Source organism: Wolbachia endosymbiont (group A) of Philonthus cognatus (assembly GCF_947251755.1).
GTDB lineage: Bacteria > Pseudomonadota > Alphaproteobacteria > Rickettsiales > Anaplasmataceae > Wolbachia > Wolbachia pipientis.
The window spans coordinates 576,715-634,385 of sequence record NZ_OX366388.1; the positions used below are offsets into that span (position 1 = coordinate 576,715).

General features: G+C 35.4%; 47 protein-coding genes (1 of these 47 running past the window's edge). 24 read left to right on the top strand and 23 right to left on the bottom strand.

Annotated features, from left to right (window positions below; genetic code table 11):
* Positions 1-180: 180 nt before the first annotated feature.
* Positions 181-1,044, bottom strand: coding sequence for an Rpn family recombination-promoting nuclease/putative transposase (locus OPR21_RS02870; RefSeq protein WP_182320143.1), 864 nt, complete (start codon positions 1,042-1,044; stop codon positions 181-183).
* Between the two features lie 785 nt (positions 1,045-1,829).
* On the opposite strand from OPR21_RS02870, the gene OPR21_RS02875 reads away from it, so the two are divergent.
* From OPR21_RS02875 to OPR21_RS02895, 5 genes are all read left to right on the top strand, one after another.
* Entirely contained in the window at positions 1,830-3,530 is a 1,701-nt protein-coding gene (locus OPR21_RS02875; protein WP_265030154.1) for an ABC transporter ATP-binding protein, read from the top strand.
* Between the two features lie 226 nt (positions 3,531-3,756).
* Positions 3,757-3,993 carry a hypothetical protein gene (locus OPR21_RS02880; protein ID WP_265030155.1) on the top strand — a complete coding sequence of 79 codons (237 nt, stop codon included), beginning with the start codon at positions 3,757-3,759 and terminating at the stop codon, positions 3,991-3,993.
* A 95-nt stretch (positions 3,994-4,088) separates the two neighbouring features.
* Positions 4,089-5,795 (top strand): arginine--tRNA ligase, encoded by a 1,707-nt coding sequence (gene argS, locus OPR21_RS02885; protein WP_265030156.1) that lies wholly within the window; start codon positions 4,089-4,091, stop codon positions 5,793-5,795.
* Between the two features lie 94 nt (positions 5,796-5,889).
* Positions 5,890-6,114: a hypothetical protein gene (locus OPR21_RS02890; RefSeq protein WP_010962565.1), complete on the top strand. Its 225-nt coding sequence runs from the start codon at positions 5,890-5,892 to the stop codon at positions 6,112-6,114.
* Positions 6,095-6,394 (top strand): type II toxin-antitoxin system RelE family toxin, encoded by a 300-nt coding sequence (locus OPR21_RS02895; protein ID WP_265030157.1) that lies wholly within the window; start codon positions 6,095-6,097, stop codon positions 6,392-6,394. The genes OPR21_RS02890 and OPR21_RS02895 overlap by 20 nt, the downstream gene beginning before the upstream one ends.
* A 999-nt stretch (positions 6,395-7,393) precedes the next feature.
* On the opposite strand, the gene OPR21_RS02900 is transcribed toward OPR21_RS02895, so the two are convergent.
* From OPR21_RS02900 to OPR21_RS02915, 4 genes are all read right to left on the bottom strand, one after another.
* Positions 7,394-8,689, bottom strand: coding sequence for a Na+/H+ antiporter NhaC family protein (locus tag OPR21_RS02900; RefSeq protein WP_006280467.1), 1,296 nt, complete (start codon positions 8,687-8,689; stop codon positions 7,394-7,396).
* A 220-nt stretch (positions 8,690-8,909) separates the two neighbouring features.
* Positions 8,910-9,086 carry a hypothetical protein gene (locus tag OPR21_RS02905; RefSeq protein ID WP_265030158.1) on the bottom strand — a complete coding sequence of 59 codons (177 nt, stop codon included), beginning with the start codon at positions 9,084-9,086 and terminating at the stop codon, positions 8,910-8,912.
* Positions 9,087-9,983: 897 nt separating this feature from the next.
* The gene (gene ccmA, locus OPR21_RS02910) at positions 9,984-10,607 is read right to left on the bottom strand and encodes a heme ABC exporter ATP-binding protein CcmA (RefSeq protein ID WP_265030159.1); all 624 of its coding nucleotides are present in this window, start codon (positions 10,605-10,607) and stop codon (positions 9,984-9,986) included.
* 3 nt (positions 10,608-10,610) lie between these two features.
* On the bottom strand, positions 10,611-11,042 hold the full coding sequence (locus OPR21_RS02915) for a hypothetical protein (protein ID WP_006279891.1): 432 nt from the start codon (positions 11,040-11,042) through the stop codon (positions 10,611-10,613).
* 196 nt (positions 11,043-11,238) lie between these two features.
* Here OPR21_RS02915 and aspS point away from each other — a divergent pair, with 196 nt between their 5' ends.
* Complete coding sequence (aspS, locus tag OPR21_RS02920; RefSeq protein ID WP_006279890.1) at positions 11,239-13,041, top strand: aspartate--tRNA ligase; 1,803 nt, start codon at positions 11,239-11,241, stop codon at positions 13,039-13,041.
* Positions 13,042-13,102: 61 nt separating this feature from the next.
* Entirely contained in the window at positions 13,103-14,365 is a 1,263-nt protein-coding gene (locus OPR21_RS02925; RefSeq protein ID WP_236514771.1) for an MFS transporter, read from the top strand.
* A 7-nt stretch (positions 14,366-14,372) separates the two neighbouring features.
* Here OPR21_RS02925 and OPR21_RS02930 read toward each other — a convergent pair whose 3' ends face one another.
* Positions 14,373-15,296: an RluA family pseudouridine synthase gene (locus OPR21_RS02930; protein WP_006279888.1), complete on the bottom strand. Its 924-nt coding sequence runs from the start codon at positions 15,294-15,296 to the stop codon at positions 14,373-14,375.
* A gap of 408 nt (positions 15,297-15,704) precedes the next feature.
* Entirely contained in the window at positions 15,705-16,685 is a 981-nt protein-coding gene (pdhA, locus tag OPR21_RS02935) for a pyruvate dehydrogenase (acetyl-transferring) E1 component subunit alpha (RefSeq protein WP_006279887.1), read from the bottom strand.
* 55 nt (positions 16,686-16,740) lie between these two features.
* Between pdhA and hemJ the strand changes: the two genes are divergently transcribed.
* Positions 16,741-17,169, top strand: coding sequence for a protoporphyrinogen oxidase HemJ (gene hemJ, locus OPR21_RS02940; RefSeq protein ID WP_265030160.1), 429 nt, complete (start codon positions 16,741-16,743; stop codon positions 17,167-17,169).
* Positions 17,170-17,336: 167 nt separating this feature from the next.
* Here the strand turns inward: hemJ and OPR21_RS02945 are convergent, their stop codons facing one another.
* Complete coding sequence (locus OPR21_RS02945; RefSeq protein ID WP_265029812.1) at positions 17,337-18,293, bottom strand: IS5 family transposase; 957 nt, start codon at positions 18,291-18,293, stop codon at positions 17,337-17,339.
* Positions 18,294-18,506: 213 nt separating this feature from the next.
* Between OPR21_RS02945 and miaB the strand changes: the two genes are divergently transcribed.
* Positions 18,507-19,826, top strand: a complete 1,320-nt coding sequence (gene miaB, locus OPR21_RS02950; RefSeq protein ID WP_006279599.1) for a tRNA (N6-isopentenyl adenosine(37)-C2)-methylthiotransferase MiaB — start codon at positions 18,507-18,509, stop codon at positions 19,824-19,826.
* 139 nt (positions 19,827-19,965) lie between these two features.
* On the opposite strand, the gene OPR21_RS02955 is transcribed toward miaB, so the two are convergent.
* Positions 19,966-21,432 (bottom strand): peptide MFS transporter, encoded by a 1,467-nt coding sequence (locus tag OPR21_RS02955; protein ID WP_265030161.1) that lies wholly within the window; start codon positions 21,430-21,432, stop codon positions 19,966-19,968.
* A gap of 176 nt (positions 21,433-21,608) precedes the next feature.
* Between OPR21_RS02955 and OPR21_RS02960 the strand changes: the two genes are divergently transcribed.
* Positions 21,609-24,977 (top strand): class I tRNA ligase family protein, encoded by a 3,369-nt coding sequence (locus OPR21_RS02960; protein ID WP_077188076.1) that lies wholly within the window; start codon positions 21,609-21,611, stop codon positions 24,975-24,977.
* A 54-nt stretch (positions 24,978-25,031) separates the two neighbouring features.
* Entirely contained in the window at positions 25,032-27,779 is a 2,748-nt protein-coding gene (locus OPR21_RS02965; protein WP_265030162.1) for a coiled-coil domain-containing protein, read from the top strand.
* Here OPR21_RS02965 and pheT read toward each other — a convergent pair.
* Positions 27,770-30,109, bottom strand: a complete 2,340-nt coding sequence (pheT, locus tag OPR21_RS02970) for a phenylalanine--tRNA ligase subunit beta (protein ID WP_265030163.1) — start codon at positions 30,107-30,109, stop codon at positions 27,770-27,772. The genes OPR21_RS02965 and pheT overlap by 10 nt on opposite strands.
* Positions 30,110-30,229: 120 nt before the next feature.
* Complete coding sequence (locus OPR21_RS02975; protein ID WP_077188073.1) at positions 30,230-30,517, bottom strand: hypothetical protein; 288 nt, start codon at positions 30,515-30,517, stop codon at positions 30,230-30,232.
* A 229-nt stretch (positions 30,518-30,746) separates the two neighbouring features.
* On the opposite strand from OPR21_RS02975, the gene OPR21_RS02980 reads away from it, so the two are divergent.
* The 6 genes from OPR21_RS02980 to OPR21_RS03005 are packed head-to-tail and all read left to right on the top strand — an operon-like array spanning position 30,747 to position 35,349.
* Complete coding sequence (locus OPR21_RS02980; RefSeq protein ID WP_022626288.1) at positions 30,747-31,472, top strand: F0F1 ATP synthase subunit A; 726 nt, start codon at positions 30,747-30,749, stop codon at positions 31,470-31,472.
* Positions 31,473-31,530: 58 nt separating this feature from the next.
* Positions 31,531-31,758, top strand: a complete 228-nt coding sequence (locus tag OPR21_RS02985) for a F0F1 ATP synthase subunit C (RefSeq protein ID WP_006014985.1) — start codon at positions 31,531-31,533, stop codon at positions 31,756-31,758.
* Positions 31,759-31,761: 3 nt separating this feature from the next.
* Positions 31,762-32,241 carry a F0F1 ATP synthase subunit B family protein gene (locus OPR21_RS02990; RefSeq protein WP_077188072.1) on the top strand — a complete coding sequence of 160 codons (480 nt, stop codon included), beginning with the start codon at positions 31,762-31,764 and terminating at the stop codon, positions 32,239-32,241.
* Between the two features lie 8 nt (positions 32,242-32,249).
* Positions 32,250-32,726 (top strand): F0F1 ATP synthase subunit B family protein, encoded by a 477-nt coding sequence (locus OPR21_RS02995; protein ID WP_077188071.1) that lies wholly within the window; start codon positions 32,250-32,252, stop codon positions 32,724-32,726.
* A 14-nt stretch (positions 32,727-32,740) separates the two neighbouring features.
* Positions 32,741-34,339 carry a glycosyltransferase family 2 protein gene (locus tag OPR21_RS03000; RefSeq protein WP_320157062.1) on the top strand — a complete coding sequence of 533 codons (1,599 nt, stop codon included), beginning with the start codon at positions 32,741-32,743 and terminating at the stop codon, positions 34,337-34,339.
* Positions 34,321-35,349, top strand: a complete 1,029-nt coding sequence (locus tag OPR21_RS03005; RefSeq protein WP_077188070.1) for a COX15/CtaA family protein — start codon at positions 34,321-34,323, stop codon at positions 35,347-35,349. Before OPR21_RS03000 ends, OPR21_RS03005 begins: the two co-directional genes overlap by 19 nt.
* Here the strand turns inward: OPR21_RS03005 and OPR21_RS03010 are convergent.
* Both OPR21_RS03010 and OPR21_RS03015 read right to left on the bottom strand, forming a co-directional pair.
* Positions 35,298-37,373 (bottom strand): acetyl-CoA carboxylase biotin carboxylase subunit, encoded by a 2,076-nt coding sequence (locus tag OPR21_RS03010; RefSeq protein WP_265030165.1) that lies wholly within the window; start codon positions 37,371-37,373, stop codon positions 35,298-35,300. The genes OPR21_RS03005 and OPR21_RS03010 overlap by 52 nt on opposite strands.
* A gap of 61 nt (positions 37,374-37,434) precedes the next feature.
* A complete protein-coding gene (locus OPR21_RS03015; RefSeq protein WP_265030166.1) occupies positions 37,435-38,097 on the bottom strand; it encodes an ankyrin repeat domain-containing protein in 663 nt (220 codons plus the stop codon).
* A 149-nt stretch (positions 38,098-38,246) separates the two neighbouring features.
* On the opposite strand from OPR21_RS03015, the gene gltX reads away from it, so the two are divergent.
* Positions 38,247-39,599: a glutamate--tRNA ligase gene (gltX, locus tag OPR21_RS03020; RefSeq protein ID WP_077188067.1), complete on the top strand. Its 1,353-nt coding sequence runs from the start codon at positions 38,247-38,249 to the stop codon at positions 39,597-39,599.
* Between the two features lie 867 nt (positions 39,600-40,466).
* The gene (gene sdhA / locus OPR21_RS03025) at positions 40,467-42,272 is read left to right on the top strand and encodes a succinate dehydrogenase flavoprotein subunit (RefSeq protein ID WP_265030167.1); all 1,806 of its coding nucleotides are present in this window, start codon (positions 40,467-40,469) and stop codon (positions 42,270-42,272) included.
* On the opposite strand, the gene OPR21_RS03030 is transcribed toward sdhA, so the two are convergent.
* The 5 genes from OPR21_RS03030 to OPR21_RS03050 all read right to left on the bottom strand — a co-directional run bounded on the left by OPR21_RS03030 (position 42,273) and on the right by OPR21_RS03050 (position 48,550).
* On the bottom strand, positions 42,273-44,387 hold the full coding sequence (locus OPR21_RS03030) for an ankyrin repeat domain-containing protein (RefSeq protein WP_265030168.1): 2,115 nt from the start codon (positions 44,385-44,387) through the stop codon (positions 42,273-42,275).
* Positions 44,388-44,669: 282 nt separating this feature from the next.
* On the bottom strand, positions 44,670-45,278 hold the full coding sequence (gene gmk / locus OPR21_RS03035) for a guanylate kinase (protein WP_236515176.1): 609 nt from the start codon (positions 45,276-45,278) through the stop codon (positions 44,670-44,672).
* Entirely contained in the window at positions 45,262-47,067 is a 1,806-nt protein-coding gene (locus OPR21_RS03040) for a pentapeptide repeat-containing protein (protein ID WP_077188063.1), read from the bottom strand. The genes gmk and OPR21_RS03040 overlap by 17 nt, the downstream gene beginning before the upstream one ends.
* Positions 47,060-48,253 carry an ankyrin repeat domain-containing protein gene (locus OPR21_RS03045; protein ID WP_077188062.1) on the bottom strand — a complete coding sequence of 398 codons (1,194 nt, stop codon included), beginning with the start codon at positions 48,251-48,253 and terminating at the stop codon, positions 47,060-47,062. The genes OPR21_RS03040 and OPR21_RS03045 overlap by 8 nt, the downstream gene beginning before the upstream one ends.
* 153 nt (positions 48,254-48,406) lie before the next feature.
* Positions 48,407-48,550, bottom strand: a complete 144-nt coding sequence (locus OPR21_RS03050; RefSeq protein WP_197907209.1) for a hypothetical protein — start codon at positions 48,548-48,550, stop codon at positions 48,407-48,409.
* Positions 48,551-48,583: 33 nt separating this feature from the next.
* Between OPR21_RS03050 and OPR21_RS03055 the strand changes: the two genes are divergently transcribed.
* Positions 48,584-48,769, top strand: coding sequence for a hypothetical protein (locus tag OPR21_RS03055; RefSeq protein WP_197907208.1), 186 nt, complete (start codon positions 48,584-48,586; stop codon positions 48,767-48,769).
* A 42-nt stretch (positions 48,770-48,811) separates the two neighbouring features.
* On the opposite strand, the gene OPR21_RS08685 is transcribed toward OPR21_RS03055, so the two are convergent.
* Both OPR21_RS08685 and ychF read right to left on the bottom strand, forming a co-directional pair.
* Positions 48,812-49,006, bottom strand: a complete 195-nt coding sequence (locus tag OPR21_RS08685; RefSeq protein WP_410529736.1) for a hypothetical protein — start codon at positions 49,004-49,006, stop codon at positions 48,812-48,814.
* The gene (ychF, locus tag OPR21_RS03060; RefSeq protein WP_265030169.1) at positions 48,999-50,093 is read right to left on the bottom strand and encodes a redox-regulated ATPase YchF; all 1,095 of its coding nucleotides are present in this window, start codon (positions 50,091-50,093) and stop codon (positions 48,999-49,001) included. The genes OPR21_RS08685 and ychF overlap by 8 nt, the downstream gene beginning before the upstream one ends.
* A gap of 118 nt (positions 50,094-50,211) precedes the next feature.
* Here ychF and OPR21_RS03065 point away from each other — a divergent pair, with 118 nt between their 5' ends.
* Complete coding sequence (locus tag OPR21_RS03065; protein WP_265030170.1) at positions 50,212-51,225, top strand: OTU domain-containing protein; 1,014 nt, start codon at positions 50,212-50,214, stop codon at positions 51,223-51,225.
* 75 nt (positions 51,226-51,300) lie between these two features.
* On the top strand, positions 51,301-52,476 hold the full coding sequence (locus OPR21_RS03070) for a CCA tRNA nucleotidyltransferase (RefSeq protein WP_265030171.1): 1,176 nt from the start codon (positions 51,301-51,303) through the stop codon (positions 52,474-52,476).
* A gap of 38 nt (positions 52,477-52,514) precedes the next feature.
* Here OPR21_RS03070 and OPR21_RS03075 read toward each other — a convergent pair whose 3' ends face one another.
* The 3 genes from OPR21_RS03075 to OPR21_RS03085 form a co-directional block, all read right to left on the bottom strand.
* Positions 52,515-54,281, bottom strand: a complete 1,767-nt coding sequence (locus OPR21_RS03075) for a coiled-coil domain-containing protein (protein WP_265030172.1) — start codon at positions 54,279-54,281, stop codon at positions 52,515-52,517.
* Between the two features lie 135 nt (positions 54,282-54,416).
* Positions 54,417-54,950 carry an HK97 family phage prohead protease gene (locus OPR21_RS03080; protein WP_265030173.1) on the bottom strand — a complete coding sequence of 178 codons (534 nt, stop codon included), beginning with the start codon at positions 54,948-54,950 and terminating at the stop codon, positions 54,417-54,419.
* 740 nt (positions 54,951-55,690) lie between these two features.
* Positions 55,691-55,855, bottom strand: coding sequence for a hypothetical protein (locus tag OPR21_RS03085; protein ID WP_265030174.1), 165 nt, complete (start codon positions 55,853-55,855; stop codon positions 55,691-55,693).
* A gap of 560 nt (positions 55,856-56,415) precedes the next feature.
* Here OPR21_RS03085 and OPR21_RS03090 point away from each other — a divergent pair.
* Positions 56,416-57,513: a type I glyceraldehyde-3-phosphate dehydrogenase gene (locus tag OPR21_RS03090; RefSeq protein WP_265030175.1), complete on the top strand. Its 1,098-nt coding sequence runs from the start codon at positions 56,416-56,418 to the stop codon at positions 57,511-57,513.
* On the top strand, positions 57,510-57,671 hold the 5' portion of the coding sequence (gene tatC / locus OPR21_RS03095; RefSeq protein WP_006279807.1) for a twin-arginine translocase subunit TatC. The gene runs 600 nt beyond the window's last position; only the first 162 of its 762 coding nucleotides appear in the window; its start codon is at positions 57,510-57,512; its stop codon lies off the right edge, out of view. Before OPR21_RS03090 ends, tatC begins: the two co-directional genes overlap by 4 nt.

Sequence of the window (57,671 nt, forward strand, 5' to 3'; positions counted from 1 at the left end):
CAACTATTATTGGTATCCCTCCAAAATGGGTATCTGTTCAGATGAGTGGCAAGAGATATTATGAAATCTGAAAGAGTTATGTGGAAATTTTTCAGAAAATATTCCACTGACATGCTGAACAACAAATACATCACTATGTCGTTTATCGCAAAAACTTATATTTTTCGTAACCATTCACACTTAATTCTGCAATTCTTTGATCTCACTCATAGAAAGACCAGTAGTTTGAGCTATAATATTAAAAGAAACACCTGCTTTAAGTAGATTCTTTGCGACTTCAATTTCCCTCTCTTTTCTACCTTCCTCTTTAGCAAGATCAAGTCTGTATTCAAGAATGGCTTCTTCTTTGCGCAGATCCATTATTCTTTCTTCATAAGCTACTAGATCTTTTTCATTCCAGTGAAACTTATCTAATTCATCATATGCTAGCTTTATTATTGGTGATTTTTCCGCAATTTTTCTGAGATCTTCGTCCGTTGTTTCATCTGCATATTTGAAAAAAAATAGCCAACGGTCTACTACACTTTCTAGTTGTTCTTCTCTACTCTTAGGAAATTTTGGCAGCTCTATGAAGATAAATTGAAAATCTTTTAAGTCATGCTCATTGGTTTTTTCATCTCTTATGGTATGGCTAGATATATAGTCAAGCTTATCAGGGAATAAGGTACAATTTGAAATCGCGATAAAGAAAATCTTCTTTAAATCAACGTATTTACCAGATTTATCAGCTTGTCTTGAGTAAGCCTTAGCAGCATAAAGTTGTGCGCGTTTTTCAAAGCCTTTATCACGAGTGAGCTGCATCTCAATTATATACCTGTTCCCACTAGAATCCCTGCAAAGAACATCAACAATGCTTTGTTTATCAGAAGCAATTTCAGGGTCCATAATGGTGCTTAAGAATTCTACTTCTTGTATAGTGTTGACTTCAGTACATCCTAAAATATCGTTTAAAAAATGGATAAGAATATTCTTATTTTTTTCAGTGCCAAAGATTTTCTTAAATGTTAAATCTAACTTTGGATCGAGAAATTTAGAAAGAGCCATAGTAAAAATACTGAGAAAAGATTAATAATTATACACTATTATTAACAACTATTCAACCATATTTTTAAGTATAGCTATACCGCCGCGGCGCTAACACGTAGCGGGATGACGAGCTTATCGTCACGCTGCCACGAACCGTCATACCGCCGCGGTATCTCAGCCGCTAACAAGAGATCCCGCTAACACGTAGCGGGATGACGATTGTCGTTTAGCCATAAATACTTAAGAAATTTACCAAACGAAAAAAAAGGCAAAAGAAGCCCTAGTCATTGTCTATTTTCAGTATTGGCGTTTTTTAAGTCTTAAACACTGCAATTTAGCTGCTTTTAAATGCAACTCACCTTAGTTTAAATGTTTAAGAAATTTACTAAGCAGAAAAAAAGGCAAAAGAAACCCCGTGTTAGCTAGTTGTCACTCTCTAATCCTGCAAATTGGCGTACTATACTGTCTTAAACGACTTATAAGCGCGTTTCAGCTTATATAGGTAAAAACCTAGAAATGTTGTGAAGACATAAGGTGCACATAGTGCAAAAAATTAAAAATAAGACGCCAACTACGTTGTTTTCTTGCTGTTTAATCTGCACAGATGAAGATAACTGAATACCTTCAATACCATGATAAGAGGACTGGCGGAGTTTGTCAAGCAAGTTTTTCGTTTCTGCGGGCTACTACCCTTTCTTGGTGGACTATAACAGCTGCAGAACCTAAATTGCTTCATACTACACCTTTCCCCTTTCCCCTGAAACTAAAATCTATATACTTAACTTTAGAAACTTTAAAATAAGATGCGATCTAATATTAGGCAGTTATTTTACTATATAAAGCCTAATCTATCCTATTTTGTCATAGCTTTTATTGCAGTTTTATTTTCAGCCTTAACGATCCTCCTCTTTGGCAGAGGCTTAAGCAATATAATTGATTCTGGCACAGAGCACGATTTTACTACCAAACTATTAGTTGCAATACTTATAGTTTTAGCCATTTCTCTCACTGCATTTACTCGGTTATATTTCATTGGCATTGGCAGCGAGAAAGTTATCGCAAGAATCAGATATGACTTATATAGCAGTATCACTAACTTGCAACCAAGTTTCTTTGAGAACACAGGCGTACAAGATGTTATCTCAGCGTTAATTACTGATACCTCTGTGCTGCAATCAATAATAAACAGCAGCTTACTAACCATATTACGAAATTTTGTGATTCTGATTGGCAGTGTTGCTATGTTATTATATACAAATATACAACTAACTGCGTATGCAGCCGCAATAATACCTATACTACTCATTATCATGACCTCACTTGGAAAAAAAGTGCGTAGCTATGCACGCTTTGCTCAGGATAAATTAAGTGAGCTTGCGTCATTTAGTGAGGAAAATTTTAGATCTATAGTGACTATCAAATCGTTTGTACTCGAGGAAAACGAAAAAATCCGTTTTAAGGAACATTTAAACTCAGTATCAAAATCATACGTAAAATTAGTACTCTTGCGTGCTATTTTAGTAACTCTAGTTATCACGTGTGTGATAGGTTCACTAGTTGTTTTGCTCTTTTTTGGTATTAAAGAAGTCTTAAGCAATAATATAACTATTGGAGAACTCTCCTCATTTGTGTTTTATTCAGCGCTCGCAGCAGGAGCTATAAATAATTTGAGCGATAATATCAGTGATTTACAACGAGGTCTTGGAATAGTAGAGCGTTTATTTGAATTTAAAAATATGAAAAGCTCTATAGCAGATCCTGATGATCCTATAAAAATTTGTAGTGTTCAAAAAGGAATTTCGTTTAATGGCGTAACATTTTTTTATGCTGATAAGCCAGCATTAGATAACGTATCATTTTCTATAGAGGCAGGTCAAGCAGTATCAATTGTTGGACCATCTGGCAGTGGTAAAAGCACCATTTTAAAGCTTCTGCTCCGTTTTCATGATCCAAACAAAGGTAGCATTACTATCGATGGGCACAATATTAAGTCAATTGCGCTAAATGACCTCAGATCGTTGTTTGGCTTAGTGCCACAAGATCACATGATATTTTCTTGCTCAATAATGGAAAATATACTATATGGCAAACCAGGTGCCGAATATGAGGAAGTGAAGCAAGCAGCCATCAGCGCTTATGCGATGGAATTTATTGATAAGCTGCCTGATAAATTTGATACATTTGTAGGAAAAAGAGGATTAAAACTTTCTGAAGGACAAAAACAGCGTATTATAATAGCAAGAGCCATACTCAAAAACCCTCAGGTTTTAATACTGGATGAAGCAACCTCTGCCCTTGATTACAAAAGTGAGAACCTCGTGCAAAAAGCCTTGAGCAAGTTAATGCAAAACAGAACAACAATCGTAATTACACACAGGCTATCAACCGCACTCAAGACTGACAAGATTATAGTAATTAATCATGGAAAAGTAGAAGAAGTAGGCACTCATGACTCTCTAATAAGTAAAGACGGGCTATATGCAAAACTGGCGAAGATACAGTAGGCATGAAATATTGTGTAAATTAAAAGAGAATTTAAGCTATATCGTTGTTGATTTAATGAGTATGCTAGATTTAATGTTAAAGTTATTAATTTTTTAATTTTATTATTTTATAATGGTTCCATAGTTATCCGGAAATTTCGTGATCTGTAGTTTCTTTCATTCACGTTATATTCATAGCTTGTTCTATCTTAATGTAATTCCAATTTTGACTGTATAGGAGGTCTCTATGTTAAAACATAACTATAGTGATAAAATCAATAATCGCTATTCATATACTAACAAATTTTCTTATAGTGATGAGGGTGTAGACGAGACGATCAAGGATAAAATCACAACTGAAGATCAGGTGATAACTGAAGATCAGGTAGTAACTGATGATGTTGAAGAGCCTGATGCTGGTAATGATGGTTACAGTGAAGGTATGGCTTTCTCTTACCATGGTTACGGCAACGACTTAATATAAACTCTGATCCAGGAAGATAAAATAGTTAAGATAAACCTTCAACTAGCCCCACTTATTCGCTATATTGTTGGAGATTTTCATAGTTTTTCTAGTTGATGAACATTTTCAAAAGGGCTTCTTCCTTAATTTTGAGTAAATTAAACGAGTTGAAGCAAAGGGGTATTATAAATACAGATACAACAAACTTTATCGTAGAACCCCCAAGTAACAGAGCACATGGAGACATTTACACAAACGTTGCTATGGTGCTCGCAAAGCATGAAAAGAAGAATCCCATTGAAATTGCAGAGGTTTTAGCCAAAGAATTTGAACTTTTTGATGAAGTTGCAAAAGTGGAAATAGCGGGCCCTGGTTTCATCAACATACACTTAAAAATAAAAGTATGGCATGGGATTTTAAAACAAATAAATGAGCTAAAAACAGAGTTTGGCACCCTAGATATAGGGAACAATCAGGCCATCAATGTTGAATTTGTATCTGCAAATCCAACTGGTCCACTGCATATTGGTCATGCAAGAGGGGCAGTATTTGGTGACGTTCTGGCAAATTTATTGAAAAAAGTTGGTTATAAAGTTACTAAGGAATACTATATTAACGATGCTGGAGCGCAGATAGATACACTAATAAAGTCAGTATATCTGCGGTACAAAGAAGCTCTGGGAGAAAAAATCAGTATAGAAAAAGGTTTATACCCAGGTGAATATTTAAAACCAATAGGGGAGGGGCTAGCTAAAAAATATGGCAAGGAATTTCTAAAAAAGCAAGATAATCAAATAATTAGGGAATATACTTTAAGTTTTATCTTAGAACTCATAAAGGAAGACATGAACTTGCTTGGAGTAAATCATGATGTTTTTACTTCAGAGTATGAGCTACAAAAAAGTGGCAAAATTGAAGAGAGTATAAAGATATTGTCTGACAAGGGTCTAGTGTATGAAGGGTACCTGGAGAAACCAAAAGGCAAAGAAAGCGAAAATTGGACTTCCAGAAAAGAGATGCTATTTCGCTCTACAAAATTTGGTGATGACGTTGACCGTGCATTGAAGAAAGAGGACGGCAGTTGGACTTATTTTGCCTCGGATATCGCTTACCATTTTGATAAGATATCGCGTGGTTTTAACAATATGATCGTAGAGCTTGGTAGTGACCACGGCGGTTATGTCAAAAGACTCAAAGCAGTCGTCTCTGCGCTCAGTGATGATCAAGCAAAAATAGAGGTAAAACTGCATAATATTGTGAATTTTTTCGAGAACGGCAAACCTGTTAAGATGTCCAAAAGATCAGGAAACTTCCTAACAGCAAGAGATGTAGTGGAAGAAGTTGGCAGGGACATAACTCGTTTTATAATGCTAACACGCAAGAATGATATGGTCTTGGACTTTGATTTTGCTAAAGTTAAAGAACAGTCAAAAGACAACCCTATTTTTTACGTGCAATATGCGCATGCTCGTGCTCATTCGTTAATGCGTAATGCTCCAAAAGAGCTCCCAACAGCAGATCCTTCACTTTTAAGGACAGGTGGAGAGCTCTTCCTCATAAAAACCTTAGCAAAGTGGCCAGATGTGGTAGAAATTGCAGCAAGGCTTTGTGAGCCACACAGAATTACTTTCTACTTACTTGAAGTTGCAGAAGCGTTTCACGTTTTATGGGGGTATGGCAAGAGTGATTTAAACATGCGTTTCATACTGGAAGACAACTTAAACCTCACCGCTGCAAGAATGTTTCTCGTGCAGGCCTTAGCACACGTCATCGCTTCTGGACTTTCTATCTTCAATATAGAACCTTTGGAAGAGATGAGTTGATTTTTTTATGCAAGATTGTTTTTTCAACGAATAGAGAAGTTGACAAAATTAAGTAAAAATGTTATAGTTTATAGTAGTATTTTCTGGTTAATATATGGCTCACAGTCAAAAAAAGCTCAATGTTAATGTAAGTTTTGACAGTAAATTGGCTCAGTATCTTACAGAAATGGCAGAGACTCAAAATAAAACTATTCCTGAAGTTTTAGTAGATTTAGTGGAAGAAGAGTTCGAAGAAGATGTAGAGCTATCCAAAATAGCTGACGATCGCCTCTCTGAAGGTGAAGAAGAAGTAGAGGATGATGAAAACATCTGGAAATAAAACTTACACTATAAAATTCTTAAAAAATGTTATTGAAAAAGAAATTCCAGCTCTTCCGGCAAAGATTAAATTAATGGTTCAGGAGGCCATAAAGAAACGCCTTACAGTTGATCCTTTTAATCTAGGAAAGCCTTTATGTCATAGCTTTAGAGGGCAATATAGGATAAGGGTTAGCAACTACTGTATAATTTACAGCATAAATCATTCAGAGCGCAGAGTACTTATTACTGTAGTGGGGCATAGAAAAAACATTTACAAACACAGGAGATTACACAATTAAAAATATAAGAAGACAACTTAAACCTTACCGCTGCAACTCGTGCAAGCCTTAGATCGCTTCTGGACTTTCTATCTTCAATATAGAGCCGTTAGAAGAAATGAGTTGATTTTTTTTGTTACAATATGTAATGATCAAAATATTATTCAAAGTAGGGTAAAGTTATGACAATCAGTTTTAGGGAGTATTCAACTGTATTCACTGAAGTTGCGGAACAGACAGATTTAAATGGAAATAACATAATTGAAAGAATAAAAGGGCATTAGCATAGATCCCGCTAACAAGCAGCGGGATGACGGTTGTCAGGGTGTCAGGCTAGTACCTTCTCTTGTCATCCCAGTGCCCAGACACTGGGATCCAGAAAAGTTTGCTTGTGAACAAGCAAACTAGCATGGAAAGTGGTTACAACATTTTCGATGAGATTATATGGAAAACTGTATTCCAGTGTCAAGCACTGGAATACATCACAGGGGCACTGGAATGACACCCTTTACGAGCTCTTAAATTGTAACTATAAATGTTTAAGAAATTTACCAAATAAAAAAAAGGCAAAAGAAGCCCCGTGGTGGTTGGCTATTTACCATGTACTAAAATACCGGCGTTTTTTTTATTCTAAAACGCTTGATTAAGAGCGATTTAGCTGCTTTTAACTTGCAACTAACCTACACCGCAAGTGTTTAAGAAATTTACTAAGCAGGAAAAAAGGCAAAGAAACCCCGTAGTAGCTAGCATTCAAATTCTCCCTTGTCAATTTGACGTTTTTTGCTGTCTTAAACGCTTTGTAAGCGCGTTTCGGCTTATATAGGTAAAAACCCAGAAATTTTTAAAGACATGCGATGCACGTAGTGCGAAAAATTAAACATGAGACGCCAAATACCCTAAGTTTTTTGTCATTAACCTGCACAGATTGCGAAGATAAATAAATAGCTTCAGTTTCATGATAAGGGGGTTGGCGAAGGGTGTCAAGTAATTCCGTTCCTTATGGGTAAAAAAAGAGAAACTCTAAGTTGCAGCCGCACAATGTTTCTCTTTTCTGCTGTTGATGATTATTTCGCCTATTGTAACTGCCGCTAGAATAAAGCAATAATATACCTGTGTTAATAAAGAAATAGGTGATACAGAGGCGATGCTACCTGCTAGCAATAGTTGGGAACCATAAGGTAAGATACCTTTTGTAGCACAAGCAAAAACATCTAATAAGTATGCGCTGCGATGTGGCGCAATACTGTGTTTTTGTGCAAGCCTTTTTGCAATGCCACCACTTAGTAAAATAGCAATGGTATTATTGGCAACTAAGGTAGTAAACATAGACGCAATTCCTGCTATCACAAATTCAGCTTTAGTTTTTGTGATATTGCTTTCATCGATGAGTTTATGCAACGCTTTTTGACCTTGCTTGTACATTATATGGCTCAATCCACCGATAAATAGAGCAAATATCACTATTTCGTTTACTTTTTTGAAACCGTCATACACGTCATGAGGAAATTGAATGATAGCATAGTCAAAAAAAGTTATTCCTAGCACACCAGCAATAATTATGTTTATAGTTATTGTTACTAAAGTGGCGACTTCAAGCAGCCCCATGATTATTAAAGAAATGTAAGGAATAATTTTTATTATAGAATAATAATCTAAATTTGATATAGAAATAATTTTTGTACTATTTGAGGCAACTGCTAGGTAGATGAGTGTTATAATGCTGGCAATAAGTGCAACTTTAGAGTTCATTTTAAGTTTATCTTTTGCTGAAGCTTCCTGTGAAGAAACAGATGCAATGGTGGTATCAGATATCATCGAAAGGTTATCGCCAAACACGGCACCACCTACTACAGTTGCAGTTCCTATTTCGAGACCAAAAGCTCCACTTTTTGCCAGATTAACAGCTATAGGTACCATCAGCGCAACAACTCCCATAGATGTGCCAATTGCAGTTGAAATAAAAGCAGAAGCCAAAAATACTCCAGGCAGCAGTAATCTTGCTGGAAGGAAATTAAGAATTAAATTAGCAACAGTGTCTGCGCTACCGATTGATTGAGTCACCGCAGAAAATGCTCCAGAAAATAAAAAAATTAAACACATAGTAAGGGTGTTTTTGTCACCCATGCCCTTGATAACAGTATCGATGTTATGCTGAATTTTATTTGTACCACGTGAGACAGCAAAAAATAGTGCTGGTAATAAGCAGATTACTGGTGAAACCTGATGAAGTGGATTATCAGTTCCGATAAAAGAAAAATAAGCACCACTTCCAAGATACAAGATTAAAAAAATAATCAAGGGGACAAAAGCTGTCATTTTACTGTACCTAAACTTATAACTATAACTAATTAAGTGGTTTTAAGCAAGTTTGGTTTTCACTAGTTCTACAGGAAGTCAATAGCAGAGTTTTAAACTTCATATTTAATCTACTAAATAAATAGCACATGTAGCTTATTGCTTGACAATAGGATCTAATTGTTGTCTAGATTCCAGCATCACGCGCACAACTGTACGAACATTTGTTTGCGAAGAAATGTTATAGCTGGTTTTGCTTCAAACACAAAGATATCATCCGAGTAGCTGAATACTTGGATCCAGGAAACTTAATTGCAAGTAATGCATTGGGTTTGGTGAGTATGGGTTTTGCGTTATAGAATGAAGCACTTTTTGTGAATTTGTAAAGAAAACTGGATCCCAGTGGGCTTTGTTGCATCGCTAGCTATGATGGATTAAAGATAAAAAAGGTGGAGAATATCAGTAGCTTATTATTCTGGTATTTATAACAAGAACGGTCAGTGAATACCTAAATTTGAGTAAAAGAAATTTCACTACCACTCACTAATCCGGCTAAAATTCAAGAATTTCAATGCTTTAGCTATTTTCAATAGAATTAAATTTATTAATATAAATAATAAATTACTATTCTTAAATTTGATCAGATTGATTGCAAAAAAACAAGATTTTCAATAGGTTGCTTATAATCCTAATTATAGTTAGCCTTTCATAAGTAGCGATGCAACAAAGCCATCCCAGTGTCAAGCACTGGGATGACAAAAAAAGGAGCACTGGAATGACACCCTCTTGGATAGAAATTAACGTTACGCACTGCCCAGTTCATTTAGCTACAAATATTAAGAAATTTACCAAATGAAAAAAAAGGCAAAAGAAGCCCCGTGGTTGGCTAATTACTTACATTATACTTTCAAGTATGGCGTTTTTTTATTCTAAACGCTTAATAACCGCGATTTAGCTGCTTTTTAATGCAACTAACCTTTAGTCATAAATGTTTAAGAAATTTACTAAACAGAAAAAAAGGCAAAAGAAACCCTAGGGTAGCTAATTATTCACTATCCATTTTTTAAGTTGGCGTTTTTTGATGTTTTAAATGCTTTATAAGCGTATTTCAGCTTGTATAGGTAAAAACCTAGAAATTTGATAAAGACATAGAGTGCACATAGTGCAAAAAATTAAACATGAGACGCCAGATACGTGAGTTTTTTTGTCATTTAATCTGTACAGAGAAGATAAATAAATAGCTTCAGTTTCATGATAAGGAGGCTGGCGGAGTTTGTCAAGTAAGTTTTTTATTTCTAGCGGTTGTTGCCAAAAACTATACAAGAAGTCTATTGAAATTACGTATATCAATCGTTGTAAAATCACACAATTGCTCTGTAGAGCTATGCCCTGTAATAATTACTATACCATTTTGCTCAGAGCGTATTGAGATTAGGTTCAGCACTAATTCACACGTTGCACTATCAAGATTACAAAATGGTTCATCTATCAGCCAAACGCTTGCATTAGAAATCAAGAGGCGAGCAAGTGCAACTCTTCTTCTCCAGCCTGCAGAAAGTTCGCCATATCTAATATTAAGTACAGGCTGCAACTGCAAACAACAAATAGCTGCCACAATCAGTTCTCTAGTATTTCGTATTCCTGCCCAGAATTCTACGTTTTGAGCAACAGTTAAGCTATCTTTACAGGCATTCTTATGGCCTATATAGACCATAGAAGATATATAGGATTTTGGATCATCATATATATCTTTTCCGCAGTGCCTTATATTGCCTGATACCGGCGGTAAAAGTCCAGATAAACTTCTAATTAAGCTGGTTTTACCACTACCATTTGGACCAGTGATTAGAATCTTTGATTTTAGCTCAGCTTTAAAACTGAGATTCTTAAATAGTACCTTATTATTACGAGCGCAGGATAAATTTTCACATTCAAGCATGGATTATCTGCCCTTCCCCTTATGTTTACCTTGAGTTGAAGCCTGAGCTTTTACAAACAGCTCCCAAAATCCTTTCTGTCCGCCTTCTCTATGTATCAATTGTGCAAAACGCTGCATTAAACCATTACCCATCATAACCATCTTTGTCCATTTACCTACCGGTTTTGCTATGTCAACTATTTCTGGATCTTCTTTATAAACTTGCACATCTTTTTGTTTCTCGCGTAGCGTTTCTTGTTGTTTCAGCAACTCTTTTTGCTTATTTTTTTGATATAATTCATTGAATTTTCTGTCTTCTTCCCACTCTTCTTTAAAAACTTTTCTAGGAAATATGATTTTTCTAATGCGATTTTTGTATATTTTTCTCAAAAAGAGAAATACTGCAGCTACAGCAAGTAATGTTACGCTATATAATATGATCTGTGTAAGTGGCATTTCCTGTATCTAATTCATTAAAAATACCCTTGCTATTATACCATAATTATAGAAATTGTGCAATTTTTTTGCGGGTAAAGACAATATAAAAGCAGTACTGCTCTATTTCGAAAATTGCGCAAATATCTGACGAACGGGCTTGTATGTAATAAGGTTTATTTCTATACTTCTTAAAGAATTTAGAAGTAAAACAAATATGAACTGCTGTAAAACTCATACGTGCAATGAACTGAGGAAGAACGACGTAGAAAAGGAAGTTACCCTTTCTGGATGGTTATATCGTAAGCGCGACCATGGTAACCTAATTTTTGTTGATTTAAGGGACTTCTACGGAATCACTCAGCTAGTATTTAATAATGACAAAGACTTTTTTGATGAGATATCAAATTTAAAATTGGAGAGTGTAATTACTGTTACAGGAATAGTTGAAGCTAGAACTGAAGATACGGTAAACAGCTCTATTTCTACCGGAGAAATCGAGGTGATAGTCAACAATTTGCGCGTTGAGTCGGAAGTTGAGTTCCACTTTGATGAAGAAATAGCAAAAGAAGAAAGAAGTATATTGGCAAGCATTACCGGCGAGCAAGAATACCCAGAAAACATGAGATTTAAATATCGATTTCTTGACTTAAGACGTGAAAAAGTCCGCAACAATATTATTTTGCGCTCACAAATTATTGCAGAGCTCCGCAAGCTCATGATAGAGCGAGGATTTTTAGAGATTCAAACTCCAATACTCACTGCTTCCTCTCCTGAAGGAGCACGCGACTACCTAGTGCCAAGCAGGCTAAATCCTGGCAAGTTCTATGCATTGCCACAAGCTCCGCAGATTTTCAAACAGTTGCTCATGGTCTCAGGGTTTGATAAATATTTCCAAATCGCACCGTGTTTTCGTGATGAAGATGCAAGGGCTGACCGCTCTCCTGGGGAATTTTACCAGCTAGACCTTGAAATGTCTTTTGTGACTCAAGAGGACATATTTGACGTTATTGAATCTGCTTTATATAAAGTGTTCGCCAAATTTTCTCGCAAGTCTGTCGATAAAGATTTTCCACGCATTACATACAAAGAGGCAATGCTTAAGTATGGTTCTGACAAGCCAGATTTGCGTAATCCACTATTAATCAGCGATGTTACAGAAATTTTCCGTGATTCAGGGTTCAATATTTTCAAAAGCAATATTGAGCGTGGTATGGTAGTGAGAGCCATCCCTGCACCTAAAACAGCAGAGGAACCACGCAGCTTCTTTGATAAAAAGATAGAACATGCGCAAAAAGAATTCGGTGCTAAGGGTCTCGGATATATAACGTTTGATAAAGATGGAACTGCGAAAGGCCCAATTGCTAAATTTCTTGATGAAAATAGGCTAAACCACATAAGAGAAGCAACAAACATAGAGCCAGGAGATAGTGTATTTTTTGCTTCTGACAAAGAGAATGAGGCGGCAAACATTGCAGGAAAAGTACGCACTCTTTTAGGGTCAGAACTCAGTCTTATAGATGATAATATCTTCAAGTTTTGTTGGATCATTGATTTTCCATATTTTGTATATGACGATAAAAGTAAAAAAATAGATTTCTTTCATAACCCATTTTCTATGCCACACGGTGGTCTGAAAGATTTAGAGGAAAAGAATCCACTCGATATCCTTGCTTACCAGTATGATCTTGTTTGCAATGGAATAGAACTATCAAGTGGGGCAATTCGCAATAACAAACTGGATATCATGTATAAAGCTTTCGCCATTGCAGGCTATAGTAAAGAAGAAGTTGATACAAAATTCGGTGCACTTGTACGTGCATTCAGATTTGGTGTTCCTCCTCATGGTGGAATAGCACCAGGGGTTGATAGAATAGTTATGCTGCTTGCTGATGAGCCAAATATTCGTGAAGTAATCTGTTTTCCTATGAACCAGCAAGGTGAAGATGTTCTAATGGGTGCTCCTTCCAAGGTGGAGGATAAGCATTTACGTGAATTATCCTTGAAGGTTATTGAATGAAAAATTTTATAGCAAGGAGCACCGGTTAATGATATATTAGGTTATGTTAAATTGAAAGACCATGAATAATATTCAAAAAGCAATACTATCGGGCATGATCTGTAACATGATTGTGTGGTATGAACTCACTCTTTTTGGAGTATTAACAGATACAATCATCAACGTTTTTTTCCCATCAGAAGATCATTATTTGAGTACACTCAAATTCCTTGGTGTTTTTGCAATTGGTTTTGCGTTTAGACCAATTGGTGCAGTAATTTTTGGTTATATGGGAGATAAGTATGGCAGAAGAAAGACTTTACTTACTTCAGTAATATTAATTTCAATATCATCCACAATTATGGGAATTATACCTGGGTATAAAGAAATAGGGTTGCTTTCACCTGTATTGCTTGTGTTTTGTAGAATAGTGCAAGGAATAACTGCAGGAGGTGAAACAAGCATTAATACAGCATTTACGATAGAGCATTCAAAAGATAAAAAAAATCTAGGTTTCTTAGGAAGTATGAAGCCCTTTAGCGGAGCCCTTGGAACGCTCTTATGCATAACAATGATATTTATCTGCAAAAGAGTTACAGGTGAGAACTATGAAATATGGGGATGGAAGTTGCTTTTTTATTTTTGCTTTTTTTTGGGGACAATAGGTTTTTTAACTAGGTACATATTAAAAGAAAGCTTAGCATATAAAACTAATAAGTACGCTAATAATTTAGCACATTCACCATTGTTAGAACTAGTAAGAAACTATAAAAGACCGCTTATTATTTCAATCAATCTGGGAATTGCTCAGAATGCAATTGTCTACGCAGCAATAATGTTTTATAATATATCAATAAAAGAGCTAGTTATTTTATCTATTAGTGTTAAAGATTTAATGAGGATAGTAGTACAGGTTGTATTTGCAGCATCTGCGGTACTTTTTGCAATTTTATCTGATAAAGTTGGAAGAAAACGCGTAATGATTCCTGTACTGATTATGCTATCTCTGATTGGTACATGTGTATTACCATTATTATCTTCCGTTAACCACTATGTCGTAATAATAACTTACTTATTGATTACTATACCAGTAGGTGCATCTTTTGGAATATATGGCTCTGTTATTTGTGAACTGTTTCCAACAAAAGTAAGATGCACTGGCGTAAGCTTAGCAAATAATATATCTGCAGGAATTTTTGGTGGCCTTTCTCCATACATATGCATGTGGCTTATAGAAAAAACCGAAACAAAACTTGCAGCAGGCATTTATCTTACTGCCTGCGCATTAATTAGCCTAATATCTGTGCTTCAAATTAAAGCCAAAGACAGAAAAGTTGATTGGTGAAATCGTTTCAGTCGAAAAATAGCGCTTCAATGGATTTTTCGATGTGTTTAGTGATAGGAGCGGTGATAGTGATTTCTTTATTGTTTGGCAGTTTTAAAGATAAAGAATGCGAATGAAGGTGAATTTTATTTGCTATCCCATCAATAAAAGCTTTTTTACCACCATATTTACCGTCACCAAGAATAGGGCAATTTATATGAGCTAAATGTGCACGTAACTGATGGGTTCTGCCGGTAATTGGTTGTAATTTTAAATAAGCAACATTGTGTTTGGATTTTGCTATAATTGAAAAATGCGTAGTGGCATTCTGAGGTGAATTTTCATCAACGACCACTTTTTCTTGACCTGAAACATATTTTTTCACCAATGGATAGTCTATTGTTCCACTATCCTTGCTCGGTATGCCAGAAGTTAATGCTAAATAAGTTTTTTTTACTCTTCGTCCTTTAAATTCTTCCATAAGGTATCTGGCAACATTAGCGTTGCGTGCGAATATTATCACTCCACTCGTATCTCTATCTAGCCTATGGACAATTTTAAATGTTTCTCCCTCTCTTATTTGGTCAAGCAAATCACTCATGCTAATCTTTACTTTTACGCCACCTTGAACGATGACCCCTGCGGGTTTGTTTATAGCTAGTATATATTCGTCTTCATATAATATGTTCTCTCTTAGTAGATTCACTAACTTTTCATTATATTTGCGATCAGAATTAGCGTTTTCAATATAATTCAAGTGCTTCAGCGTTATAGTTTGCCCAGAATTTACTCTATCACTGGACTTTGCTTTGCAATCATCAACTTTGATTAATCCTTTCCTTAAAGATTTTTCAATTACAGATTGCTTTAGATCAGGAAAGATTCTTCTGATGTACCTATCCAGCCTAACGTTATCGTCTTCTATTAATATGGTTTTTATACTTTGTAGCATTCCATTATTTATAATGAATATCTAGTGAAATGTCAATTATTGGTGTCATTCCAGTGTCAAGCACTGGAATGACACCGAAGGGGCTACTGCCGTCATAAAGGAACCAGTGTCAGCTACTCGGATGACAGGAGAAGGAGACTACTGAGATGACAGCTAGCCTGACAACCGTCATCCCGCTGCTTGTTAGCGGGATCTAGAGATACCGCGAATGAATCGCGGTATGACGGTTCGCGGCGGCATGACGTAGAGCTTGCGTTAGCTATACTTTTATACTCACCAACTCAGCTGGATCCAAGTAGTCGGAGCACTGGGATGACAAAAAAAGGAGGGCACTTGGATGACGGGAGAAGGAGCTATTTGGATGACATCGTTTACTATACAATGTTTGTACAGTTCTGGATAAAAAAATTAGCTAACAAATTTATAAACATCAGTATACAGCTCATCAACGCTTGGTTCTTTACTATTTTTGGCAAAATCTTCCGACTTTTTTACTAAATCACGTATTTCCTTATCAATTACTTTGCACTCTTCTTCTGAAGCCATTTTATTATCTGTCATGTATTTCTTTAAAGTGCTTATAGGGTCATGATTTTGCTTCATATCTTCAACTTCTTCTTTTAAGCGATAAGTAGCAGGATCTGACATTGAGTGACCGCGATATCGATATGTCTTCATTTCAAGCAGGATAGGCCCTTTTCCGCTGCGTGTGTGTTCCGCTGCTTCGCTTGTAGCCTCATAAACAGAGAAAAAATCCATTCCATCAACTTGTTTTCCAGGAATACCAAAACTTTCTCCTCTTTTATATAACTCTGTTACTAAAGTTGATCTTTGCACGGAGGTTCCCATTGCGTATTCATTATTTTCTATGATGTAAACCACAGGCAACTCCCACAAAGATGCCATATTAAACGATTCATATACTTGTCCTTGATTTGCAGCACCGTCGCCAAAATATGTAAATACCACATTATCTTTTTTCTTATATTTATTAGCAAATGCTATTCCTGTGCCAATTGGAACTTGTGCTCCCACTATTCCATGCCCGCCGAAGAATTTTTTTTCAACGTCAAATACGTGCATCGAACCACCTTTACCTTTCGAGCATCCTGTTTCTTTGCCGGTAAGCTCTGCCATTACAACATTTGGATCAGAATCACATGCGAGCATTAAGCCATGGTCTCTATAACTTGTGATAAAAGCGTCACCTAATTTTGATGCAGCTTGAGTTCCAACTGCAACTGCTTCTTGTCCTATTGATAGGTGACAGAACCCGCCTATTAATCCCATCCCATATAATTGTCCTGCTTTTTCCTCAAATCTGCGTATGAGTAGCATTTTCCTGTAGAATCCAATTATCTGTTCTTTAGTGAAATTTTCTGCTTTCATATCGATTTCTTTTTCATTAAACTAACACAATACCAGGAATTTTAAATTTTTGCTAATGAACTATTACCACTGGCTTGAGGCTTTTCATGTTATCTCTGTTATCATGTGGATGGCAGGTATGCTTTATTTACCCAGGCTTTATGTCTACCATGCAACTGTAAAACCGGGATCGGAAAATGATAGCTTGCTTCAAACAATGGAAAAGAGGCTACTTAGACATATCATAAACCCTGCAATGCTTTTCTCACTTGGTCTTGGAATTACACTAATGGTTATTAGGGAAGCATATCGTGAAGGATGGTTTCATGTAAAAGCATTTGCAATACTTTTGATGTTAATTATTCATATGCTACTTGCAAAATATAGGAAAAATTTTGCAATGGGTTCGAATAAGAAGTCACATATTTATTTTCGCGTTTTAAATGAAGCAGTTACAGTATTGATAATAGTTATAGTTATTATGGTTGTTGCAAAACCTTTTTGACTGACCTTACCCAAAAAAAAGCAGAAAGCTCGTATCTGTTCAGATGCATGGCTAATGTACAATACTGAAATAAAAATTCCAGTGCTCCCTTTCTTGTCATCCCAGTGCTTGACACTGGGATGGCTTTGTTGCATCGCTCTTCGGATAGTAGGTAACGTACAATAAATTCATGAAGCTATCTCAAACTTAGCCATGCCTATTTCAGTAAATTTGTTAAGCAAATAACACTTGAGTAGCAGTTCCTTCTCACGATTAATTTCAGATTTGCTCCTAAAACTAAACCCAAATATTCGCTTCAACCTTGAGAAAAATCCTTCAATATACGATCTTTTTCCGTAATTTACTTCTTCTTTCCATCTTTTTATACCATTCTCACCATGTAATTTCATTAACTGAATAGCGGCATTTCTATCAAGCATATAATCCAATTTTGGATGCTCTGCTGCGTTGTTTTTCGGAGGAATTTTCGTTTTTATACCATATTGATTACACAGCTTATAGAGCTTTTCTCTGTCATATGCCCTATCTGCATATAGTACTTTTATGACATACTGAAAATCGACTTCTTTTAGCAAATCACAAGCTCCATAGTGATCAGAGTAGACACCGTTACTGTATTTTACAGCTATGGCTTTTTTGCTGTTTGTATTCAACATTACATGCAATTTTCTTGTCTGTTCATAGCTGCGATACTTTCTATCTTCGCTATTTTCTTTGCTATGGCCAGGAGTGTTGTTGTATATACTAATTCCTGTACTGTCTATAGCAATTTCGATATCTTCCATATTATTTTTATCAATTCTGCAATCATTGATCTTAATATTGAGTTTCTTAAACCTTCTTGATGATTGTGAATAGCTGATAACTTGCAAATTTTTCCCAATTTGCTCAAGGTATCCTGCTATAAACCCAACTGTTTGCCTCAGGCCTATTCTAAATAAACAAGTTATTATGTGCACCAAAATTACAACTTTATCGCTATAAATATTGTTGCCACCTGGTATTTTTGGACCATTCTCGTACCACTTTTCTATGGCTTCGTTGATATAATGAAAAATATTTCCTCTTTTTTCTAGAAATTTGTTATATTCGCTATGGTTACTGACCCTCATTTTTTGTGGCATATTTTTTCTTTCAAGGTTAAATGGCTATTTTATAATGAATTTTGTCAGTAGCCACCAGATTTTTCAGTTGCTATGCAACAAAGCCCACTGGGATCCAGTTTTTCGTATAATTTTGTCAAAATCTATTGTGCTAGCAAGTTCACTAGCGTCACGCGCTGGTCTGTTAGACATTTACGTGTAGGGTGAAGAAATTTTGAAAAAGACATACCAAATATGAAAGGCCTATATATTAAAACTTACGGCTGTCAGATGAACGTTTATGACTCCGTTTTAATGGAAAATGTAATTAAACCTTTGGGGTTCAACGTTGTTAGTGATGCAGGGAAAGCCGATTTAGTGATACTGAATACTTGTCACATTAGAGAGAAGGCAGCAGAAAAACTTTACTCAGAGCTTGGGAAGATTCATTCGTTACGAAAAGAAATGACTATAGTGGTGGCTGGGTGTGTAGCGCAAGCAGAGGGAGAAGAAGTGTTCAGAAGGGCTCCTTTTGTTGATATTGTTGTTGGTCCGCAGAGTATCGCTACCTTACCGGAGCTGATAGTCAAAGCAAGCAGAAGTAAAGGTCATGTAATAAACACTGATTTTCCTGAAGTTGCAAAGTTTGATAAATTGCCAGATGAATGCTATGGCAATAGCCAGGGGTCTTCTGCGTTTCTTGCCATACAAGAGGGTTGTGATAAATTTTGTACGTTTTGTGTAGTGCCCTATACTCGTGGAGCTGAGTATTCACGGCCAGTGAATGAAATATTTCATGAAGCATTGAAATTAGTTGCAAATGGGGCAAATGAGATCAATTTGCTTGGTCAGAACGTCAATGCTTACCATGGGGAGTGCGAAGGGGAAGTGTGGGATTTAGGAAAATTAATTAGTCATATTGCTAAAATTGAAAAGCTAGAGAGGATTCGTTATACAACTTCTCATCCAAGAGATATGCATGAATCTCTCTACTTGGCACATGCGGAAGAGCCAAAGCTCATGCCGTTTGTTCACCTGCCTGTGCAGTCTGGTTCGAATAAAATATTGCACGCGATGAACAGGAAACACACTGCAGAGGAGTATTTGGAAATAATAGACAGATTTCGCAAATTGAAACCTGAAATCGAATTTTCTTCTGATTTTATTGTTGGTTTTCCTGGAGAAACCGAAAAAGATTTTGAAGAAACTATGAAATTAGTAGAAAAAGTTAGATATGCTCAGGCTTATAGTTTTAAATACAGCCCAAGACCAGGCACACCGGGAGCGGAAAGAAAAGATCAAGTACCAGAAGAGGTTAAAACAGAGCGCCTTCTTCGTTTACAGAAATTAATTAGTAAGCAACAACTTGAGTTTAACCAGAGTATGGTAGGTAAAACTATACCTGTTCTGTTTAGCGATAAAAAAGGTAAACACCAAAACCAAATTATTGGTAAAAGCCCATATATGCAATCAGTGTGCATTGATGATTCTGAAGATAAATACAGGGACAAAATAGTAAATGTGAAAGTGTTGGAAGCTCGGCAGAGTAGTTTGCTGGGGTGTGCATTTCACTGATTTTAAGCAGCGTTAAATATAAATCTTAAGCAAAGAGTATTGAAAAAATGCAATCATAATCTTTTTCAAAAGTTACAAAGTTTAATTGCTACCTCTGCTGAACGGGTACCTTAAACCTACAAATTTGAGCTTACCTATATCAATTTTTTGTACAAGATGAGTTAGTAACAACTTTATGTATAAAATTGAAGAAGAATAAAAATACAATAACGAGCATTAAATTAAATATTCCCACCTTTAAAAAACCCTCTTTATATATTTCTAAAGATTCTAAATAATTTATTTTACCGTTTACTGAAGGAACTGACATAAATTTTGATATTGCAACTCCGGCTAGGTTAGAAAATGCTAACGACATCGTTGTTATACCCATTACTACTCCTTTAAAATTTGGGGGAGCTAGTGCAGTTGATTGTTCTAAAACTAAGGGAGCAATGCATAATTCTCCCAGTCCCATAAAGGAGATAGCAATTATTAAATATAAGTATTCTACTTTACCTTCGCTGTTAGAGTTTAAACATCCTATGTACAGTGTGAAAAAACACATAGCCATTGTCAGAAGGCCAAGGGTAAACATGGAAGTTGCATATTTTTGCTTAAACTTCATGTATGTTCCAAAAAGAAAGCCAAGTATTATAATTGATAAAGGATTTATGGCTTGAGAAACTGAAGCTGGAATTGTTATACCTAATACATTGTTAATAACGTTTCTTTCGGTGAATAAGTTAACCAAAGAGCCAAGCTGCATTTCTAAAGCAAAAAAACACAAGAAAAATACCACAAGAATAGATAATGCCACTAATTTTCGTCTTTGTTCTGCTGATAATTTAGATATTATATAAATAAATATGCCTAGAGCTGTTATTCCAACAAATATGAGCATATTAGTAAAAAATTCACTATGTATAAGCATTTTAGCAATTATTGATGATGACAGAAAGCTTCCTATCAATACTATACCAAAGATTTTAATCCCTAATATGCGCTTATTCATAAGCTCTGGATAAGGAGAAAGGCCGCTATCTCCTAAAAGACTCTGAAATTTGAGAAAAAAGATTAGCCCTATAGACATCCCAATGCCAGCTAAACCAAAGCCGTAGTGCCAACCAAATAAGTGGGCTACATAACCACATGAAATAGAAGCCAATATTGCTCCAAGGTTTATACCTACATAAAATAAAGTAAAGCCTCTGCTACGTTCAGGATCGTCTTTGCCATAGCATGAACCAAGTAAGTTAGTTACGTTTCCTTTAAACATACCAGTACCTACGGCTATTAGAGATAAACCTAAATATAATAAACCTGGTTCAAACTCAACCAATGACATGCAGGCATGACCTGCTATCATCACTATCCCTCCAAGCAATACCATGTTGCGGAATCCCATCAACTTATCAGCTAAAAAACCTCCAAGTATTGGTATAGCATAACCTGTTGCAGCAAATAATGAGTAAATAGTAAAGGCCCTCTCATCAGTGAAACCTAAGTGAGAAGTCAAAAATAGGACCAAAAGTGCCCTCATTCCATAGTAAGAGAAACGTTCCCACATTTCAACAAAGCACAACATTTTTAAAAATTGTGGAAACTTATCTGTCTTCTGATCCATAAAATACCCCTAAAGCTTGGGTTAATGTTAAGTAAAACAATAAAAACTGCAAGTAAAACTTAAAAAAAGGTATTGGAAACTCGGCAGAATAGTTTGTTGGGGTGTGAGCTACGGAAATATTTTTGAATTTGTAATTTTTCAGAAAGCCCTATATTCTTTAGTTTTACATAGCGAACATGAAGTCAAAGCATTATCCTGATACAGTAAGTAGTCCTGATTTTTCATCGTTAGAAAAGGAAATCATAAAATTTTGGCAGGAAAACAAAGTTTTTGAGCGGTCAGTTGAAGAACGTTCCAAGGATAATTGTTTTGTCTTTTACGATGGGCCTCCGTTTGCAAATGGACTTCCGCATTATGGACATTTACTCACTGGTTTCATCAAAGACGCATTTGCAAGATATCAAACTATGCTTCAAAAAAGGGTTGAACGTAGATTTGGCTGGGATTGCCATGGATTGCCGGCTGAGATGGGTGCAGAAAAAGAACTTGGAATATCTGGTAGAACTGAGATAGAGAAGTTTGGTATAGATAAATTTAACGATCATTGCCGTACTTCTGTGATGAAATTTTCATCAGAGTGGGAAAAATATGTCAATAGACAAGCAAGATGGGTAGATTTTCACAATGACTATAAGACCATGGATAAATCATTCATGGAGTCGGTCATGTGGGCATTCAAGCAGCTTTATGATAAGGGTCTAGTGTATGAATCAGTGCGCGTTGTTCCATATAGCTGGGCGTGCGAAACTCCATTGTCTAATTTTGAAACAAGACTAGATAACGCGTATAGAGAAAAGACTAGCAAAGCTGTAACTGTTGCATTTGAGCTTTTAGAAAACCCACAGCAGTTTAAAAGTGTTAAACGAAAGTGTAAATTACTTGCTTGGACTACAACTCCCTGGACGTTGCCGAGCAACTTGGCTTTAGCAATAGGAAAAGATATTAAGTATTGTGCAGTGTCAGTCCACCCTTTGATGTCATTCCAGCGCGTGACGCTGGAATCTATTTCTGGATCCCAGTGTCGAAGCACTGGGATGACAGGGGAGGGGGCTACTGGGATGACAGGGGATAATGCAAAAGATCTAGTTAACGATGAAGTTTACATCTTCGCTGAAAGTTATTTAGGGAAATTTGTCAGCCACTGTGAACAAAGCAATATTCCATATGAAAACTGCAATATAAAATTTAAAGCAGATGATCTTGTAGATCTTTCCTATAAGCCGCTGTTTGATTACTTTAAAGATACAAAGAATGCATTCCGTGTTTTTGTTGCTGATTATGTTACAGGAGAAGATGGTACTGGCGTTGTACACACTGCTCCTGGATTTGGTGAGGAAGATTTTTACCTTTGCCAAAGTCATGATATTCCAGTTATTTGTCCAATTGATAACAGTGGAAAATTTACTGCTGAAATTTCAGATTTGGCAGGGGTTCATGTTTTTGATACCAATGATACAGTAATAAAAAAATTAAAAGAGCAAGGGAATTGGTTTAAAACTGAACAATATATTCACAATTATCCACACTGCTGGAGAACTGACACTCCTTTGATCTATCGCACTATGCCTTCTTGGTATGTTGCTGTTACAAAATTCAAAAGCAGAATGGTAGAGCTAAATAAGAGAGTTAATTGGATACCAAACCACATTAGAGATGGTCAATTTGGAAAATGGCTTGAAGGGGCACACGACTGGTCAATTTCACGCAATCGATTCTGGGGTACGCCAATCCCTGTATGGAAATCAGATGATGCGAGATATCCAAGAGTAGATGTATATGGTTCAATAGAAGAACTGGAGAGAGATTTTAATGTTAAAATAGACGACTTGCACAGACCATTTATCGATACTTTAACAAGACCAAATCCTGATGATCCAACAGGAAAATCAGTTATGCGCCGTGTACCTGACGTGTTTGACTGCTGGTTTGAATCTGGCTCGATGCCATTTGCGCAAATCCACTATCCGTTTGAAAATAAGGAGTGGTTTGAATCTGCGGATTTTATCACTGAATACATAGCGCAAACCAGGGGGTGGTTTTATACGCTCTTTGTATTGTCCACTGCTTTGTTTGATAGGGAACCATTTAAGAACTGCATATGCCACGGTGTTGTTTTGGATGTAAAAGGGCAAAAGTTGTCCAAACGTTTGAATAACTATGCAGATCCAATGGAGGTTTTTGATAGATATGGTTCTGATGCACTGCGTTTTCTTATGCTTTCTGGATCTATTGTTTGTGGTGGTAATTTGCTGCTTGATAAAGAGGGAAACTCAATACGAGATGTTCTGAAAAACGTAATAAAACCTATTTGGAACAGTTATCACTTTTTTACTATGTATGCAAATGCAGATGGAATTAAAGCTGAAGTTTGTAAGGATTATCAAAGTACTATTGATCACTACATGATTTCCAAATGTTTTGAAGCTATAGAAAGTATCCAAGCTTCTATGAATAGCTATAACTCCCAAGAGGCTTGCAAAATTTTAATGAACTTTTTTGAAGTGCTAAATAATTGGTATATTCGTCGCAGTCGCGAGCGTTTTTGGAAAAGTGATTTGGATCAGGATAAAACTGATGCTTATAATGTTCTATATACGGTTTTTTATTACATACTAAGAGCTGCAGCTCCTTTGTTGCCACTTATAACAGAGAATATATGGCAAGGGCTTAAGTATGAAGAAACATCTGTTCATTTGGCTAATTTTCCACAATTAGAGAAGTTTGATAGTCAGCTCATTGCCAAGATGGATCTAGTGAGAGAGGTGTGCAACTCTGCACTTTCGATCAGAAACACTTTTAATATACGTATCAGACAGCCGCTTGGCAGTATGATCATTTATCATCAGTCTTCCTGTAGTTTTCTTGAAGGTGAACCGCTTTCTGTCATCCCAGAGTTCTCTCCTGTTATCCAAGTAGCTGACACTGGGATCCAGTGTGCTGCAGATTCAAATGAGTACCAGGAGATGATAAAAGATGAGGTAAATGTAAAAAAGCTAGAGTTAGTAAACAGGCTCGAAGGTATTGCATCACTAGAGTTAAAATTAAATTTTCCTGTGCTTGGAAGAAGAGTTCCAGATAAAATTAAGAAACTAGTTCAATATGTCAAAGAGGGGAAATGGTGGCAAGTTGAAAATGAGCAAATATTCCTCGGAGATGAAACAGAGAACTATACTATAAAAAAAGGCGAATATGAACTATTGTTAAAAGCAAACAGTGAATTTTCCTCCGTGTTTGATAATAACAGAGGAATTGTGATTCTGAACACCACTTTAAATGATGAATTAATTCTAGAGGGGCTTGCAAGAGATGTCGTGAGACTTATTCAGGAAACTAGGAAACAAGCTGATTTTCATATATCTGATCGAATTAAGGTGATCATAAAAACAAAAGATGAGAAAATTAGGAAAGCGACAAGTAAATGGAGTGAATACATAAAAGAGCAGACTCTTTCCTTATCTTTAGAAATTAATACAGAAATTGGAACTAACTTTTATTCTAAGGAATATCAGGATTTAAGTGTTGGTATTAAGTTAGATTGTCAGTAGTTGAAAATCGTCAGTGTTTGTGCTATACTTAAGGTAATTGGATAAGGTTATGGTATGAATGCTGTTGTAGATTGTAAGAAAGTTGTTGACTTAAATAACAATAGTGATGATTTAGGTAAAGTAGAATCTATTTCCAATGTTACTTTGGAAGAGGAAGAGTCTTTTGATGCTATGGAAGCTGTTTCTAATGTAGAAGAAGGGAATGATTTAGGTCTTGCTACTTCAGAAGAGGAAGAAGAATTTTTTGATGCTGTGGAAGAACAAGAGCCGTTAGCTAATTTTAACGTTCCACTCAGTATATTTCATTATAAAGATTATAACTCTGATTTTTTTACTTCTTGGTATAATATATCAAGTAGAATATTTAAAGAGGTAAATCGAGCTTGCCCGGAGAAGAAAGTATTAAATTTAGCTCTATCAGTTTTAATGTTTCCTTATATAGTTTTCACTGCGTTAGGATTAGCCGTATATAATAAATTAAAAACAAATGATAAGACACAAATCAGTTCAGAGGAGAATAAAACAAAAAAAAGTGAAGTAAGTGAAAGTACAGCAAAAAGACTGGCATATGGTGTTCTTGCTGCAATAGTGATTCTTGTTAATATAGCTATGCTTGCAGCATTACTTATTCCTGCAACAATTGCTTTGGCTACTTTTTATCTTTTAAATAGAGATTTATCTCACTCTTTAGTTACTGCTCTTAAAATAAGTATGGGGCGGTATTCTAATAAGCATCAAAATATTGAGGTGTCTTTTCATGAAAAGGAAGTTACTGGACCAAATATTGCGTGGGATATGGAAATAGAATTTCCACCGCAATTTAAACGATTGCTTAGAGATTTGTATGAAAATGAAAATAACAAGTGGTTTGATGTGACGCGGGATTCAGAGCATAGCATCGTACTGAAATTGTCAACTAACATCAATTTAAAAAATGGTCTTAAGCCCTTACGCAATGAAATCAAGGATGTGCTTGCAACTTCTATTCAAGAATTTGCGAAGACTATGGAAGAACTGATAAAGCTAGAAAAGAAAGAGATTACATATGATAAATTGAAGGAATTGTTGGACGAATTCAGGTTAAAAGTGGTAAGTAGCATAGATTTTAAGTTGACAACTCACTTAATATACAACGCCTATCAAGTTGCCTTTATACAAGCAGTTAGGTTTCAGCTGGATAGACGGAAAGAAGGTTTTTCACTGGAAGATGAGATAAAAAATTCTTTAGTGAGACAGGAATTAGAGAGTCAAGGTAAGGAATTACCAGGTGAGAAAGAAGTGATAATAAGAGATCTGAAAAAAGCAGGAGCAAAAGTACCGGATGTTTTAGATGATAGTGAGCTTCCTATATTTAAAGCAGAATGGAAGCGGCTTAAAGAAGAAGGGAAGATAGCTAAGAGAGCAATTATTGATGTTTATAAATATATACATAGTAGAGAAACAGAGACAGCTCTAGGTAATGCTAAAGAAGAGATTAATCTTTTAAAAAAAGAAGGACAAAAAAGATATATTAGGATACATGAAAAATTGAAAGAAATATATGGAGATGTAAAAAAGAATAATTTAGCAGGTGATGTTTTAAGAAGAAGGTTAGAAGGTCTTTTTAAGTTCGAGTATGATGATCAAGAAGTTGAGCAAAGGCTAGTAAAATCAGTAATGAAAAAAGCCAAGGGTGAGTTAGGCCTATTAGGCATGCTCAGCTTAATAGACCAGTTTCGGGATTTAGAAAAGGAGATAAAAGGTTCTTTGAGTGAGAATTTAAAAGAAGCTTCAGATAAAGTAAATGCTTTTGTAGCAAAGATATATTTAGAAATAACGAAATGCAAAAAACAAAATGTACTCAAAGGCCAAGCAAAGGGTATAGAGGATTCATGTAAGCTGTTAGAGGAAAAGGAGCCGGATTTAGTACAGAGGATTAATGCGCACCGAGCGGAAATTGCAGAATGCTTAGAGCAACCTATATCGTTAAGGAAAGTAATAGAAGAAAATGAGGATTTAAACAAATATTTAGAAGGTGAGCGAAATAGGAAAGGAGAACAGCATCCAAGTACAAAATTAATAGAGAAGCATTTGAAAAATAACCAAGAAATTCTCAAAGCATTAAAACAGTTAGAATTAGAAGAAAAAGGATTGTTGATAAATGAAGAAACAAAAAATGATTATATAGAAGAACTAGAATCTCGCGAAAAAATAAAGTTTGCAATAATAGAGGATGATTTACTGAAGGAGTTCGAGCGTGAAACTTTTAACGAAGAAGCAGTTAAGAAGTTGTTAGAGGAAGCGGAACTTGAATACTATTTGGCAGAAAAATGCATAAAAAGTCCTGTGATAAAAACAAAAAATAATATCAAGCACTTTTATCAAGGTTTATTGTCTCCTTTGATAGATAATTTGACAAAAGATATAATAAATAATATACCAGGAAATAGTGAAGGTTGTATACAGAAAGTTAAGAACTGGAGTAAAGTTATGTTTGGTGCAATAAAGATTGGAGCATCAAATGCTTATAAAGAGACTACAGAGAGAAAAGCGTTAAATGTGGCACATAATACTTATAAAGAAGGAGAGACATTTCTTCAATGTTTTCAGTCAAATTATGAAGGTATTGGAGCCTTTTTAGGTAATTTATTTTCTGATGATGGGGTAACATTTAAAAATGATGTGTGGCCTAAAATAGAAGAGCATTTGCATGGAATGTGGGATGGATTTTTCAAGGATATTGAATTCAATATTGGAAATAAATTGGATGAAGTAAGTGTGACACAGCAACGGCAGGAAACTATGATTGTGACTCAACGATAAGTTCTCAAAGTTCCTTCGGTATTTTCACATACTAAATTAACTATAGCACTTGATTCTTTTTGGATCTCTTTTTCAGTTAAAGTGTGAGTTGGAGAGCAGAAAGTAACTGACAATGCTATAGACATCTTATTCGATTCTATATTATTTCCATGGTATACGTCAAATACTAAAACTTCTGTGATGAGCTCTGAGCTTTTTTTTACCACATTGATTATGTTACCTACTTTCACATCCTTATTTACAATAAATGCAAAATCACGTTTTACACTTTGGTATTTATAATCGATAAATTTCTTTCTACTTACAGGTAAATTTTCAATATTTTCTAATATCACCTCAAAACCTACAACTTTTTGCTTGATATCAAAAAGATCTAATATATTAGGATGCAACTCTCCAAAATAACCTGCTACTTTATTCTTAAAAGAGAGAGTGCCTGACTTTCCTGGGTGATAATGTTCTTTTTCTGCTCTCTCTATCGTTAAATTATCACAATTGACGTTAAAAAACTCCAAAGCTGCTATGCAATCAGCCTTTGCGTCAAAAACATCTACTTTTCTATCAGTATTATAATGGTTTCGCGGTAAATTATTTCCTGTTCTTATCCCACTTAAAACATGTTTAGACCGAGCTTCACCATCGTAAATCGGCCCAATTTCGAAGATTGCAAGATCAGATATTCCATGGGCAATATTATCAGCAGTAACTTGCAATAAATTTGGCATAATACTTGGTCTCATTATATTAAAGCTATTGTTAAACGGATTATCGATGATAAATAACTTATTCGAGTAACCAAATTTTTCAGCTGTTGATTCACTCATAAACGACCAGGTTAGCACTTCATGAAACCCTCTGTTTGTCATCAAAATACGCAAATTGTCGTATGTACTATCTACTTCTTCAACATTATTTGGTAGTGGTTCTTCTTTTATTTTGTCATAGCCGTATATCCTTGTTACTTCTTCGATTAGGTCAGCAGGTATTGTCACGTCCGGTCTCCAGCTTGGTACTTGTACATTCCAATTGCCTTCGGTTTTTTTATCAATACTAAACCCTAGTTTCGTTAAGATATCAAGCACCTCATCAGGCGATACAGACACACTTCCAAACTTGTTCACATCCTGATAATCAAAGCTCACCTTGGTGTCAGCACTATCTAAACTGCCAGCAGACACTACGCTTGAGGTTTCTCCACCACATAAGTCCAGAATCATTTTAGCTGCAAGGTTGAGTCCATCAAAAGTAAATCCAGGATCAACTGAACGTGCAAATCTGTAACTAGCGTCTGTGGAGATGCCGAGCTGCCTTGAAGATTTAGTAATAGAGATGGGATCGAACCAAGCAGACTCTAAAAAGATATCAGTAGTTTCAAGAGTACATTCACTGCACTTACCACCTATAATTCCAGCAATTCCATGAATATTTTTATCACCTGCAATAACGCTTATGTCTTTGTTTAATAAGTATTCTTTACCGTTCAAACCAGCAAATTTTTCTCCGTCGTTTGCTTTGCGTACTGTGAGCTCTCCTTCTATTTTTTTTGCATCATACGCGTGCATTGGGCGGCTGAAAGATATCATAATATAGTTCGTGATATCAACTATTGCAGAAATGGAGCGCATTCCTATCGATTCCAGCCTATCTTTTAACCATTTTGGGCTTTCTTGATTTTTTACATTGGCGATGTATATTCCACTAATAAAACTTTCCCCGTCAGTAACTTCAACATCGATTGGTGAATTTATGGAGCTGGTAAGTTGTGGAATGCTTAAAGTCTTTAATGTCCCAATTCCAGTTGCAGCAAGGTCGCGAGCTATTCCATAAATGCCTAAGCAATCTCCACGGTTTGGAGTAACATTTATATCAATTACAGGGTCACAATTGAAAAATTTATCCCCTACTTTATAATCATCGGAAAGCTCGATTATTCCTTCACTTTCCTCTTGAACCAGCGCAAGTTCAGAAGCAGAGCAGAGCATCCCTTCACTTAGCATTCCTCGTATTTTTGTGGACTTAATTGTGAGATCACTTTCTGGCAACGTGCTACCAAGAGATGCAAGTACAGTTTTCATACCTTCTCTAACATTGTTTGCTCCACAGACTATTTGTAGAATTTTACTTCCATCATTTACTTTACATAATTTTAATTTATCAGCATTTGGATGAGGTACGACTTCTAATACCTCTGCAACAATAAACCCAGTCAATCTGGAATTATCGATCACATCTTCTACTTCTAACCCTATGTGAGTTAATTTATCGGTAATTTCTTCTAAACTAGCATTGGTTTCTAAGTGTTCTAATAACCAAGATAATGTGAATTTCATGGACCTAAAAAGAAGTGAAAAAGTTATTGTAATGTAAAATGTAGTGATTTTAAAGCTTATTGTAGTGGAATGAAAAGTGACTTCTGTATCACAAGCAATGATGCAGAAGTTTTTGTAACTTTATATCTTCTTGTAAAGAGAATTTATCTTCTTTATATCACCTTTTAAATCTATCTCCGTAAAGGATTTAAGATTCATATTGTGGGTATCTGCATGGAAGCTATGAATGTAGCCATCTATAGTTAAGTCTCCTATCATATTATGGCTTTCATCTAGTATTTCGCTTCCTATTTGATAATGGCCAGTATATTCGTTAAAGGAACCATCTGTCAATTTGATGTATCCGTTACCAAATTCCTGCTCTAAATTTAAAGGATGATTAGCGTTAATAAAATCTATTTCGTTCATTATATACCTCACTAAAAATTAAATTATAATTAAAATAAGATGTTAAGTTAAATAATTTAATAAGATTAGTAAATTTTAAAATACAGAGCTGACTGTAATTAACACTCTAATTACATATTTTGTTAATGTATCAATGTTATAATAACACAGAGCCTTATCTTAACCCTTGACTTTGTCCTATAAAATTCATACTTTATTTACTGTTATAGTTCAAGTACATAGGGTCAAAATGGCGTTAAATCCGCTAGAGCAATTTAAAGTATATACAATAATAGAGTTACCTAGGTTATTTGGGTATGACGTAAGCTTTACCAATTCATCTTTTTTCACGATGATTTCGGTGATATTGATGATACTCTTTTTGCTTTTTGGAATAAAGAAGGGGTCAGTAATACCAGGATATTTGCAAGCTGCAGTTGAGTATGTATATGATTTTGTTATTTCAATAATAGAAAATAACACTGGAAGCAAAGGCTTGCAGCACATTCCATTGATATTCACAGTATTTATTTTCATTTTATCGTGTAATTTAGTTGGTGTTCTTCCTTATAGTTTCACGGTCACAAGTCATGTGATAGTCACCTTCGCTTTATCGATGGTGGTTTTTATTTATATAACGATTGTTGGATTTAAAGAAAGGGGAGTAGAATTTTTACGCATATTGCTACCAAAAGGAACTCCTTCGTGGCTTGCACCTATAATAATTATTATTAAGTTGTTTGCTTATTTAGTAAGGCCGGTTAGCCTATCAATAAGGCTTGCAGCAAATATGATTGCTGGTCATACAATCATCAAAGTGATAGCAGGGTTTATTGTAAATATGAACATATTTTTCACTCCTGCGCCGTTTTTGTTCATAATTGCATTGATAGGATTTGAAGTATTTGTTGCAATTTTACAAGCTTATATATTTACTATATTAACATGTGTATATTTGTCAGATGCAGTAAAGTAATTGACTTCCTTGTAGAATATTTTACAATTATATTATAAAGAAAAATTAAAGGTAATATATGGATTTAGTAGCTTTAAAGTTTATAGCAATTGGTTTAGCTGTGTTTGGAATGCTCGGTGCTGGTTTAGGTATAGCTAATATCTTTTCTGCTATGTTAAATGGGATTGCGAGAAACCCTGAATCAGAAGGTAAAATGAAAAGTTATGTTTATATTGGTGCTGCCATGGTTGAAATCATGGGATTGCTTGCGTTTGTACTTGCAATGTTATTAATATTTGCTGCTTAACAGATGCCACAGCTTGATGTTTCAACCTTCTTTTCTCAAGTTTTTTGGTTTTTAATTTTTTTCTCTTCACTTTTTTTCGTGGTAAGTTGTTTATTTTTACCAAAGTTAGATAAAATAATAAGCACTAGAAGTAAAGAAGTATTGGGTTCTTTTAATAGTTCTGTTCATCTTTTAAGACTCACGGAAGAGCAGATTGCCAAGTATAATGCCGCTTTAAACCAAGCTAGAATACAGGCAAAAAAAATCATAGATGATGCACTTGCTCAGGTAGAAGAAATGAGAGCTAATGTTAAGAATATATTAGAAGAGGAAGACAAAAAAAAGAGCAAGCTTATTGAAAAAAAAGTGGCAGAATTTAAATCTGAATATACTGATCAGTTAAAACAAATGGCTACTAGTATTGCTTTAATTTATTATACTAAATTGACTAATTCTGAAATTGAAGAGGAATTTATTGCTGACTTGGTGTCCAAAGAATTTTAGGGGTTTTTATGTCTACATCACTGATTATCGGTCTTGCCTTCTTGGTAAGTTTTGTCCTTTCGTATAAATTGCTAAAGAAAGTGATAAAAAATGCGCTTAACAATAAGCGTAACAAAAGCAAATTTTCAAGTGAAGAAACTGAAAAATTCAGGAAAGATATGTTGGAGTATTACAAAAAATCTTCTAAAAAATACAAAGAATTAGATGCAGAAGTTAATAAAATGATGAATGAAGCACTTGATAAAGCTAATAGTATCATTAAGCACAATAGACAGCAGCTAGATCAGACATTAGATGACAATGCCCATTCTAACTTGAAGAAAGTCACTGACCAAGTTGAAAAAGCTCTTGGGGATTTACAGACTAACACAGTGAATATAGCTGCTGATGCTGTAAAAAAAATAATGCATGAACGTAAAGATGATAAGCGTAGTAGCGAGGTCATATCTTCATTTTCACGTGACTTAAATAAAAAATTGCATTAGGTTCAATGCAACAATTGCCTATACTTCAAGCTGATAATGTAGAAAAAATTAAGTTTGATTCTAGTTTGTGCAAAGAGCCAGAGAAACTTTTTTACTATAAATTTAATATAATTCCTTGGCAAAAATTAAATAATACTACTTTTTTTATGGTTGAAGACACAAGCCGAGATATCAACCGTTGGGTCGAAGCTCATTACGGTATTGACTATGTATTAATAAAAGTGGATAGCGAACAGATTTTAAATCTTCTTAACTCGCACTTTGGTATTTCAGAATTTGCAAGCAACTACTTATATTACAAGAATCCTAATTTTTCAGCTAAAAGCATTAAACTAAGCTCAATATTTTTTGCTTCTTTCTTTATTGTAACTTCAATTTTAACACTAACAGAGAAATATACATATTTTGCTTTGATGTTGATATTTATAATCGGATGTTCTAGTTATTTATTCAAGTTTATAGCTACAGTTTTTAGCTTATGTGAAACCTCCAACCAAAAAGTGGATTATAGTAAGCTGAATGAAGAAGATTTTCCTATATATACTATTTTATTGCCTGCTTTTAAAGAAAGTGCAGTGACAGAGCAATTGATCGAAAGCATTGAAAGTTTGGATTATCCAAAATCAAAATTAGATGTGAAGCTTCAGGTAGAAAGTGATGACCAAGAAACGCTAGCAGCTATAGAAAAGTACACTTTACCGCAGTATTTTGAAGTAATAAAAGTGCCTCATTCTTTGCCTAGAACAAAAGCCAAGTCATGCAATTATGCTATGAGCTTTGCTAGAGGAAAGTATGCAGTAATATATGATGCGGACGATAAACCAGACCCATTGCAGTTAAAAAAAGCACTGATTGAATTTAATAAGGACGACGATAAGCTTGCCTGTGTACAGGCGAAATTAAATTACTACAATTGTGATTATAATTTTCTCACAAAATTCTTTTCTCTGGAGTATATGAACTGGTTTCAATACTTATTGCCTGGATTCCAAAAAATGAACATGCCGATGCCTTTGGGTGGTAGCAGTAATCATTTTTCAGTAAAAATTCTAAAAAAAGTGTTTTTCTGGGATGCTTACAGTGTTACCGAAGATGCTGACCTCGGTTTGAGACTTGCGCAAATGGGATATAAAACCAGGATGATTGACTCAGAAACATTGGAAGAGTCACCAATTGTTGTATTTGCTTGGATTAAGCAAAGAGCGCGCTGGATCAAAGGCTATATGCAAACTTATATTGTTCATTTAAAAAATATAAAGTCACTTTATAAACACACTGGATTTAAGGGAATTTTGCTATTGAATCTTTTTGTTGGCTCTGCAGCTTTTATATTTTTTACTACTCCATTTTTACTGCTTTCATTGATATTAACTAAAGTTTTAAATGAATTATTTTTGTACTACTTTGTAGTGGTATACGTTACTAACCTGATTCTTTTGGTAATAGCTGTCAAACAGCAAAAGATGCCTTTTTATTTTTATATAGTATCGATATTTTTTCCGGTCTATAGTCTGCTACATAGTGTTGCAGCTTTTCTTGCCTTATGGGAATTTATTCTTTACCCTGAGCGATGGAACAAAACTCAGCATGGTTTATGGAAGCAAAACCTGTAGCTATTTGGCTTTTTCTCTGCTCGGTCATGGTAATTCTCATGGTAGGGATTGGTGGATTTACCAGACTTTCAAAAGCAGGATTGTCAATCACAGAGTGGAAACCAATTACTGGAACATTACCACCACTGAGTGAACAAGACTGGCTACAAGAAAAATTAAAATACGAAGCTACACCTGAATATAAAGCACTTAACTATGGTATTAGTATGGAGGAGTTTCGCGCTATATACTTAATAGAATATGTACACAGATTGGTTGCAAGACTAACAGGTTTAGTTTTTGTCCTGCCATTTATATATTTCATATTAAGAAGAAAAATATCTAAAAAGGTAGTAATAAAGCTATGTGTGGCATTATTATTTGGAGCTTTACAAGCTTTTGCTGGTTGGTATATGGTAAAAAGCGGCTTGGTAGCCAAGCCTCATGTTAGCCACTATAGGCTCGCACTTCACTTATTATTAGCATTAGTTATCTTTGCATTATTGTCATATCAATTTTTTGATTATCAGATAAGGCCACAACAAACAAAACTTAAGGTTAGTGGTAACACTATATACTACGCAAGGATGATTTTGGTCCTAATTGTAATACAAATAATTTTCGGTGCATTTGTTGCAGGATTAAATGCTGGTTTGATTTACAATACCTTTCCACTAATGGACGGACAAATCGTTCCAGAAGATTTATTTTTCTTACAGCCTATATGGCTGAATATCTTTGAGAACAGAGCGACAGTGCAATTTATACATCGAGCACTGGCATTGCTAATACTAACTTTGGTAGTAATACTCACAATAAAAAATGCTAGCATAAAACCGGTATATATTATGCTGCTCTCCGTCGTCATTCAGATCATTTTAGGTGTAATTACTCTATTATTGCACATACCGATAGCCATTGCCATAGCTCATCAAGTGTTTTCATTTATCTTGTTTGGGTCAAGTTTATACTTCTTGTGTTATTTAAGGAAGCAGACTACATCACCAATCTGCACATTTTTTCCTTCTTGAACGGGAATATTTTTTATCACCATTGCTGCTTCAGCACATATGATATTTTCCATTTTCATTGCCTCCACCACAAATAAAGGTTGTCCTATTTCCACCTGATCTCCTACATTTACGTGCAATTTAACTAATAAACCAGATATTGGGGATTTTACAGCATCTGCTGAAATCCCTTCTGTTTCATTATTTAGCATTAACTTACTTAATTCAGCTACATGAGGTTTTAATATACAACACTCAGCTTTCATACCTGCATGTCTTATGAAGTACTTGCTGCCTTGTCTTTCTATTTTAAGTGCTATATTGGTATCGTCATTAATTGTGATATATAGCAATCTATAACTTGATTTCCACTTGCCTATAACGGAGTATTTATTGTGATTATATACCGTTATTAATATATTATCTTGGTATTTTGCATTTACGGAGTACTCATTGTCATTTATATTCACTATGAATAAATCTCTTGCACGGTCACCTGCCATCCGAGTAGCTGATACTGGTGCCCCTTCTTTTTTACTAGATTCCAGTGTCACGCACTGGAATGACACCTGAGATGTTTCATTCACTGCTTTATGATGGTACCTTTCTTCATTTTCCAAATGAACATATAACGCAGTGAAAATAAATATTTTAATATACTCCTCTGTAACAAAATCGCCGTGAAACCCACTAGGGTAATGATCTGGAATGAATCTCGTATGGAGCTTTGCTGCGATAAAATTTGGGTGATGGAAGATGGATTCTAGAAATTCTATATTATTTGTTACTCCTTCTATATAGCATTCAGACAATGCTTTTTGCATTCTGCTGATCGCTTCTACTCTATCTTTTCCATATGTTATCACTTTGGCAATCATCGAATCATAGAACATGCTAATTTCTGAACCTGCAGCAACTCCATCATCTATTCTTACATAATCATTTTCACCCGGTTTATCGTAATATTTTATTCTTCCGCTGGAAGGGAAAAATTTCTTCGATGGGTCTTCAGCGCAAATTCTACTTTCTATTGCAGAACCAGTAAGTTTAATATCATCCTGATTGAATCTCAATTTCTCTCCACAGGAAGTTCTAATCATTTCTTCTACTATGTCTATTCCAGTTATAAATTCTGTTACTGGATGCTCAACTTGCAATCTCGTATTTACCTCAAGAAAATAGAAGTTTTGGTCTTTATCTACAACAAACTCAACAGTGCCTGCTGAAAAATAGCCAACTTGCTTTGCCAGAGAAACACATTGAACATACATTTTTTGTCTTACTTCTTCACTAATGAATGGATTTGGCGTTTCTTCTATTATTTTCTGATTATTCCTTTGTATCGAGCATTCTCTTTCTCCAAGACAAACTATATTGCCATATTTATCTGCTATGATTTGTATTTCAATATGTCTTGGCAACTCTATATATTTCTCTATAAAGATACTGCCATCCTTAAAACTTTTCTCTGCTTCATTTGTGGCTGATGTAAATGCTAGTTCAATTTCTTTTTTGGAGTTTACAATTCGCATTCCTTTGCCACCACCGCCTGATGCAGCTTTAAGCATAACGGGAAAACCGATCTCTTTAGCAACTTGAGCTGCGTGGGCAGCATCGCTGATCTTACCCATATATCCTGGCACTACATTCACTCCAGCTTTTTTTGCAGCTTCTTTTGCTGTTATTTTGTTGGCTGTAACTTCTATTGTTTCTGCACTGGGGCCGATGAAGTCTATATTATGTTTTTGAAGAGCACGTGGAAAATCTGGATTTTCTGCTAAAAAACCATAGCCAGGATGAACCGCCTCAGCACCTGTTTCAACTGCTACTTCACATATTTTTTCAATGTTTAAGTAACTGAGGCAAGATGGCGAAGGGCCGATATATCTTGACTCATCTGCTTGTCTTACATGCACAGAATTTACATCTGCATCCGAATATATGCATACACAAGATATACCCATCCTACGAGCAGTTCTGATAATCCTGCAGGCAATCTCTCCTCTGTTTGCTATTAAAATCTTACTGTACTTCTTTTCCGTCATCGTATGAGTATACTTTCTTAAGTTGAGAAAGTAAATTATTGCCTGCAAGTAATTTTTAGCTTCATGCTACAGCTAAATCACTATTTAAAAGTTGCATAACATCAGGATCTGTCACTATAGTACTTTCATCATACAAGCCGTATATCCCGTTACATGCCTTAAACAACAAACATGTAGATCCTCCAGAAGCTATTATAGCTACTGAAGCTAGTGCAAGAGATTGAGAAACCAAAAATAAAAAGTACAAGGATAAACATAAGGCAGCAATACACGCTATAGCTCCTATTATGTATAAGCACAAATGAAATTTGCTATTACATATAAAACCGCCCTTTATACCTGCAATTTGCTTAGCTTCTTCCCGTTCTGCAGCATTTAAAAAATAAAGAGGAGCTACCGCTACTCTCCCATGAAGAATGCAGCTTTTATCACAGAGTGCTTCTTTAATATATCTCTTATTATCCTTAAGTTTCTCTTTTAATCTTTCTGATTCTTTCCAATTTTTAGCTTCTTCTGCTTTTTTAACCTTACTCTTAGTACCTTCTTCCAAATTTCTCATAATCTCTTTGAGTGCAGGTAGCAGAATTTCTTGACTTGCTGCTATATGAAATGGGTTCCCATTTTCATCAAGCCTATGCTTAGCTGCATAAGCAACATTCTCTGTGCAAATTCTGACAAATTCATCTTTATTTCTTGCTTTTGCAACTTCAAATAAGTCAGCCATAACATACCTCGCTATATTTAACCAACACTAAATTATACAACATAACTTACGAAAAACAAGTAGATTTTATCTCTCAGAATAAATAAATTCTAAATTGTTACAAACATAAATTTTAGCTATCATCATTTATATTACTGTAATAGACAAATATGCCAGACGTAGTCACTAGATTCGCTCCATCACCCACAGGGTTTTTGCATATTGGAGGGGCCCGCACTGCGTTATTTAATTGGCTCTATGCAAAGCATCATGGTGGCAAGTTTTTGCTGAGAATTGAAGACACCGACAGAAAACGTTCAACGCAAGAAGCAATTGATGCAATTATAGAAGGGCTAAGATGGCTCGGTATGAGCTATGATGGGGAAATAGTATATCAGTCAAAAAGAATAGAGCGGCATAAAGAAGTAGCAAACCTTTTAGTTGAGAAGGGTAGGGCGTATCACTGTTATTGCCCTGAGACAGAAAGGAAAATAAAAGCGAGAGAAGAAGGAAAAATATATAAGCACAAATGTATTAGTGTGACATCAAACGTAAAGCCTGTTGTCCGCTTTAAAGTGCCAGACTCGCAAGAGATCGTCATTGATGATAAAATATACGGCCAAATCAAAGTAAGTAGCGAGCAGCTTGATGATATAGTGATCTTACGCTCTGATAACACTCCAACATATATTTTTGCCGTAGTAGTTGACGATCATGATGCTGGAATAACTGATATAATACGTGGCTCTGACCATCTCACTAATACCTTTAAACATCTGCTAATATACCAGGCTCTTGATTTTGACATTCCACGCTTTGCACATGTGCCGCTTATCCATGGGGAAGATGGGAATAAGCTATCCAAAAGGCATGGTGCCACAAGCGTTTGCGATTATGAAAAGATGGGAATATTGCCAAAAGCGATGCGTAATTACTTGCTGAGACTTGGCTGGAGTCACGGCAACGATGAGATTATTAGCGATGAGCAAGCAATAGAGTGGTTTAATTTAGAAAGTATTGGTCGTTCACCTGCACGGCTCGATTTCAAAAAACTGGAGCATTTGAATAACCACTATATTAGTAATATGAGCAATGAAGATATTCTGACTCTAATGCTTAGAGAAAATACTCTAACTGACAAAAAAAAGGGCTATTTACTGCAGGGACTGACAGAGCTAAAAAAAAGAGCAAACTACCTGACCGAATTATTGGATTTAGCAAAATTTTATATTCAAGATCCGCCACTTGATTTAAGTGAAGAAGCTTGTCAAATTGTCAAATCTAACCTCAATATAATTAAGTTACTCGCATCATTTCTGTCAAAGATCGGTGATGAAAATTGGAATAAGGGTTTTTTATCTTCTCAGATCAAGGAATGTGCAAAATTGCACGATATGAAAATAAGCGATGTATACCACTCATTACGCGCCCCTATAACTGGAGTAATGGATGCACCTGGAATCATTGATATCATGGTGATTCTTGGTAAAGATGAGTGTATAAGAAGGTTACAAGCAATTTAAATGAAATAAGAAAATTTCTTGACATCCTTAGCCAGCCCCTTTATCATGACAGTGAAGCTATTGTATTTGCTTTCGCCAATCTGCAGATTAAAAGGTAAGGATTACTTAATGTATCGGCGTCTTATGTTTAATTTTTTGCAGTATATAGATACTGTATGTCTTTACAAAACTTCATCTACATCTAGATTTTTATCTAAATAAGCTGAACGCGCTTACAAAGCGTTACAAGACATCAAAAAATGCCAATACTCGACAAAGATAGTAAAAGACTAGCTAACTCGGGGATTCTTTGTCTTTTTTTCTGCTTGGTAAATTTCTTAAACATTTGCAGCGTAGGTTAGTTGCAATTAAAAGCAGCTGAATTTCGCTTGTCAAGCGTTTAAAACATAAAAAACGCCAATATTTTAAAGCGGATAATAACCACGGGGCTTCTTTTGCCTTTTTTTTCGTTTGGTAAATTTCTTAATGTTTATAGCTAAAAGAGCCCAAGAGAGGTGTCATTCCAGTGCCTCTGTGATGTCATTCCAGTGCTTGACACTGGAATCCAGTTTTCCATATAATCTCATCGAAAACGTCGTATTTTAACATAAAACAGCTACTTTTATACTCACCAACTTAATAAAATTCCTGGATGCCAGTGTCAAGCACTGGCATGACACCCTACTAGTAGCACAATGTTCGTACAGCTGTACGTGTGACCAGAAAAAACATAGACCCCAAGTGTCAGCTACTTTCATGACACCCCGACAACCGTCATCCCGCTACTTGTTAGCGCCGCGGCGGCATGACGTCTTAACTATAGAAAACTTGTATAGATTTTTTCTACTTCTGTGATATCATAAGCCTGTAATGATAAAATAAGTAAATATGGATAAGTCAGCGTATGAGATCATAGAACATGAGTATGACGTGGTAGTAGTAGGTGCAGGTGGAGCAGGGCTCAGAGCAACGCTTGGGATGGCTGCAACTAATTTTTCAGTTGCCTGCATTTCTAAAATTTTCCCTACACGAAGTCATACAGTTGCAGCACAAGGCGGAATTAGTGCAGCTTTAGGTAATATCGGTGAAGACGATTGGCGCTGGCATGCATATGACACAATAAAAGGTTCAGACTGGCTTGGTGATCAAGATGCAATAGAATATATGTGTAAAAACGCTGCTAAAGCTGTTATTGAACTTGAAAATTTTGGCGTACCTTTTTCTCGTACAGAAGATGGCAAAATATACCAGCGTTCCTTTGGTGGAATGACAACTCACTTTGGTAAAGGAAAATCAGCGCAGCGCACTTGTGCGGCAGCAGATAAGACTGGGCACGCAATCCTTCACACTCTATATCAGCAGTGTCTTAAATTCAACGCTGAATTTTTTGTTGAATACTTTGTGATTGATTTAATTATGGATAGCGAAACCGGAGCATGCTGCGGAGTTCTTGCTTGGTCGCTATGCGACGGCACATTACATAGATTTCGTGCGCATAGAGTGGTGTTAGCAACAGGTGGATATGGACGTGTTTATTTCTCTGCAACAAGTGCGCATACCTGCACAGGTGATGGTAATGGCATGGTAGTAAGGGCTGGATTACCACTTGAAGATATGGAATTTGTACAATTTCATCCAACAGGAATATATGGCTCAGGGTGCCTGATGACAGAAGGATGCCGTGGTGAAGGGGGGTACCTCGTTAATTCTCAGGGCGAGAAGTTTATGGAACGTTACGCACCAAAAGCAAGAGATTTAGCTTCCCGTGATGTGGTAAGTCGCGCAATAACAATTGAAATTAGAGAGGGAAGGGGGGTTGGACCAAAAAAAGATCATATGTATTTAACTATAGCGCATCTTGATCCGGAAGTAATAAAACTCAGATTGCCGGGCATCAGCGAAACCGCAAGAACTTTTGCTGGAGTTGATGTCACTAAAGATCCAATACCGGTCATTCCGACTGTTCACTATAACATGGGTGGCATTCCAACCAATTATTATGGAGAAGTGATCACGCTGAAGCAAGGTAAGGAAGAAGTGGTAGATGGACTATTTGCAATTGGAGAAGCTGCATGTGTTTCTGTGCACGGTGCAAATCGACTTGGTTCTAACTCGCTTCTTGATCTTGTGGTTTTTGGTAGAGCTGCAGCGCTCAGAGCAAGAGAGAAACTAAAATCCGGTACACCACATAAAAAATTGCATTCAGACTGCACAGACTGGATAGTAGATAGATTTAATAAAATGCGATTTGCCTCCGGTGGGCTAAAAGTAGCAAAAATACGCAGTGAAATGCAGAACACTATGCAAAAGTACGCATCAGTGTTCCGTGTTGCTGAAGTTTTAGAAGAAGGCAAAAAAGCTATAAAAAAGGTAGCAAAAATGATGCCTGATATTTCACTTGAGGATCGCAGTATGATGTGGAATAGTGATTTAGTTGAAGCACTGGAGCTTGCTAACATGATCCCACAAGCGGTTATTACCATGGAATGCGCAGCTAATCGAAAGGAGAGCAGAGGTGCCCATGCTCGTGAAGACTTTCCTGAACGTGATGACAAAAACTGGATGAAGCACACTATAGCGTGGCTTGAAGAAAAGAAAGGGCAAATTAACGTAAAAATTGATTATAAAAAAGTGGCTGAAAAAACTCTGAGCGGTGAGATTGATTTCATAGCGCCAGAGAAGAGGGTTTACTAGTTACACTATCCCTACACAATTTTTCAACGAGTTCATTATTGATATGGCACTCATTTTAGTGTCTGGAGGACTCTCAGTATGCTCTGATTGATTTGGTGACTCTTGTACTGCTTGATTTTTAGTCTCATTCCTTAAATTCTGTTGATCATTATTAACAAGGTTCTTCGAAGCTTGATTCTGCTCTGTTGTTGAATTAGAGCGGTTTTTGTCGTTAAATGTGTCCTGTGCTTTGTTGGTTGATTTTTCAAAAAGTTTCTTAATACCACTAAATCCTAAAGTTAAAGTAAGGCATATAACTCCAGCAACAGCTATGATAGGAATGGCTGCTCCAATTGCCATTTGACCCTGAAAGAAAGCAAATGTTACCATTGCAATAACAGTAATCGTTATCGTGATTGCTAACAGTTCGCGGGTCCTTTTTGCTGGATCTATGAATCCTGCTACAGCAGATACTCCTTTTTTTATACCAGAACCTGCTTCTTTAATGCCAGACTTGCATTTTTTTGAAGCAGTTTTACAGTGGTATTTTTCTTCAAGCTTCTCTTTTAGTTCTTTAGCTTTCTCCTGTGCTTTCTGTGGAGTCCCTGAATAATCTTTTAGATCTCGTAAAGTTAAATAGTACTTTTTAGTATGGAATTTTGGATCTTTCAGCTCCAGAGAACAGGGATCAGCGCCTATTTCTAGCAGCATTGTACAAAATTTTGTTGTATTGTCATAAGCAGCTGCTGTATCAAAAATTGTTCCTTGCGGTAGGTATTCGATACTTCTTTTTTCTGCTTTTTTCTTTAATGCCAATTCTAGGGGTGTGTTCCCTTCTCCATTCTTAGCATTTATAGCTTTACCTAATTTATCTTTAGATATTGTTCCATTTTTTACTAAACCTAAAATCAATTCCAAACATGTAACTTTTTGTTCTCCTTTGAATGAAGCAATATAGTGCAGAGCATTTTTTTCATCTTTATCTTGCACAGTAATATCTGCACCGTTTTTTAGCAATAGTTCTAGGGTTTCATACCTTTTAGTTTTTTCAAATTTTCTATCTGTACATGATCGATCCTCATTCTTTCCTTTTATATGCTGAAGCAGCTGATGAAGAGGTGTTAATCCTTCCCTGTTAGTAGTATTTACAGCATCATCTTTATTTGAAATCAACTCTAAACATGTAACTTTTTGTTCTCCTTTGAATGAAGCAATATAGTGCAGAGCATTTTTTCCATCTTTATCTTGCACAGTAATATCTGCACCATTTTGTAGAAATAACTCTAAGGCTTTATACCTATTTGTTTTTTCAAATTTTCTATCTGTACATGATCGATCCTCATTCTTTTCTTTTATATGCTGAAGCAACTGATGAAGAGGCGTTTGTTCTTCCTGATTTTTACTATTAATGAGTTGTGCTAAATCTTCCTCGGTGACCGTTTTTATTAGGGTACCTAGAAACTTGCATTTCTGTTTCTTTTCCAACGACACGATAAGGTGTAAAATATTGTTGTCTTTTTCACCTTTTACACTATTAATATCCGTACAATCTTTTAGATATTTTTTAAATTTCCTGTTATTTCCATTTTTGATCGCTTTTAGTAATAGAGCATTGCTATTTGTTATTTCGTTGCTTATTTCTACTTTATGATCATCTTCAACATCGCTACCGTAGCCACTTTCTGCTTCACTATCTTCACTATTCCTACGATCATTTTGGTTGTGGGTAATACTATTAGAACAATATTTGCTATTATCAGTAATTTCTGAAATTACTTGCTTTACTCGTTCTTTTGTTTCATTTGATATTTTTTTCGATCGTTTTATTGCTTTATCTAGCACTGGAAGGAAGCATTGGACATAATACCTATAATATTTTTCTTGTTCTCTAAGTGATTCTTCTAATTTAGTTAATACTTCAGGGCTAGCACCTTCCTTGAATAACCTTTTACACTCCTTGAGAGCTCCATCTTGACCTCTTGGTTTTTCACGCTTGTGTTCTTCTTTTTTTACCTTTCTCTCTATAATGCCATACAATTGTTCGTCTTTTCTATCCTGCTCTTGCTTTTTATTTTTATCTATGCATTCACCTAATTTATCTGCATTAGTAGTTAGTGCAGTTATATCTATACCCATACTAAAACCTCAATATTAAAAGCTATTTAAGTTGTCAGCACTAAACTAACAACCAAGAAGTTTGACTTTTAAATTGAGCTAAACGTTGTATATGTATAGGTGGAAAGGCAGAAAACTAGTTTCTATTAGAAAATCTGTTATCATAGTCAAATCCTCACTTGAACAGTTGCTACTATTTTAACCATTTAATCTTAAAAAATAATAAATATAGCTAAACTGTGAAACGTGCTATTGGCTAAAATAGGATAAGAAACTATAGCTGCAAATATCCAAATTGATTTTTTATAAATCTTCCAGGCTTGGTTTTTCTTCTGATTTTTTAAGTCTTTCTTTATTTAGTATGGAGCTTATCTCTTCTACACTTTTGTCAATATCATCATTGATTATTACATAATCATATTTATCACGTTTGCTTATCTCTTTTTGAGCTTCGGCTAATCTGCGCTCTATTTCGCTTGCATCATCACTATTACGCTTTTGCAAACGCAACCTAAGCTCTTCCATTGAAGGGGGAAGTATAAAAACACTTACAACTTTTTTTCTCATGAGCTTGAATAAGTGAAATGCTCCTTGCCAGTCTATGCTGAGTAAAACGCTTATTCCATTGCTTAAGTTTTGCTCTATAAAATTTCTTGGTATACCATAAAAATTCTCAAAAACTTTGGCGTATTCAAGCATTTGGCCAGCTTTGCATAACTCGTGAAATTTTTCTTCGGTAACGAAAAAATAGTCTTTTCCATTTATTTCGCCGGGGCGAGGCTTGCGCGTAGTCATAGAAACAGACCTAACTAAATTAGTTGATCGCTCAAGTAATTTTGCTGATATAGTAGTTTTTCCAGCTCCAGAAGGGGAGGATAGAACCAATAATACGCCCTCACTTTTTATGGTCATTTTTCTTTGCATTTTTTAACATGGTGCTTTTTGGATCAGAGTTTAAAAAGCTAGAACCTTCTAAATTAGAATTTGATAAGTTGGTGCCAATGAGAGAAGAGTTATCAAAGACAGTATAGCGCAAATCGGTCTTTTCAAAATTTGCCTTATTCAAATTAACGTTTACAAACTTTGCTCTACTCAATGTTGAATTAGAAAAATCGGCATTTTCTAAATTCATATTCTTAAATTCAAAGTAAGAATAATTTACATTAAATTTTTCACCCTGTGATATTTTCTCTTGCAAATCTTTAATCGAAGTTATAGCATTTTCTGAACCTGCAAGTTTTTTCTGTCCTTTATTGTCAATCAAAATTGAATTATCAAATTTGCAACCTGTTAAGTGAGCATCAACAACTGAACTTTTATATATGCTTGAAGAGAGAAAAGACATATCACTAATTGTTGAATTGCTCAAATTGCTAAGAAAAAAGCTAGTTTTCCTAAAGGCATTAGCGTGAAGCAAAGAAGATCTGAAATCGCTTTCAATAAAATTTGAATTAGTTACTTTTAAATTAGACCAGCTTGAATTATCAGCTAATAAATTAAAGAATGTTGAATTTTCTATTTCACTGGAATCAATATTATGGCGAGAAAGTGTACTGTTATAAACTTGAGAGTCTTGGATTTTTATCTTATACATTGAAGTTGTAGAAAGGTCTGAATCTTCTATCTTCGCAGAGGTGAATAGTGAATGGTCAAAAAATGAGCCATTCATGTTAGAATTCGCAACTTTAGTATTATGAAACTTTCCGTGACGAATGTCAGCATTAGAGACATTAACTTGATGCAGTTCACTAAAACTAAAATCAATATTGGATAAATCAGCATCCTGAAGATTTGCTTCAGAAACATATGTATGCTTTATCTTGGAACCATTTAGTATAGATTGAACAAAACTTGAATTATCGTCATTCACATAGGAAATTTGTGTGTTGCTTAAATTAGTTTCGTCGAAGTTACTGTTAATTATGATAGAAGAATTAAGGTAGGCAGCGGAAAGATTGCTACCTGTAAAGTCTGATTCTTTTAACTCTGCACCATATATGTTAGCATTTTTTAATGAAGAAAATTGTATCTTTAATTTATATGCATCCACTCCAAAGAAACTTGCATTATCAAGGTTGTTTTTCTGCATAACAGTATCGTTTATTTCACTATCACTAAAATTTACGTGGCTAACATTCGAGTTTGATAAGTTGGAGAAATTCATTTTCACATTCGAGAAATTAGTATGCAAACCAATTACGTTGTGCATACTCACTTTTTTGAGATCGGAACTGATAAAATCAGCATAACTAACATTAGACTGATCAAATACGATATCTGTTAAGTTTGCAGAAACAAATTTTGTAAAACTCAAATTTGTACCTTTTATTTTAATGCCATGTAAATTAGCATTGGAGAAATTAGCACCACGTAAATCAACATCAATGAAAGACACGTCGGATAAATCGGTGTTAGAAAAATCAGCACCAATCAGACTTACTCCATCAAAAACAGATTTACTTAGGTACAGTTGGTTAAAATTAGCTCCATTTAAGTTAGAACCAAAACCTTTCTTAAAATCTTCTGGCACGCCCTCTTTGTGGCACTGCACCAAAAATTCAGCAAAGTCTTTTTTACTGTAAGATACGTATTTTGCATCACGCAAAGCGTTTAAAAAATCACTAATCTGATTTTTTTCATCATTTGTTTCGTTTCCATAACATAAATGACCAACTAAAATTAATATCAAAAATCTAATCATCTTGCTTATCGCACTGTATTTCTTTCGTTTTCACAGCCCAATCGTACATTGCTGAGCTTTCTTTATTGTCTATTTTTCTATCCTCCAAAAGATGTGGCATCATTTCGGCAATCGCATTTATTATATTGATCTGCTTTTTTTCGATTGCTATATCAATTGGGGATTGAAAATTATTGTTAACTACTCTAAGATCAGCACCTTGTAATAAGAGAAAGCGCACTATGTCTACCTCACCTTGTTTAACTGAATAAATGAGAGGAGTATCACCCAATTTATTTCTAAACCTTAGTATCTCTTGAATTGTTAATCCAATTTTTTCTAGCTTACTTATTACTCCTCTTAAGCAAGTTAAGTTGTTCTTCTTAATGCAGTAAAAAAATTGCTTACTGTAATCATCAATAAACACAGTTGTAGGAAGATGCTCATTAAGGCTATCATATTGTCGTTTATATATTGACTTGCTTTGTATGTCTTTATGACCCCATTCTTTTATTGGTTCTCTGTTTAGCTTTGTCCATTTTTGTAAACTTTTCTTTTCACTTTGCTCTTCTTCATCTTTTTTAGTTATAGGTTTTACTCTATTGCGGTCCTTGGAATTACTGTTTGTTTCTTTCACTTTTTTTTCTTCAGACTGATTCTCTACTTTTTCTTTTTTTCCCTCTAATAATTGACTCGCATCACTTTTTGAAAGTTCATTATCTTTTATATCAATCTTCTGATCAGCTTGTAGATTTTTTTGCGGGTTAGCTGTATTCTCATTTAAATCAGCACTTAAAGGCAAAGGCTCTGGTTTCAAATCTTTATTCACTTCTTTATTGGCCACATTTGGTAAATTTTGAGCAAATTTGTCTGTGCTTCCTTCTAGCTGGTCATTTGGCAAATCTTTATCAATCCTTTCACCTTCACTTATAGTTTTTTCAACCACGAAAGCTTTGTTCTCGTTGTGTTGCAGTTTCTCTTTATCGGTAGTGCCGTCTAATCTTTTGCTCTCAGCCTCTTGTGTTTGTTTAGCATCGACGTTGCTTTTTAACTCATCTTTTTGATTTGTGCTATCTTGCTTCCTTACACCTACATTTTCGTTTTTATGAACTGATTCAATTTTCTTTTCTTCAAATTGCTCTACAGCAAATAGGCTCAGTGATCCGAATACAACAGCTAATAATATAAAATATAAAATATTTTTCATAAATATCCCAAGCATAAGCTTAATTAAAATGATACTATAATCAAATGATTAATCTACAGTAAAAAATGCCTTAGGATTTAATTTATAAAAAAACAATAGATTTTTTGTATCTGTTCAGGGGCATCGCAAATATTGAAGCAAAGTGGTCAGTGCTTACTGTACGAACATTGTGATTTGAGAGCAATCTCCGCTAGGGAGGATGTCATCCCAGTGCTCCTTTCTCGTCATCCCAGTGCCCAGACACTGGGATCCAGAAAAAAGAATGGTGTCATGCAAGTAGCCTCCTTCTCCTGTCATCCCAGTGCCCAGACTACTTGGATCCAGAAAAGTTTGCTTGTAAGCAAGCAAACTAGCATAGAAAGTGGTTACAACATTTTCGATGAGATTATATGGAAAACTGGATCCCAGTGTCTGGGCACTGGGATGACAAAGGAGGACGTTATTCCAGTGCCAAGCACTGACCATTTGCTGTGCAATTTACCTTCAAAAATGAATGTTCGTACAGCTATGGAATGAATCGCGGTATGACGTAGGACTGCTGTCATTCCAGTCTGGAATCTAGTCTTTACTGGGGAGAAGAAACTCTCCTTCTACAGTGTATCCGTTTAGGGGAGGTATCTGTTCAGATGTATGGCTAATGTACAAATATTGAAACAAAAATTCCAGTGCTCCCTTTCTTGTCATCCCAGTGCCCAGACACTGGGATCCAGAAAACTTAACTTTAAATAAGTGGCTGCATAATAAACTACACATTAAACCTAAAGTGCATTATATCACCATCTTGCACGATGTAATCTCTGCCTTCAAAGCGAATTTTTCCTGCGTCTTTGCAAGCTGATTCACTTCCATACTTTATGTAGTCTGCAAAGCTTATTGTCTCTGCTTTTATAAAGCCTTTCTCAAAATCAGTGTGGATTACACCTGCTGCTTTATCGGCTGTTGACCCTATTTTTACTGGCCATGCCCGTGCTTCTTTGGGGCCCACAGTAAAGAAAGTTATCATACTCAGCACTTCATACATAATACGCGCTACTCCATCAAGGCCTGATTCTTGTAAGCCAAATTCTGATAAAAAACTCTGTTTTTCCTCTTCACTATCAAGATTTGCAATATCTGCTTCGAGTTTTGCTGAAATGCAATAAAATTTGCTTTTATTTTCCTCCGCCATCCTCTCTACCTTTTTAGATAATTCATTGCCAGTTATAACATTTGTATCTTCAACATTGCAAACGTACATAACGGGCTTTGTTGTCAGCAATTGAAGCAACTTCATCTCATCTTCATTGATATTCTCCAAACTTCTTGCAGGTTTACCTAATTTTAAAGTAGCTAATACCTCTTGCATTAATTCAAGTTGTCTCTTTAGCTCTTTATCACCTTGCTTTGCTTTCTTTTCCAATTGAGGAAGCCTTTTTTCTATGCTATCAATATCAGCTAGGATTAATTCCATTTCTACCACTTCAGCATCTGATATTGGATCTATTTTACTTTGTACATGGCTGATATCGTCATCCGTAAAGCACCTGAGCAGATGAACGATAGCATCAACTTCTCTGATATGGCTTAAAAATTTATTGCCGAGCCCTTCACCTTTGCTCGCACCCTTTACCAGACCTGCAATATCTACAACTTCTAATTGATTATAAATTATCTTCTCTGAGCCTGCAATTGCTGCGATTTGTTTCAAACGCTGATCTTTTATCGAAATCTTGCCTATATTTGGCTCAATTGTGCAGAAAGGGTAGTTCGCAGCTTCGGCTGCACTTGACTCTGTAAGCGCATTAAATAAGGTTGATTTTCCTATGTTTGGTAACCCAACTATACCGCAGTTAAAGCTCATATTTGCTATGTAAAATTATAACTATTGCATAATTTAAAAATTTCTGCTATACTTAATTAGTTGCTTATTAATAATTTTGTTGGTATAGTAACATATAGCTCAAATTAAGGTAAAAACTATGGCTGAACCTAGGAAACGGAAGCTACCAAGTGATTTTCATGATGTTGAGGTTGGAATAAAAAGGCCCAAGATCTCAGGGCAAATGAATGTACCTAGGAAACGGAAACTATCAAATGATTTTTACGATACTGGAAGTCCGAAAAGGTTCAAGAGCTCTGGACAAGAAATAACTCTTTTAAATAGTAATCCTTACCCTGACAATTTCCATGTAGGACAAGCAATTGGTAATGGAAGCTGCTTTTTTGACTCGTTCAGACAAAGTCTAGAACAACAGACAGGAGAGCAAGTTACTATCGAAAAATTAAGAAATGATTGTAAAGAATTTGCGCAAAAGAATCCACCAAAGTGGTTTACAAATGCAATTGTCAATAGTCATGATAACAATGGCCAGCACCGTAGTGAAACTGTAGATGATTATACAGCAGACATTATGCGTAACAGTAGGTGGGGTGATCCTGACGTTGAAGGCAGAATACTTTGTGAAAAGTATAAGGTAAAGCTACATGTTATAGAGAACCAGACTGTTGATAACCAAGATCTGTCTTTGCATGAATTAATAGACAATTCAGGTTCAAAAAGTGCAGGTGAATACAATAAAGTTGATTATGATGATAGTAGTATTGTGCATATAATAAACAAAGGCGGATTGCATTTCGAACCATTGCTTGATAGAAATAAAAGTTTAGCAAAACAACTGCAAGAGGAAACCAAACTTAAACAAGAGCAAGAACAAGAAGATTTCCTATTAGCAAAAAAACTGCAGCTAGACGAGATCTTAGAATATTGTAACCTTTCAAAGGATATCTCTGAGAGAGCAGAGGTTGAAAAGGGATTTGATAAGTTATTGGCAGAAAATGCTGATGGAAAAATTGGTGATGTTGTAGGGCAGTGCGTTAGTGATATAAAGCAGCGCATAGAGCAGCAAAACCCTTCAAGTTTACTAAGATGTGGTACGGAATCGATGGCAGAACCATTTCATCAACAACGAGCACCACAACTTGTAAAATCTTAATAGCCCTGTATATTTTTATATAGGGCTTTTGCAAGCATTTCATATAATATGAACTTGCAGTACGTACTAACCTAAATGCAAGTTGACCATGAGACTAGTTTAATTATTGATGCCATAGAGGAATTTGGCGGTGAGGCTAGGCTTGTCGGCGGATGTGTGAGAGACTCAATTTTGCAGCGTGATGTTCACGACATCGATTTAGCTACTAATTTGCTTCCCAATCAAACGATTAAAGCGCTAAAACTCCGTAATATAAAAACTATTCCAACTGGCTTAAAACATGGAACTATCACTGCGGTTCTAAATCAAAGATCTTTTGAGATCACAACACTAAGGCATGATGTGAAATGTGATGGTAGGCATGCAAAAGTAGAATTTACCAATAATTGGCAAGCGGATGCTTCAAGGCGCGACTTTACATTTAATGCTCTGTATGCAGATAAGCATGGCCATATATATGACTACTTTGGTGGCATTGAGGATTTAAAGGCGCGAAGGTTAAACTTTATAGGCAACGCTGAAGATAGAATTAAAGAAGACTATCTACGTATTTTAAGAGCATTTCGTTTTCATGCAAAAATATGTGCCGGAGATTTGAGTGATGAAATACTAAGCGTATGCAAAAAGCATTCGCATATGATTCAAAACCTCTCTGGAGAGAGAATAAGAGATGAAATACTTAAATTGCTGGAGTGCAATGATCCTTTTCCAACACTTAAGAGCATGCAAGAATCTGATGTTTTGCAAAAGATTATCCCAAAAGAAGTAAAATGCGAAATTCTGTCTTCGCCACTTCTTTTGGGCACTGATGCACTAGTAAAATTAGCGTTACTCATTAGGACCACTAAAGAAAATGACAGGCTAAGTCTTGGAGAATATGTAAGCAAATTTTTACGTCTTTCGAACAAGCAAAAGAAAAAGCTGCTATTTTTACTATCCAACGATATCAAAACAGAACTTTCAGAAAAAGAGCAAAAAAAATACATATCTTTATTTGGTAGAGAATCATATTGTGATTTAGTAAGAATTTGTGGTGTTGAGTCTGGAGAAAATGTTGATAAATATATTTCATTTGCTAATATATTCAATATTCCAAAATTTCCTTTATCTGGTAATGATTTGATAAATATAGGTCACCAGCCAGGAAAAAGTTTAGGTAGAAACTTAGAGTTGCTCAGGCAACATTGGGAAGACAGCTCCTACACTTTAACAAAAGAGGAGCTGGTGCTTTATGCTAAGAGCCTACTCTAACTGCTTTCTGGCTGTTTAATGAATGTACGCTTACAGTATTAGTGTAACTCATCCTGGCTGTTTAATGAATGTACGCTTACAGTATTAGTGTAACTCATCGAGGAATGAGGTGTGTATTCTTTTTTAGCTTTTTCTGTTAATTGATATTCGTTTACTCCTCCTTGAGTTTGATTACACATTCCCTGATCTGGAGATAAAAATTTATCTCTTATGCTTAATGCCAGTTGTAACTCTTGAATCTTATTTGAAAAACATTTCATTTTAGCCTCTGTTAATTTTCCTGTAACAATTTCTTTAAGCAATTCTCCTGAGTCGTTATTATTATTATTCTTGCTATTAAAGCTGTGCAAGATAGAGTCTACAATCTTATTTACCCCTTCTTGTTTGTTAAATTCTAATTTTTTTACGCATTTTCTAACAGAAGGTGACAACTTGGCTTTTAACGTGTCATCTCGTAGTTCTTTACCCATATTTTTTCCAATGTTACAATGTTCGTTGACAACTTCTTTAACCTTAGCTTCTATGATCTCCCTTGCGGATTGTTTCAAATTACTTTCTAATAATTCAAGCAGCTTACTGCTTTCAAATTTGCCATCATCTTGATTTGATAGAGACTTTATAGTTTCATTAAGCACGTTATGGCAAAAATGTTTCTCTTTAAATTCAGGAAAACCTTTTTTTAACTCCTCGTTTTTCCCAGATAAAAAGTTATTGAGACCCTTATCCCTAGAAAGCTTATTGGGCAAGTTTCGTAATTTTGAAAGAGTTGATTTTGCAGTAGATACTGTACTCACTGCACCTGCCTTTTTAGCCAATTGACCTTCTTTTGCTTCCTGTAGTTTCTTAGTGTCAGCTTTCAATTGACCTTCTAAATCAATCTCCAATTGTTGTTTAGATTCTTGAACACTTTGTAATTGCTTCCCCAAGTTCTCCATTTCACCCAATTGAGCAGTCAATGTATTCACACTTAATCGTAGAGCTTTGTTTTCATGACCTAAGTCACTGACTTTATTTTCTAATTCAGTATTTTTGTCTTTAGCCTGACACAATTTATCAGTCTGTGATTTAAGTAAAGCCACTAATTTGCTAGCTTGCCATTGTTGATTCAATTCAATTAATTTATCCTCCTTGTCCTTTAACCTACTCTTAAGTTCTATTATTTGTGCTTGCAGACTTTCATTATCTTTCCTAGTAGCTTCAATTTCTTCTCCTTGCTCTCTTATTATCATGTATTGATCAAATATAGTTTTCTGTTGTTCATCAACTTTATCCTGCATTGCTTTTTTATCTTGTTTGTATTTGGTTAGTTCCTCTTCTCGTTCGCCTGCATCTTCTGTAAGTCCCTTATAACTCTTTTCAAGTCCTTCAATTGCAGATCGTAATTCTCTATTTTCTTCTTTTAAGGAAGCATTTTGTAAACGTTCAAGTTCTAATTCCTGATTTATGCCCTCCAGCTGTTCTTCTAATGCTTCATCATCTTCCTCTGTTATCAATGCTACTCCATCAGTCTGAACCCCTCCATCTTTGTTTATCACTACACTTTGGCTCTCTTTCTCTACAACTTCAGGTTTTAAGTCAACTTGAACACTTCCATCTATTGTCTTAAAAGCATCAGTTTGAACTTCATTGTTTGCAGTAGTTTTATCGTAGTACAAAATATTTTCTGCCCATCTATTCCATCTCTTGGGCAATATTCGTCCAATCGTTTTTAGATATAACCAAGCAAATACAGTAGACCAGCTGTATTTTTTTTCCTTTCGCTTAATATTAATTTCATAATTAACCTTATTATTAATATTTAGCATAAAATTACCTCATTTTTTAACTTTAATTTACAGAAAATTTTAATAGTAATAAAGTTATATATATTAGTATAAATGTTAAACAAATACTAACACAGGTGTCAAATTATGGTAAAGTCTTTGCCCACCTAATACACTTTAAGCAGAAATGTACATGTCTGCAAGTACAGCATTTGCTTTTTCTATCGCTCTTGCTAACACTTCCTGTTCATTGTTCTGATTTTTCACATTGATTACCTGAGCAGCCAAGTTTGCAGGAAAAGTGACCAAACTGACTTCCCATAATTCCACTTGTTTTAACACTCTAGCTCCACTTTTATGATCAACATCATACTCTATAGGTATATAGCCGACGGAAAGTCCGTTAATTGCCCCAGTTTTGAGCATCAAATACACTTCTTCTGCTTTCTGAATACCCAAAAGTAAATGTGCGGTTATATACAGGCCAACATCATTTTCATAAATATCTATGATGCTACCTATAGGTTCGTCAGGATTATGCTGCCAAAGGAGTTTTATTTTATTTCTGTTTAAATTTTCCTTAAATGCTCCAGGCAATATCAGATCATTTTGTTTATCAACTATGTTAAAAACGCTCGCATAACCAGAAAATACACCGTTTTCTCCTATACTTTTTATTGACAATGGTGAATAGAGAAATTTCTTATTCATAAGGCCTCCTGTAGGTTATAGTATTGGGAATTCTGTTTGCACAACGCACTGCAATGTCAAATCTATTATATGCAGTTCTCTAAAAAGGGAAAGTATTTTTTTTAGTTACTAAAAACGCTAACTGGAATCCAGATTGGACACTGGGTTATAAAATTCTACGTTATACCACCGCGGCGCTAACAAGTAGCGGAATGACGATTGTCAAGGTGTCATCCTAGTGCCTCTATGATGTCATCCCAGTGTCCTGACTACTTGGATCCAAGAAAAAGAATGATGTCATGCAAGCCCCTATGATGTCATTCCAGTGCTTGACACTGGGATCTCATTTCACTCTATAATAGCAGTGCTCCTTTCTTGTCATCCGAGTAGCCTCTTTTTTGTCATCCCAGTGCGTGATACTGGGATCCAGCCTTTCCATAATCATCAAAACATTGTATTGTAACGTAAAACGGCTACTTTTATGCTTACCAACTTAATAAAATTCCTGGATCCCAGTGGGCTTTGTTGCATCGCTACTTATGAAAGGCTAACTATAGTTAGGATTATAAGCAACCTATTGAAAATCTTGTTTTTTTGCAATCAATCTGATCAAATTTAAGAATAGTAATTTGTTATTTATATTAATAAATTTAATTCCATTGAAAATAGCTAAAGCATTGAAATTCTTGAATTTTAGCCGGATTGGTAAATGGTAGTGAAATTTCTTTTACTCAAATTTAGGTATTCATTGACCGTTCTTGTTATAAATACCAGAATAATAAGCTACTGATATTCCCTATCTTTTTTATCTTTAATCCATCATAGCTAGCGATGCAACAAAGCCATCCCAGTGTCTGGGCACTGGGATGACACCCTCCTAGTAGAAACGCTTTTGTAATTGCAACATTCGTGCAATCTTTAGCCATAAATATTAAGAAATTTACCAAACGAAAAAAAGGCAAAAGAAGCCCTGTGGTTGGTTAATTACTTACATTATACTTTCAAGTATGGCGTTTTTTTATTCTAAACGTTTAATAACCACGACTCAGCTGCTTTTAAACCGCAACTAATCTAAATTATAAACGTTAAGAAATTTACTAAACAGAAAAAAAGGCAAAAGAAACCCTAGGGTAGCTAGTTATTCACTATCCATTTTTTAAGTTGGCGTTTTTTTATGTTTTAAATGCTTTATAAGCGCATTTTAGCTTATATTAGGTAAAAACCTAGAAATTTTATAAAGACATAAGGTGCACATAGTGCAAAAAATTAAACATGAGACGCCAGATACGTGAGTTTTTTTGTCATTTAATCTGTACAGAGAAGATAAATAAATAGCTTCAGTACCATGATAAGGGGGCTGGCGGAGTTTGTCAAGCAAGTTTTTAGCCCTGTCTCCTTGCTATAATGTTCATATCGATAGAAAAGCAAAAGAATAGAATGAAATATCAAGTGATATCCTCTATAATTAAATTTTTTGAATGAAGAGATGACGGTTCGTGTAGGAATTAATGGTCTGGGTAGAATAGGCAGAAGTGTATTGCGTGCTATTTATGAAATAGAAAAGTATAGTGAGCAAATAGAAGTTGTAGCTATCAATGGATCGCTCAGTGCAAAGCAGCATGCACATTTGATTAAATATGATTCTATTCATGGCAAATTCAGTGGTGATATTGATTTTAATGAGTCTCAAAATTGGCTATCCATAAATGGCAGAAAGTTTTCTTTGTATAGAGAACGGAGCCCTGAAAATATTCCTTGGAATGTTGATGTAATACTTGAATGTACTGGTGCATTCAACAAACGTGAAGAAGCAATAAGGCACAATGCAGAGAAAGTAATTGTCTCTGCTCCAGTTCCAGATGCTGATGTCACTATAGTTTATGGTGTGAATAACGATATGCTCGAAAAAGAGCATAAAGTGATATCAGCAGGTTCTTGCACTACAAATTGCCTTGCTCCGATTGTGAAAGTCCTACATTCTAGTTTAGGCATAAAAAGCGGTTTTATGACTACTATACATGCCTACACGAATGATCAAAATGTTCTTGATGGTAATCATAAAGATTTGCGTAGAGCAAGGGCTTGCGGATTATCTATGGTGCCAACTACAACCGGGGCAGCAAAAACAATTGGTTCTGTCATCCATGAATTAAAAGGAAAACTAGATGGCACTTCCGTCAGAGTTCCAGTTAGCAATGTTTCTATGGTTGATTTTAAATTTACGACTGATAAGAAAGCGACCGTTGAAGAAATCAATGAAATATTTAAGGATGCAGCTCTCTCCTCTACGTCATTCCAGCGCGTGACGCTGGAATCTAATTTCTGGATCCCAGTGTCAGCTACTCGGATGACATCAGAGGGTACTAGGATGACAGAGGGTTATCCAATGTCAAATGTACTTTCTATATGCGAGGAACCTTTAGTCTCAATAGATTTTGTGCATAACCCTTATAGTGCAATTGTGGATTTAACTGGTACATATGTTACAGGTGATATATGCAGGGTTGCAGCGTGGTATGACAATGAGTGGGCTTTTTCGCTGAGAATGTTAGACATAGTATTATTGAGCTATAGTAAAGTATGAACTGGAACTCAAACAAATACGCCTCATTTTATGAGCACTTTGCGGAACTCAGAAAAAGAGTTATCTTTTGCTTTCTATTTTTTTGCGTTGCTTTTGGTTTTTGTTATTACTTTAAGGAAAATATATACCGTTTTTTACTCGCACCTTTAATAGAAGCA

What these genes read in the sequence shown, in the direction of transcription:
- OPR21_RS02870 (WP_182320143.1), bottom strand. Translation starts at nt 1,044, where the DNA reads ATGGCTCTTTCTAAATTTCTCGATCCAAAGTTAGATTTAACATTTAAG.
- OPR21_RS02875 (WP_265030154.1), top strand. Translation starts at nt 1,830, where the DNA reads ATGCGATCTAATATTAGGCAGTTATTTTACTATATAAAGCCTAATCTA.
- OPR21_RS02880 (WP_265030155.1), top strand. Translation starts at nt 3,757, where the DNA reads ATGTTAAAACATAACTATAGTGATAAAATCAATAATCGCTATTCATAT.
- argS (WP_265030156.1), top strand. Translation starts at nt 4,089, where the DNA reads ATGAACATTTTCAAAAGGGCTTCTTCCTTAATTTTGAGTAAATTAAAC.
- OPR21_RS02890 (WP_010962565.1), top strand. Translation starts at nt 5,890, where the DNA reads ATGGCTCACAGTCAAAAAAAGCTCAATGTTAATGTAAGTTTTGACAGT.
- OPR21_RS02895 (WP_265030157.1), top strand. Translation starts at nt 6,095, where the DNA reads ATGAAAACATCTGGAAATAAAACTTACACTATAAAATTCTTAAAAAAT.
- OPR21_RS02900 (WP_006280467.1), bottom strand. Translation starts at nt 8,689, where the DNA reads ATGACAGCTTTTGTCCCCTTGATTATTTTTTTAATCTTGTATCTTGGA.
- OPR21_RS02905 (WP_265030158.1), bottom strand. Translation starts at nt 9,086, where the DNA reads ATGCAACAAAGCCCACTGGGATCCAGTTTTCTTTACAAATTCACAAAA.
- ccmA (WP_265030159.1), bottom strand. Translation starts at nt 10,607, where the DNA reads ATGCTTGAATGTGAAAATTTATCCTGCGCTCGTAATAATAAGGTACTA.
- OPR21_RS02915 (WP_006279891.1), bottom strand. Translation starts at nt 11,042, where the DNA reads ATGCCACTTACACAGATCATATTATATAGCGTAACATTACTTGCTGTA.
- aspS (WP_006279890.1), top strand. Translation starts at nt 11,239, where the DNA reads ATGAACTGCTGTAAAACTCATACGTGCAATGAACTGAGGAAGAACGAC.
- OPR21_RS02925 (WP_236514771.1), top strand. Translation starts at nt 13,103, where the DNA reads ATGAATAATATTCAAAAAGCAATACTATCGGGCATGATCTGTAACATG.
- OPR21_RS02930 (WP_006279888.1), bottom strand. Translation starts at nt 15,296, where the DNA reads ATGCTACAAAGTATAAAAACCATATTAATAGAAGACGATAACGTTAGG.
- pdhA (WP_006279887.1), bottom strand. Translation starts at nt 16,685, where the DNA reads ATGAAAGCAGAAAATTTCACTAAAGAACAGATAATTGGATTCTACAGG.
- hemJ (WP_265030160.1), top strand. Translation starts at nt 16,741, where the DNA reads ATGAACTATTACCACTGGCTTGAGGCTTTTCATGTTATCTCTGTTATC.
- OPR21_RS02945 (WP_265029812.1), bottom strand. Translation starts at nt 18,293, where the DNA reads ATGCCACAAAAAATGAGGGTCAGTAACCATAGCGAATATAACAAATTT.
- miaB (WP_006279599.1), top strand. Translation starts at nt 18,507, where the DNA reads ATGAAAGGCCTATATATTAAAACTTACGGCTGTCAGATGAACGTTTAT.
- OPR21_RS02955 (WP_265030161.1), bottom strand. Translation starts at nt 21,432, where the DNA reads ATGGATCAGAAGACAGATAAGTTTCCACAATTTTTAAAAATGTTGTGC.
- OPR21_RS02960 (WP_077188076.1), top strand. Translation starts at nt 21,609, where the DNA reads ATGAAGTCAAAGCATTATCCTGATACAGTAAGTAGTCCTGATTTTTCA.
- OPR21_RS02965 (WP_265030162.1), top strand. Translation starts at nt 25,032, where the DNA reads ATGAATGCTGTTGTAGATTGTAAGAAAGTTGTTGACTTAAATAACAAT.
- pheT (WP_265030163.1), bottom strand. Translation starts at nt 30,109, where the DNA reads ATGAAATTCACATTATCTTGGTTATTAGAACACTTAGAAACCAATGCT.
- OPR21_RS02975 (WP_077188073.1), bottom strand. Translation starts at nt 30,517, where the DNA reads ATGAACGAAATAGATTTTATTAACGCTAATCATCCTTTAAATTTAGAG.
- OPR21_RS02980 (WP_022626288.1), top strand. Translation starts at nt 30,747, where the DNA reads ATGGCGTTAAATCCGCTAGAGCAATTTAAAGTATATACAATAATAGAG.
- OPR21_RS02985 (WP_006014985.1), top strand. Translation starts at nt 31,531, where the DNA reads ATGGATTTAGTAGCTTTAAAGTTTATAGCAATTGGTTTAGCTGTGTTT.
- OPR21_RS02990 (WP_077188072.1), top strand. Translation starts at nt 31,762, where the DNA reads ATGCCACAGCTTGATGTTTCAACCTTCTTTTCTCAAGTTTTTTGGTTT.
- OPR21_RS02995 (WP_077188071.1), top strand. Translation starts at nt 32,250, where the DNA reads ATGTCTACATCACTGATTATCGGTCTTGCCTTCTTGGTAAGTTTTGTC.
- OPR21_RS03005 (WP_077188070.1), top strand. Translation starts at nt 34,321, where the DNA reads ATGGAAGCAAAACCTGTAGCTATTTGGCTTTTTCTCTGCTCGGTCATG.
- OPR21_RS03010 (WP_265030165.1), bottom strand. Translation starts at nt 37,373, where the DNA reads ATGACGGAAAAGAAGTACAGTAAGATTTTAATAGCAAACAGAGGAGAG.
- OPR21_RS03015 (WP_265030166.1), bottom strand. Translation starts at nt 38,097, where the DNA reads ATGGCTGACTTATTTGAAGTTGCAAAAGCAAGAAATAAAGATGAATTT.
- gltX (WP_077188067.1), top strand. Translation starts at nt 38,247, where the DNA reads ATGCCAGACGTAGTCACTAGATTCGCTCCATCACCCACAGGGTTTTTG.
- sdhA (WP_265030167.1), top strand. Translation starts at nt 40,467, where the DNA reads ATGGATAAGTCAGCGTATGAGATCATAGAACATGAGTATGACGTGGTA.
- OPR21_RS03030 (WP_265030168.1), bottom strand. Translation starts at nt 44,387, where the DNA reads ATGGGTATAGATATAACTGCACTAACTACTAATGCAGATAAATTAGGT.
- gmk (WP_236515176.1), bottom strand. Translation starts at nt 45,278, where the DNA reads ATGACCATAAAAAGTGAGGGCGTATTATTGGTTCTATCCTCCCCTTCT.
- OPR21_RS03040 (WP_077188063.1), bottom strand. Translation starts at nt 47,067, where the DNA reads ATGATTAGATTTTTGATATTAATTTTAGTTGGTCATTTATGTTATGGA.
- OPR21_RS03045 (WP_077188062.1), bottom strand. Translation starts at nt 48,253, where the DNA reads ATGAAAAATATTTTATATTTTATATTATTAGCTGTTGTATTCGGATCA.
- OPR21_RS03050 (WP_197907209.1), bottom strand. Translation starts at nt 48,550, where the DNA reads ATGACAGGAGAAGGAGGCTACTTGCATGACACCATTCTTTTTTCTGGA.
- OPR21_RS08685 (WP_410529736.1), bottom strand. Translation starts at nt 49,006, where the DNA reads ATGTGTAGTTTATTATGCAGCCACTTATTTAAAGTTAAGTTTTCTGGA.
- ychF (WP_265030169.1), bottom strand. Translation starts at nt 50,093, where the DNA reads ATGAGCTTTAACTGCGGTATAGTTGGGTTACCAAACATAGGAAAATCA.
- OPR21_RS03065 (WP_265030170.1), top strand. Translation starts at nt 50,212, where the DNA reads ATGGCTGAACCTAGGAAACGGAAGCTACCAAGTGATTTTCATGATGTT.
- OPR21_RS03070 (WP_265030171.1), top strand. Translation starts at nt 51,301, where the DNA reads ATGCAAGTTGACCATGAGACTAGTTTAATTATTGATGCCATAGAGGAA.
- OPR21_RS03075 (WP_265030172.1), bottom strand. Translation starts at nt 54,281, where the DNA reads ATGCTAAATATTAATAATAAGGTTAATTATGAAATTAATATTAAGCGA.
- OPR21_RS03080 (WP_265030173.1), bottom strand. Translation starts at nt 54,950, where the DNA reads ATGAATAAGAAATTTCTCTATTCACCATTGTCAATAAAAAGTATAGGA.
- OPR21_RS03085 (WP_265030174.1), bottom strand. Translation starts at nt 55,855, where the DNA reads ATGGCTAAAGATTGCACGAATGTTGCAATTACAAAAGCGTTTCTACTA.
- OPR21_RS03090 (WP_265030175.1), top strand. Translation starts at nt 56,416, where the DNA reads ATGACGGTTCGTGTAGGAATTAATGGTCTGGGTAGAATAGGCAGAAGT.